The organism is Bradyrhizobium sp. SZCCHNS3052, from assembly GCF_032484495.1.
GTDB lineage: Bacteria > Pseudomonadota > Alphaproteobacteria > Rhizobiales > Xanthobacteraceae > Bradyrhizobium.
In genome coordinates, this window is the sequence record NZ_JAUETB010000010.1 from 1 (window position 1) to 55,373 (window position 55,373).

At 63.2% G+C, this 55,373-nt stretch carries 57 protein-coding genes and 4 pseudogenes (1 of these 61 running past the window's edge); 34 read left to right on the forward strand and 27 right to left on the reverse strand.

Annotation, left to right across the window (positions count from 1 at the left end):
• The 8 genes and pseudogenes from tnpA (QX073_RS34455) to QX073_RS25370 form a co-directional block, all read right to left on the reverse strand.
• The coding region (tnpA, locus tag QX073_RS34455) for an IS66 family insertion sequence element accessory protein TnpA (RefSeq protein ID WP_410052391.1) at positions 1-186 on the reverse strand (186 nt) is incomplete at its 3' end.
• Positions 187-543: 357 nt separating this feature from the next.
• Positions 544-1,539, reverse strand: a pseudogene (gene tnpC, locus QX073_RS25340) (IS66 family transposase); the annotation flags it as partial.
• A gap of 41 nt (positions 1,540-1,580) precedes the next feature.
• On the reverse strand, positions 1,581-1,931 hold the full coding sequence (gene tnpB / locus QX073_RS25345; protein ID WP_172179940.1) for an IS66 family insertion sequence element accessory protein TnpB: 351 nt from the start codon (positions 1,929-1,931) through the stop codon (positions 1,581-1,583).
• The gene (gene tnpA, locus QX073_RS25350; RefSeq protein WP_172179942.1) at positions 1,928-2,293 is read right to left on the reverse strand and encodes an IS66-like element accessory protein TnpA; all 366 of its coding nucleotides are present in this window, start codon (positions 2,291-2,293) and stop codon (positions 1,928-1,930) included. Before tnpA (QX073_RS25350) ends, tnpB begins: the two co-directional genes overlap by 4 nt.
• Before the next feature lie 249 nt (positions 2,294-2,542).
• A complete protein-coding gene (locus tag QX073_RS25355; RefSeq protein WP_172179944.1) occupies positions 2,543-3,505 on the reverse strand; it encodes a peptidyl-alpha-hydroxyglycine alpha-amidating lyase family protein in 963 nt (320 codons plus the stop codon).
• A 35-nt stretch (positions 3,506-3,540) separates the two neighbouring features.
• Positions 3,541-4,374, reverse strand: a complete 834-nt coding sequence (locus tag QX073_RS25360) for an SDR family NAD(P)-dependent oxidoreductase (protein ID WP_172179946.1) — start codon at positions 4,372-4,374, stop codon at positions 3,541-3,543.
• Positions 4,371-5,129, reverse strand: a complete 759-nt coding sequence (locus QX073_RS25365; protein WP_172179948.1) for an SDR family NAD(P)-dependent oxidoreductase — start codon at positions 5,127-5,129, stop codon at positions 4,371-4,373. The genes QX073_RS25360 and QX073_RS25365 overlap by 4 nt, the downstream gene beginning before the upstream one ends.
• Positions 5,126-6,358 (reverse strand): enolase C-terminal domain-like protein, encoded by a 1,233-nt coding sequence (locus QX073_RS25370; protein ID WP_315752134.1) that lies wholly within the window; start codon positions 6,356-6,358, stop codon positions 5,126-5,128. Before QX073_RS25370 ends, QX073_RS25365 begins: the two co-directional genes overlap by 4 nt.
• A gap of 181 nt (positions 6,359-6,539) precedes the next feature.
• Here QX073_RS25370 and QX073_RS25375 point away from each other — a divergent pair, with 181 nt between their 5' ends.
• The 6 genes from QX073_RS25375 to QX073_RS25400 are packed head-to-tail and all read left to right on the forward strand — an operon-like array spanning position 6,540 to position 13,394.
• Entirely contained in the window at positions 6,540-8,309 is a 1,770-nt protein-coding gene (locus tag QX073_RS25375; RefSeq protein WP_210261705.1) for a GH3 auxin-responsive promoter family protein, read from the forward strand.
• Positions 8,310-8,336: 27 nt separating this feature from the next.
• A complete protein-coding gene (locus QX073_RS25380; protein WP_315752133.1) occupies positions 8,337-9,419 on the forward strand; it encodes a phytanoyl-CoA dioxygenase family protein in 1,083 nt (360 codons plus the stop codon).
• Positions 9,420-9,429: 10 nt separating this feature from the next.
• The gene (locus tag QX073_RS25385; RefSeq protein ID WP_172179954.1) at positions 9,430-10,266 is read left to right on the forward strand and encodes an alpha/beta hydrolase; all 837 of its coding nucleotides are present in this window, start codon (positions 9,430-9,432) and stop codon (positions 10,264-10,266) included.
• Positions 10,263-11,261 (forward strand): NAD(P)-dependent oxidoreductase, encoded by a 999-nt coding sequence (locus QX073_RS25390; protein ID WP_172179956.1) that lies wholly within the window; start codon positions 10,263-10,265, stop codon positions 11,259-11,261. The genes QX073_RS25385 and QX073_RS25390 overlap by 4 nt, the downstream gene beginning before the upstream one ends.
• Positions 11,242-12,372: a 2-hydroxyacid dehydrogenase gene (locus tag QX073_RS25395; RefSeq protein WP_316226574.1), complete on the forward strand. Its 1,131-nt coding sequence runs from the start codon at positions 11,242-11,244 to the stop codon at positions 12,370-12,372. The genes QX073_RS25390 and QX073_RS25395 overlap by 20 nt, the downstream gene beginning before the upstream one ends.
• A 5-nt stretch (positions 12,373-12,377) precedes the next feature.
• Complete coding sequence (locus QX073_RS25400) at positions 12,378-13,394, forward strand: quinone oxidoreductase family protein (protein WP_172180200.1); 1,017 nt, start codon at positions 12,378-12,380, stop codon at positions 13,392-13,394.
• 34 nt (positions 13,395-13,428) lie between these two features.
• Here QX073_RS25400 and QX073_RS25405 read toward each other — a convergent pair whose 3' ends face one another.
• Complete coding sequence (locus tag QX073_RS25405; protein ID WP_172179960.1) at positions 13,429-14,439, reverse strand: DMT family transporter; 1,011 nt, start codon at positions 14,437-14,439, stop codon at positions 13,429-13,431.
• A gap of 288 nt (positions 14,440-14,727) precedes the next feature.
• On the opposite strand from QX073_RS25405, the gene QX073_RS25410 reads away from it, so the two are divergent.
• Positions 14,728-15,705: a LysR family transcriptional regulator gene (locus QX073_RS25410; protein WP_315752132.1), complete on the forward strand. Its 978-nt coding sequence runs from the start codon at positions 14,728-14,730 to the stop codon at positions 15,703-15,705.
• A gap of 13 nt (positions 15,706-15,718) precedes the next feature.
• Here QX073_RS25410 and QX073_RS25415 read toward each other — a convergent pair whose 3' ends face one another.
• Positions 15,719-16,924, reverse strand: a complete 1,206-nt coding sequence (locus QX073_RS25415; protein WP_172179964.1) for an MFS transporter — start codon at positions 16,922-16,924, stop codon at positions 15,719-15,721.
• A gap of 30 nt (positions 16,925-16,954) precedes the next feature.
• Positions 16,955-17,341: an ectoine synthase gene (locus QX073_RS25420; RefSeq protein WP_172179966.1), complete on the reverse strand. Its 387-nt coding sequence runs from the start codon at positions 17,339-17,341 to the stop codon at positions 16,955-16,957.
• Positions 17,342-17,446: 105 nt separating this feature from the next.
• Here QX073_RS25420 and QX073_RS25425 point away from each other — a divergent pair, with 105 nt between their 5' ends.
• Genes QX073_RS25425 through QX073_RS25435 form a run of 3 tightly spaced genes read left to right on the forward strand, consistent with a single transcriptional unit; the run spans position 17,447 to position 21,161 of the window.
• The gene (locus QX073_RS25425; protein WP_172179968.1) at positions 17,447-18,934 is read left to right on the forward strand and encodes a class I adenylate-forming enzyme family protein; all 1,488 of its coding nucleotides are present in this window, start codon (positions 17,447-17,449) and stop codon (positions 18,932-18,934) included.
• A 57-nt stretch (positions 18,935-18,991) separates the two neighbouring features.
• Positions 18,992-19,993, forward strand: a complete 1,002-nt coding sequence (locus QX073_RS25430) for a class I SAM-dependent methyltransferase (protein WP_172179970.1) — start codon at positions 18,992-18,994, stop codon at positions 19,991-19,993.
• Entirely contained in the window at positions 19,986-21,161 is a 1,176-nt protein-coding gene (locus QX073_RS25435; protein ID WP_316226575.1) for an acyl-CoA dehydrogenase family protein, read from the forward strand. Before QX073_RS25430 ends, QX073_RS25435 begins: the two co-directional genes overlap by 8 nt.
• 28 nt (positions 21,162-21,189) lie before the next feature.
• Here the strand turns inward: QX073_RS25435 and gcvA are convergent, their stop codons facing one another.
• Positions 21,190-22,128: a transcriptional regulator GcvA gene (gcvA, locus tag QX073_RS25440; RefSeq protein WP_172179974.1), complete on the reverse strand. Its 939-nt coding sequence runs from the start codon at positions 22,126-22,128 to the stop codon at positions 21,190-21,192.
• Between the two features lie 375 nt (positions 22,129-22,503).
• On the opposite strand from gcvA, the pseudogene QX073_RS25445 reads away from it, so the two are divergent.
• Positions 22,504-22,709: pseudogene (locus tag QX073_RS25445) on the forward strand (IS21 family transposase); the annotation flags it as partial.
• Positions 22,706-23,038, forward strand: a pseudogene (locus QX073_RS25450) (type VI secretion protein); the annotation flags it as partial. The pseudogenes QX073_RS25445 and QX073_RS25450, both read left to right, overlap by 4 nt.
• 364 nt (positions 23,039-23,402) lie before the next feature.
• Here the strand turns inward: QX073_RS25450 and QX073_RS25455 are convergent.
• The 3 genes from QX073_RS25455 to QX073_RS25465 all read right to left on the reverse strand — a co-directional run bounded on the left by QX073_RS25455 (position 23,403) and on the right by QX073_RS25465 (position 25,790).
• Positions 23,403-23,843: an FCD domain-containing protein gene (locus QX073_RS25455; protein WP_316226576.1), complete on the reverse strand. Its 441-nt coding sequence runs from the start codon at positions 23,841-23,843 to the stop codon at positions 23,403-23,405.
• Positions 23,844-24,614: 771 nt separating this feature from the next.
• Complete coding sequence (locus QX073_RS25460) at positions 24,615-24,977, reverse strand: helix-turn-helix domain-containing protein (protein WP_316226577.1); 363 nt, start codon at positions 24,975-24,977, stop codon at positions 24,615-24,617.
• Between the two features lie 180 nt (positions 24,978-25,157).
• Positions 25,158-25,790 (reverse strand): class I SAM-dependent methyltransferase, encoded by a 633-nt coding sequence (locus QX073_RS25465; protein ID WP_316226578.1) that lies wholly within the window; start codon positions 25,788-25,790, stop codon positions 25,158-25,160.
• A gap of 338 nt (positions 25,791-26,128) precedes the next feature.
• On the opposite strand from QX073_RS25465, the gene QX073_RS25470 reads away from it, so the two are divergent.
• Complete coding sequence (locus tag QX073_RS25470; RefSeq protein WP_315715794.1) at positions 26,129-26,452, forward strand: metalloregulator ArsR/SmtB family transcription factor; 324 nt, start codon at positions 26,129-26,131, stop codon at positions 26,450-26,452.
• A 40-nt stretch (positions 26,453-26,492) separates the two neighbouring features.
• On the opposite strand, the gene QX073_RS25475 is transcribed toward QX073_RS25470, so the two are convergent.
• Genes QX073_RS25475 through QX073_RS25490 form a run of 4 tightly spaced genes read right to left on the reverse strand, consistent with a single transcriptional unit; the run spans position 26,493 to position 31,767 of the window.
• The gene (locus QX073_RS25475; protein WP_316172792.1) at positions 26,493-28,364 is read right to left on the reverse strand and encodes an alpha/beta fold hydrolase; all 1,872 of its coding nucleotides are present in this window, start codon (positions 28,362-28,364) and stop codon (positions 26,493-26,495) included.
• Positions 28,365-28,380: 16 nt separating this feature from the next.
• On the reverse strand, positions 28,381-29,634 hold the full coding sequence (locus tag QX073_RS25480) for a radical SAM protein (RefSeq protein WP_316202472.1): 1,254 nt from the start codon (positions 29,632-29,634) through the stop codon (positions 28,381-28,383).
• A 25-nt stretch (positions 29,635-29,659) separates the two neighbouring features.
• Positions 29,660-30,727: an NAD(P)/FAD-dependent oxidoreductase gene (locus QX073_RS25485; protein ID WP_315752126.1), complete on the reverse strand. Its 1,068-nt coding sequence runs from the start codon at positions 30,725-30,727 to the stop codon at positions 29,660-29,662.
• Positions 30,728-30,735: 8 nt separating this feature from the next.
• Positions 30,736-31,767, reverse strand: a complete 1,032-nt coding sequence (locus QX073_RS25490) for a radical SAM protein (RefSeq protein WP_315752125.1) — start codon at positions 31,765-31,767, stop codon at positions 30,736-30,738.
• 83 nt (positions 31,768-31,850) lie between these two features.
• Here QX073_RS25490 and QX073_RS25495 point away from each other — a divergent pair, with 83 nt between their 5' ends.
• The 13 genes from QX073_RS25495 (at position 31,851) to QX073_RS25555 (ending at position 41,789) form a co-directional block, all read left to right on the forward strand.
• Entirely contained in the window at positions 31,851-32,567 is a 717-nt protein-coding gene (locus QX073_RS25495) for a hypothetical protein (RefSeq protein WP_316205648.1), read from the forward strand.
• A 259-nt stretch (positions 32,568-32,826) separates the two neighbouring features.
• On the forward strand, positions 32,827-33,207 hold the full coding sequence (locus QX073_RS25500) for a DsrE/DsrF/DrsH-like family protein (RefSeq protein ID WP_315752123.1): 381 nt from the start codon (positions 32,827-32,829) through the stop codon (positions 33,205-33,207).
• A gap of 31 nt (positions 33,208-33,238) precedes the next feature.
• Entirely contained in the window at positions 33,239-33,964 is a 726-nt protein-coding gene (locus tag QX073_RS25505; RefSeq protein ID WP_316226579.1) for a 4Fe-4S dicluster domain-containing protein, read from the forward strand.
• A gap of 62 nt (positions 33,965-34,026) precedes the next feature.
• Positions 34,027-35,400, forward strand: a complete 1,374-nt coding sequence (locus QX073_RS25510; RefSeq protein WP_316226580.1) for a heterodisulfide reductase-related iron-sulfur binding cluster — start codon at positions 34,027-34,029, stop codon at positions 35,398-35,400.
• Positions 35,397-36,449 carry an FAD-dependent oxidoreductase gene (locus QX073_RS25515; protein ID WP_316226581.1) on the forward strand — a complete coding sequence of 351 codons (1,053 nt, stop codon included), beginning with the start codon at positions 35,397-35,399 and terminating at the stop codon, positions 36,447-36,449. The genes QX073_RS25510 and QX073_RS25515 overlap by 4 nt, the downstream gene beginning before the upstream one ends.
• A complete protein-coding gene (locus QX073_RS25520) occupies positions 36,446-37,321 on the forward strand; it encodes a hypothetical protein (protein ID WP_316226582.1) in 876 nt (291 codons plus the stop codon). The genes QX073_RS25515 and QX073_RS25520 overlap by 4 nt, the downstream gene beginning before the upstream one ends.
• A gap of 10 nt (positions 37,322-37,331) precedes the next feature.
• Positions 37,332-38,078, forward strand: coding sequence for a 4Fe-4S dicluster domain-containing protein (locus QX073_RS25525; RefSeq protein WP_315752118.1), 747 nt, complete (start codon positions 37,332-37,334; stop codon positions 38,076-38,078).
• Complete coding sequence (locus QX073_RS25530; protein WP_315752117.1) at positions 38,078-39,001, forward strand: CoB--CoM heterodisulfide reductase iron-sulfur subunit B family protein; 924 nt, start codon at positions 38,078-38,080, stop codon at positions 38,999-39,001. Before QX073_RS25525 ends, QX073_RS25530 begins: the two co-directional genes overlap by 1 nt.
• A gap of 38 nt (positions 39,002-39,039) precedes the next feature.
• Complete coding sequence (locus QX073_RS25535) at positions 39,040-39,474, forward strand: hypothetical protein (RefSeq protein WP_316226583.1); 435 nt, start codon at positions 39,040-39,042, stop codon at positions 39,472-39,474.
• Between the two features lie 15 nt (positions 39,475-39,489).
• On the forward strand, positions 39,490-39,930 hold the full coding sequence (locus QX073_RS25540) for a glycine cleavage system protein H (RefSeq protein WP_315715458.1): 441 nt from the start codon (positions 39,490-39,492) through the stop codon (positions 39,928-39,930).
• 45 nt (positions 39,931-39,975) lie between these two features.
• On the forward strand, positions 39,976-40,983 hold the full coding sequence (locus QX073_RS25545; protein WP_316226653.1) for a YeiH family protein: 1,008 nt from the start codon (positions 39,976-39,978) through the stop codon (positions 40,981-40,983).
• A gap of 42 nt (positions 40,984-41,025) precedes the next feature.
• Positions 41,026-41,520, forward strand: a complete 495-nt coding sequence (dsrE2, locus tag QX073_RS25550) for a sulfur carrier protein DsrE2 (RefSeq protein WP_315715461.1) — start codon at positions 41,026-41,028, stop codon at positions 41,518-41,520.
• Positions 41,521-41,561: 41 nt separating this feature from the next.
• Positions 41,562-41,789 carry a sulfurtransferase TusA family protein gene (locus QX073_RS25555; protein WP_315715462.1) on the forward strand — a complete coding sequence of 76 codons (228 nt, stop codon included), beginning with the start codon at positions 41,562-41,564 and terminating at the stop codon, positions 41,787-41,789.
• Positions 41,790-41,940: 151 nt separating this feature from the next.
• Here the strand turns inward: QX073_RS25555 and QX073_RS25560 are convergent, their stop codons facing one another.
• The 6 genes from QX073_RS25560 to QX073_RS25585 are packed head-to-tail and all read right to left on the reverse strand — an operon-like array spanning position 41,941 to position 47,557.
• Positions 41,941-43,206: a (Fe-S)-binding protein gene (locus QX073_RS25560; RefSeq protein WP_315828044.1), complete on the reverse strand. Its 1,266-nt coding sequence runs from the start codon at positions 43,204-43,206 to the stop codon at positions 41,941-41,943.
• 4 nt (positions 43,207-43,210) lie between these two features.
• Entirely contained in the window at positions 43,211-44,938 is a 1,728-nt protein-coding gene (locus QX073_RS25565) for a nickel-dependent hydrogenase large subunit (protein WP_315828045.1), read from the reverse strand.
• The gene (locus QX073_RS25570; protein WP_315828046.1) at positions 44,935-45,594 is read right to left on the reverse strand and encodes a hypothetical protein; all 660 of its coding nucleotides are present in this window, start codon (positions 45,592-45,594) and stop codon (positions 44,935-44,937) included. The genes QX073_RS25565 and QX073_RS25570 overlap by 4 nt, the downstream gene beginning before the upstream one ends.
• Positions 45,591-46,655 (reverse strand): hydrogenase small subunit, encoded by a 1,065-nt coding sequence (locus QX073_RS25575; RefSeq protein ID WP_316226584.1) that lies wholly within the window; start codon positions 46,653-46,655, stop codon positions 45,591-45,593. The genes QX073_RS25570 and QX073_RS25575 overlap by 4 nt, the downstream gene beginning before the upstream one ends.
• On the reverse strand, positions 46,648-47,067 hold the full coding sequence (locus tag QX073_RS25580) for a hydrogenase expression/formation C-terminal domain-containing protein (RefSeq protein ID WP_316174786.1): 420 nt from the start codon (positions 47,065-47,067) through the stop codon (positions 46,648-46,650). The genes QX073_RS25575 and QX073_RS25580 overlap by 8 nt, the downstream gene beginning before the upstream one ends.
• A complete protein-coding gene (locus tag QX073_RS25585; RefSeq protein ID WP_316164219.1) occupies positions 47,057-47,557 on the reverse strand; it encodes a HyaD/HybD family hydrogenase maturation endopeptidase in 501 nt (166 codons plus the stop codon). The genes QX073_RS25580 and QX073_RS25585 overlap by 11 nt, the downstream gene beginning before the upstream one ends.
• A gap of 131 nt (positions 47,558-47,688) precedes the next feature.
• On the opposite strand from QX073_RS25585, the gene QX073_RS25590 reads away from it, so the two are divergent.
• The 7 genes and pseudogenes from QX073_RS25590 (at position 47,689) to QX073_RS25620 (ending at position 52,447) form a co-directional block, all read left to right on the forward strand.
• Complete coding sequence (locus tag QX073_RS25590) at positions 47,689-47,934, forward strand: HypC/HybG/HupF family hydrogenase formation chaperone (RefSeq protein ID WP_315715469.1); 246 nt, start codon at positions 47,689-47,691, stop codon at positions 47,932-47,934.
• Between the two features lie 163 nt (positions 47,935-48,097).
• A pseudogene (locus QX073_RS25595) lies at positions 48,098-48,163 on the forward strand (adenosine-specific kinase); the annotation flags it as partial.
• Between the two features lie 235 nt (positions 48,164-48,398).
• Complete coding sequence (locus QX073_RS25600; RefSeq protein WP_316171954.1) at positions 48,399-48,893, forward strand: MarR family winged helix-turn-helix transcriptional regulator; 495 nt, start codon at positions 48,399-48,401, stop codon at positions 48,891-48,893.
• Positions 48,894-48,954: 61 nt separating this feature from the next.
• Positions 48,955-50,628: an FAD-dependent oxidoreductase gene (locus QX073_RS25605; RefSeq protein ID WP_316226585.1), complete on the forward strand. Its 1,674-nt coding sequence runs from the start codon at positions 48,955-48,957 to the stop codon at positions 50,626-50,628.
• A 194-nt stretch (positions 50,629-50,822) separates the two neighbouring features.
• Positions 50,823-51,353: a DUF4142 domain-containing protein gene (locus QX073_RS25610; RefSeq protein ID WP_410052392.1), complete on the forward strand. Its 531-nt coding sequence runs from the start codon at positions 50,823-50,825 to the stop codon at positions 51,351-51,353.
• Between the two features lie 289 nt (positions 51,354-51,642).
• On the forward strand, positions 51,643-51,915 hold the full coding sequence (locus QX073_RS25615) for a hypothetical protein (protein WP_315715796.1): 273 nt from the start codon (positions 51,643-51,645) through the stop codon (positions 51,913-51,915).
• Positions 51,916-51,970: 55 nt separating this feature from the next.
• Positions 51,971-52,447 (forward strand): GNAT family N-acetyltransferase, encoded by a 477-nt coding sequence (locus tag QX073_RS25620; protein ID WP_316226655.1) that lies wholly within the window; start codon positions 51,971-51,973, stop codon positions 52,445-52,447.
• An 84-nt stretch (positions 52,448-52,531) separates the two neighbouring features.
• On the opposite strand, the gene QX073_RS25625 is transcribed toward QX073_RS25620, so the two are convergent.
• On the reverse strand, positions 52,532-53,422 hold the full coding sequence (locus QX073_RS25625) for a hypothetical protein (RefSeq protein WP_316226586.1): 891 nt from the start codon (positions 53,420-53,422) through the stop codon (positions 52,532-52,534).
• A 382-nt stretch (positions 53,423-53,804) separates the two neighbouring features.
• A complete protein-coding gene (locus QX073_RS25630; protein ID WP_315715474.1) occupies positions 53,805-54,050 on the reverse strand; it encodes a DUF3551 domain-containing protein in 246 nt (81 codons plus the stop codon).
• 358 nt (positions 54,051-54,408) lie between these two features.
• Here QX073_RS25630 and QX073_RS25635 point away from each other — a divergent pair, with 358 nt between their 5' ends.
• A protein-coding gene (locus QX073_RS25635) for a YihY/virulence factor BrkB family protein (protein WP_316226587.1) crosses the window boundary here: on the forward strand, positions 54,409-55,373 show its 5' portion. It continues 70 nt past the right edge of the window; 965 of the gene's 1,035 nt are visible here — the first part of the coding sequence; it begins with the start codon at positions 54,409-54,411; its stop codon lies beyond the right edge, outside the window.

Below are 55,373 nucleotides of genomic sequence, written 5' to 3' on the forward strand. Positions count from 1 at the left end.
ATATTTCTCGAGCTTAAGCGCAGTCTCGTTGCCGGCCAGCCGCTTCAGCCAACGCCGCAACGTGTTCTCGGTCAGACGTTGTTGCTGGCAGTATTTGCGGATCCCGAGACCGCTCCGACGCCACGCTTCGATGTGCAGCGACCACCACTCGCGGCGCGCTTTGTTCTCGAAATGTTTGGATCCCACCGGAAATTCTCCACAGTAGCAGAGAGACCGAAATGGAACGACAACACACGAGGGGGAAGGCGTGCAGAGACCGGACGGTTACCTGCCGACGGTCGATCGCAAGATAAAAGCGGCTCGCCGGTTGAACACCAAGCCATTGACATGGCTTACGTTCAACCGTGCCGGTCAGTCGAGCTGAGTGCCGCAATCGAGCTTTTTGTCAGCAAAGTCAAAGGCGATTTCGGCACTGATCGTAGTCTAGCGAACTCCGGCGAAGAACTCGGTTGAGCTACGCGCGAGTGCAGGATCTGCGACTCGGAGTGTGGGTTGACCGATCAATCGTGTTGCGCCGTCGTATCTCGGAGCCTTGGCCGATGCAGCCTGCATCAGCCCGGCATAGCCGGCAAGATGCGTCTCGGGATGTGCGCCGGTACGGTAGAATACAGCTGCTGGCGGCGCGTGCCCGGCAAAGGGACGATCGTCGCGGACATAGGTCCACACCCAGCCGGTGCGCGTCTTGTCCTTGGCGAGAACTGGCACCGTGGTGTCGTCGGCATGGATGCGCTCACCTGCGAGCAGGTGCACCTTGATCGCATCGACCAGCGGCATCAAGGTCGCAGCCGCTGCACCGAGCCAGTCGGCGAGCGTGGAGACGTCGAGCGCCACACCCTCATGCGCAAAGGTCGTGCTCTGTCGGGTGAGCGGCAGGTGCGGCCCGTATTTGGCGAACAGGATGTGCGCCAGCAGGCGCAGTCCCGCGCGTCCGCGCGCGATCGGATGGAACGGTGCCGGCGGCTGCGTGATCGCCTCGCAGGCGCGGCAGGAGAACTTCTCACGGACATGCTGGATCACCTTCCACTGCCGTGGCACGAGCTCCAGCGTCTCGCTCACGTCCTCGCGGATCTTGCGCAGCCTGTCGCCGCCGCAGCACGGGCAATAGGCCGGCGCAGGATGCACGATGCGCTCGCGCGGCAAGTGCTCGGGCAACGGCCGCCGTGCCGGGCGCCGCCGCTCGAACGGACGTACGTCGACCCTCTCGGCCTTGGCCCGCTCGGCTGCCATCTGCGCCGCAGCCTCATCCTCGGCCTCCTCGAGATCGGCGAGTTCGAGCTCGAGCTGCTCGAGCACCGACGCGCGCTCCGACGACGGCCCGTACAGCTCGTGCCTGAGCTTGGCGATCGTGAACTTCATCTGCTCGATCAGCAGCGCCCGGGCACGGACCTCGGCTTCCAGATTGCGCGCCTTGGCTTCTGCCGCGAGTTGGGCCGTCGTCGCCTCGGTGAGCGCGGCCTGGCCAGCGAGCACCAGCGCCTTCAGCGTCGCGACATCATCGGGGAGTGAATCGGCTGTGATCATCGCAGGAGATGGAATCACAGCTCCGTCCTGCGTGCATCAGCCTCGTCACGTTCAAGCGCTCAGCCAACGGCTTCCGGCCGCCACGTCCGCTGCGGATGACGCCAGTCGATACCTTCGAGCAGATAGCCGAGCTGTGCCGGCGTGATCGCCACCGCTCCATCCACGGGCTGTGGCCAGATGAATCGGCCGCGCTCCAGCCGCTTGGCGAACAGGCACATGCCCTGGCCGTCGTGCCACAGCATCTTGATCAGCCCGCCGCTGCGGCCACGGAACACGAACAGATGGCCGCCATGCGGATCGCGATTCAGCGTCTCCTGGACCAGCAGCGCAAGACCGTCGAAGCTCTTGCGCATGTCGGTATGGCCGGTCGCCAGCCAGACCTGGGTGCCGGAGAGGATCGGGATCGTCATCGCGAGCCCGCCCGAAGCGCCGCGATCACCGCCGTCACCGTCGCGGCATCCGCCGCGTCGCTGATCCGGATCTTCGCCTCCGCCCCGATCTCGACCTCGATCAGCCCCTGCGTACGGGCAGCCGGCGCGTGCGGATCGGCAGTGATCGTCACGGCGGCAAAGCCGGGCGGCGGCGTCTCCTTCCCGCACAGCTGCTGGCGCCAGCGGAACACTTGGCTGGAATGCACCCCGAACGCTCGCGCCACTCGTAGGATCGTCGCGCCCGGCTGAAGCGCTGCAGCAACGACACGCTCCTTGTCGGCCCGCGACCAATGCCGCCGTCGCCGCTCCGACGTGATCACTTCCACTTCCGCTTTGGCCATAGGACTAGTTCCGGGACTAGTCCTATGGCTTCAACAAGCGTCAGCTCCGGCGCAAGGCGGCCGTCGCCGGGGACTCACGATGAACTCACAGATTCAAATGCGGAGACGTGCCCCTTCGCAGACAGCCGGCACCTTGACCTGAGTTGCCGGCAGCGGCTGATATCGCCCATCTGTGCGGAGCGCGCTTGTTTGCCAACCGGCAAAATAGCCGCTGTGCCTCAATGGAGGAGAAAACTGCACGCATTCCAGCTAAGAGGAAAGCTTGGTCAGCTTCTGCAGGCAGCGCAGCTCCCGCGGCGGCTCGAGTGGCGGCTTGATGGACGGCCAGACCGCATTCGACACCTCGGCAACGTAGATGTCTCCGTGAGAATCGACCGCAACACCATGCGGTGCGATGAACTGACCGGGCGCTTCGCCGGCATGCAAATGGCCGAGCCGGACGACAGTCCCGCCACGGTTGTCGACGATGGTCACGCGGGGTCCGAGATTCGGAGCATTCTTGTTGACAGGAAGCGAGGGGCCGAGCTCACCAACGTAGCAGAGCTGCTTCTTTCCCGGCGGCATGTAAAGTCCGCATGGGCGATGGAGATTGTTCCATTGAGTCTCGTAGCGACCGTTCGCATCGAACACTTGGATTCGGTGATTCTCCCGATCCGCAACATAGACCCATCCCTCCGCGTCGCAGCAGATGTTGTGCACGATGTTGAACTGACCCGGGTCGCTGCCGGATTCTCCCCATGACATGAGGTGTTTCCCCGATGGCGAGAACTTGTGGCAGCATGCGTTGCCGTAGCCGTCGGACACGTAGATGTCGCCGTTCGGCGAGTGAGCCGTGTGCGTACAACGATGGAACGGCTCTCCACTCATGTAAGGGGACGGCCGCATCGGAATTCCGATCGTGAGCATAACCTTCCCATCCAACGTGCACTGTCTGATGGTATGATCGCCGTCGTCGGTCAGGAAAATCGTGTCGTCCGGTCCCATGTGCAGCCCATGCGGACGCGAGAACAGGCCTTCACCCCAGGACCGGAGAAACCGGCCGTCCTGATCATAGACGATCACGGGATGCGCGCCGCGGTTGAAGACGTAGACGTGATCCTTCTGGTCGACGCCGACCGCGGCTACGTCGCCATAAGACCAGCCGTCCGGCAGTTCGCCCCACCCCTCGGTGACCATGTAGCGGAAATCGCCGCTGCCCAGGATGACTGACATTCGGTGCTTCCTCCATTGATATGCGTTCCCGGCTGCTATTTGCGTTCGGCCACCAAGGCCTGGCCGGCCGTTACGCCGCCATCGACCACCACGGTCTGCCCTGTCACATAGGAAGCCATGGGAGAGCAGAGCCAGAGAACAGCCTGTGCGATCTCGTCCGGTTGTCCGATCCGGCCGAGTGGCGCGCGTGATCCGCGAGCGCTCAGTTGCTCCTCGGTCGGGTAGATGCTCCTGAGCATCGGCGTGTCCGTGCTGCCAGGGCTCACTGCGTTGACCCGAATGCCGCGGCGCGCGTATTGAAGTGCGGCCGACTTGCTGAGGCCGATGACGCCATGTTTGGTTGCGCTGTAAATGGCACTCTGGGCGTGTCCGATATGCCCCGCGACCGATGCGCAATTGACGATCGCGCCACCGCCTGACTCCAGCATCGCGCGAATCTCATGCTTGGTGCAAAGCCATGTTCCGCGCAGATTGGTCCCGACGACCTGATCGAAATTGTCGCTATCGTCCTCGTGCAGCGGAACGAAATTGCCGAACGTGCCTGCGTTGTTGAACGCAGCGTCCAGCCGACCAAACCGGCGGACGGTCATGTCGACGAGACGCGCGACGCTCTGCTCGTCTCGCACGTCGGTCGGCACGATCATCGTTTGATCTGGCGGTAGCGCGGCCAACGCCTGTTCGCAGGAGCCGGTCTGCCGTCCCGCCAGGACGACACGAGCTCCGCAGGCCGCGAATGCCAGCGCGGCGGCGCGGCCGATGCCTTGGCTGGCGCCGGTGACGATGATGACCTTGCCGCCCAACCCGTAGTCCGCTGATGGGCCGGCGACCCGCTCGGCCGTCGTCGTTCGTTCCGTGGTCGTCCAGTTCATATGAACAGCCCCCCATTGATGTCGATCACCGTCCCGGTGGTGTAACCCGCCTCATGCGAACACAGATGGATCACAACGGCAGCTGCCTCGTCCACAGTGCCCAGTCGCCCGATCGGAATGCGTTCGGTAATCGCTCGCCGCCGTTCAGGGCTATGCTTCGCCCAGGCTGCCTGGATGCGGTCGGTGGCGATCGGGCCGTGCGCGACTGCATTGACGCAGACGCCGTCGGGGGCAAGCTCATAGGCCGTTTGCTTGGTGAGCCCGATGACGGCCGCCTTTGCCGCGACATAGGCGGCGTTGCTGAAGTAGGAGTAGGTGCGGCCGGCGATCGATGCAAAGTTGACGATGCGACCCCACCGTCGCTGACGCATCGCTGGCGCACATAGACGCGTCATGGTGAAGGCGCTCGTCAGATTGTGTCTCATCGAGGTCTCCAGGTACGTTTCATCGAGGTCCGCAAGCAGGATGGAGTTCGCATCTCCTCCGACGGCATTCACGAGGATGTCCGGACGCTGTGCGTCCGAGAGACATTGGATGGCGTCGCTGACGGCTGCGATATCGGTGACGTCGATCGGCAGGCACGCGGCACGGTGATCGCCGATTTGACGGCGAATGGAGTTGAGTGCGGTCGTGTCCTTGTCGACCAGCAGGAGCCGCGCTCCCGCATCTGCAAGGCGGCGCGCGACCTCTGCGCCGATGCCGGCGCCCGCACCGGTGACCAGGGCCATTTTGTGTTCGATCAACGATGTCGTCATCCCCGAGCCTCAGCGTTCCAAGTTGTGACGCGCCGTTCTGCCTCGACGAGAGCGGAACGAGGTGTTGTCGCGACATGCGAAAAGGCGTGCCTTGCGTGCGCCCACAACGCCGGTCCCGGAACGAGACCGTGTCCGTGGCCATACAGTGGCGGCGCAAGATAGGTTTTGCGATCGATCGGGAAGGGTGGGATCGTCGTGTCGCGAGGAAACCATTCGTCTGCGCGCCCAACCTCGCACGCGCTGGCGTTGCGTAGCGATGTCGCGAGCGCGCGTCCCGCGGCCCAGAGCGGACCATGTTCGCCAACCTGGACGCCGATCTGATAGCCGAGGCCGGAATGAAACGCCGTATCGGCCAGGCCTGCCGCTCGAAGTGGGCCACCACATTTCGACACGCGGATATTGACGAGGTCGCAGGCGCGCTGGTCGATCGCCGTGGCGAGATCGTTCTCGTCCACGAATGATTCATCCAGCATCAAAGGGATCCCAGCCTCTTCGCGCAATTGCCGGAGGCCCGCCCAGTCCCTGGGCCGCAGCGGTTCCTCGAGCCATGCCACGCCATGACCCTGCAACTGCCGGCAGGCGGCAATCGCCTGTGGCAGGGTCCAAGCCGCGTTCACATCCACCGAAAGCGAGATCGATGGCGCAATCAGGTCGCGAAACCGTCTCACGCGTTCCACTGCCTGATCGCCATCCGCTCCGACTTTCAGCTTGACGTGCTTGATGCCGTTCGCGAGCGCAAACTCGCGCGCGACCATCTCCTCCGGAGAGGTCGAGAGGTCGACGACCAGAGCGGCTGAAACGGCGCAAGGCACGGGTCGTAACATGTCTTCGCCGAGGCCCGCGGCGTGCAATGCAGAAGCCATCGGTCGGCCGTGGAGTCGGCAGGCCACGTCGAGAAGGGCGGTCTCCAAGGCGCAGGCTGCAGCGGGCGACAGCCGACCACCGACGGATAGCATCTTCGGCAGCGCCAGAGCCTTCAGGCTTGCGACGACGGTCTGAAGCGAACGCCAGTCGATCTGCGCATCGAGTTCGTTCAATGCGCAAGAGGCGAGGGCCTTCAGAACGGTCGCGGTGGTTTCGCCAGTGACATAGGGACGAGGAGCTGCTTCGCCATAGCCGGTTACGCCATCGACGTCGACGCAGACAAGAATGCCGTCGCTCTCGTGGCGTGCCATGGTTGCATGAACGAATGTCCGGCGCATCGGCATCGCAATCGCGTAGACGTCCATCAATTGTATCATTGCATCCGTCCGATCTGCTGAGATCAGGACATTGCCAAACTGCGAAGCGAAGGTCGTTTTAGAATTTCTAGAACCGGGACAGGAAATCTAAATTGACGCTTTGCGCGAGCCGTCAGTATCAATCCCTGCGAGACGGCGGTGATCTACAAATGAAGATAGGTCGGACATCATGCAGGACCTCTCCACAGAACAGAGTCGAGTTTCCCGCATCCAGCATGGTGGAACGGCCGGCGTCCGAACGACGAGCGTCGGAGGCGCCGCCGACGACGTGAGCCGCATGGCCCGCTTTTGCGCACAGAGTGAGGCGGCGCTCGATCGTCAGCGCCTGATCTGTCAATCTCCGCATGCGACCGTTGGGACCGTCTTCCACGATGTGTTGCGCGAACTGACTGGAACGGCATTCGAGCGGGAGCACGCGCTCGCAGGTGTGTGCAGCTTCGATGAATTCAGGCGGGCAGTGCCGATCCGCAGTTACGGCCAGCTCAGGGGGTATATCGATCGACAGCTTGCCCGAGAGCGAAAGGTACTGACGCGGGACGATCCCTATGCGTTCCTGAAGACGTCAGGAACCACCGGCCAAGCAAAGCTGGTTCCGACGACACGGCATTGGCGGCTCGCCTATCGCGGACCGGCGCTTTACGCGCAATGGGGCCTCTATTTCAGGATGCTCCGGCTCGATACGCCGAAGGTTGAGAACGTGCTGGATCTGTCATGGGAGCCGCAGACGGCGAGGCAGAGCATTCATGGATTTCCCGTCTACAGCATTACACAGCGGCCGGAGCCGCTCGGGGAATCCGACTGGTTGCCGCCATGGTACGGCGCGCCCTGGTTCTCATGCGAGAGCGATCCCGACGGATATGCCGAGCGGCTCTATCAGCGGCTGTGCATGCAGGCATTCTGTGACGTGCGGCTGATTGTTTCGGTGAACCCGAGCAAGATCATCATGTTGGCAGAGACGTTGCGGCAATTCGCAACGCGGCTGATCCGTGACGTCAGGGGCAGCGCCTCGGCTGCGGGCGGCCAGGACCTCGCGCGCCGCCTGGAAGGGCAGCTCAAATTGCGCGGCGGTGAGTTGCTTCTCTCGGATCTGTGGCCCAATCTGTCGCTCATCGTCTGCTGGAACAGCGCGTCGGCGCAACTCTACGAGAATTGGCTTGATCGCCTGGTCCCCGATGCCACGCGGCTTCCCTTCAGCACGACGGGCACCGAAGGCATCGTTACGCTCCCGGTCGACATGCACCGCAGTGCCGGCCCTCTCGCGGTGACCCAGGGACTCTACGAGTTCGTTCCGGTCGATGATATTTTGGAGAACGTCGCTCCATCGGAAAGTGCCGAAACGCTGACTTTCGAGGAACTGGAGGTCGGGCGCTGCTACAGGCTCGTGATGACCCAGGCCAACGGTCTCTATCGGTATGACGTCGGCGACGTGTATCGCGTCGTGGGCTGGGTTGGGGCGGTGCCAAGGCTCGAATTCATCGGAAGAAGCGGCGCATGTAGTTCGTTCACCGGCGAAAAGCTGACCGAAGCTGATGTGTTCTCGGCGGTGTCGCGTACGATCGAATCTGGGTCGGCCGGGACGCCGAACTTCTGCTGCTTCCCGGTCTGGGGCACGCCGCCTCACTACGCTGTCGCGCTCGAGTGGTCGCCGAAGCTCGAGCTGATGCAAGCGACACTGGCAACGCGCATCGATGCAGCGCTCAGCAGGGTCAATCTGGAATATGCCGACAAGCTGTCCAGCGGCCGGCTGGCGCCGCTGACGATAGTCAAGCTGGTCCCCGGCGCCTTCGCCAGGCTTGCCGAGCACAAGATCAGCGGTGGAGTGGCTTCGGCGCAGGTCAAGCATCATTGGCTTCAGCGCGACGCCTCGGGGCTGAAGATCCTTCGCGATATTGGCATGCTGCTCGACGGGGCAGGCTCGTTCATCCCGTCATCGACGTGAATCGATCCATAGATGGAGTTGGCCACCATGACCGTATCAGGTTCGCGCACGCCTGCGCTCGACGCAGCCGACGTCGCTCGCTTCCAAGAGCAGGGATATCTGGTTGTCCGAGGTGTTCTGGATGAGGCGGATTTCGTTCCCGTGAGACGTGAGTACGACGAGCTGCTGCGGGAGCGAGTCAGGACATGGCGCGCAAAGGGACTGTTCTCGGGCGGTGAGGATCATGGCGGGCTGCCGTTCCAGGAGCACCTCAGGCGGCTGGTCGAGCTTCCGGGATTTCCGCTTACGCTGCTTGCCGAGCTCGATATCACGTTGCCGCACATGCCGTTCTCGTTCATCCAGGATGACAGCGAGTTTCATGTCGGCCCCGGCGTGTTGTCGCTACTCCAGAATCCGAAGGTGTTGGATGTCGTCGAGTGCATTCTCGGATCCGAGATCAACGCAAGCCCGAATCAGCATTGCCGGATCAAGCTGCCGGCGCGAGAGGTCCAGCAGTTCGGCGGCCGGAAGGGCGAGACGATCTACGCGCCGACCCTCTGGCACCAGGACGCGATGGGCCAGCTCCCGCAGTCGAACGAAACGACCGTGCTGACGGTCTGGATTCCGACGACCGACGTCGACGAGGAAAACGGATGCCTGGCGGTCGTGGGAGGCGAGCACAATGACGACACGTTGCTGCCTTGGCCGATGGATGCCGCGCTGATCGATCGCCTTGAGAGGAACAGCATCCCGTTGCCGGTCAAGTTCGGCGATATCGTGCTGTTGCACAAGAAGGCGCCGCATGGCTCCAGGTTGAACAAGACGGCACAGGTGCGCTGGAGCTTCGACTTCCGCTACTACCCGGCGCATCAACCGACCGATCGGCCGTGGTTCCCGAATATCCGCGTGCGCAGCAAGGCAGATCCCGGTTCTGCTGTGGTCGACGCAGGAGCATGGCGGAAATCCTGGGAGGATGCCCGCGCGATGCTTGCGGGTCAGAAGCTGCCGCTACCAGGGCGGCGTGAGTTCGCACAGGTCGTCGCGGACGGAATGATTCGGCGGTGGGAGGCCGGCGAATATCCGAGCTTTCCAGTGAAGGACGTTGCCGCAGCTTCGACTCCCGCAGCCTGAGGCGTCTGAGATGGAGGGGACGGCGATCAAGTGGATACGGGCGGTGGATGGCACCGAGCTTGCCCTACATTACTGGGCGCCTGCCGAGCCCCGAGCTGCCCTGTTCTACATCCACGGCATCCAGAGCCATGCCGGATGGTTGTTCGAGACCGGGCCGCAACTGGCGGCCAGGGACGTGGCAGTTGTCGCGCTGGACCGTCGCGGATCGGGACGGAGTGGCGGCGAGCGTGGTCACGTCGCCACGCTCGAGCTTCTGCTGTCGGACTATCTGATGGGTATAAAGGCCGCGCGGGAAGTGGTGCCGGATGCGCCGCTGGCGGTGCTGGGCCAGAGCCTGGGCGGCAGCGTTCTCGCTGGATTATGCACCAGTGGGCAGTTGCGCGCGGAGGCATTGATTTTCTGCGCGCCGGCACTGGGGCAGCAGCGGGCTCGCCATGATCCGGAGAAGCTCGGCCGCTTCCGCGCGTGCAGAGGTCTTGGCCGAGTCGCGGTCACGCTCAAGGACGAGGACTACACGGAGGAGGAGGTCTATCTGCGCTTCATGTCGGCGGATGCCCTGATGCTTCGCGAGGTTACGGACAGCACGCGGTCGACGCTGGTGCATCTCGAAGACGCATACGCGGAGACCGGAGCGACGCTGAGGGTACCCACGTTCCTCGCGGCGCCGGAGCGTGATCCGATCATCGATCTCGCCGTTGCGCGCCGTTGGCTCGGCAGGCTGATCGGGCCCTATCGTGAAACGGTGTTCGCAACGAGGCATCACTATATCGAGTTCAGCCGGCAACAAGAGAGCTATTGGGACTGGCTTGCGGCTTGCGCGATTCCAGTCGAGGAGTTGCAGAGATGACCGACGGAGGACATCTTGCCGTATCCGGGTCGCCTCTGCACGATCGCCGCGTCGACATCGCCGTTCCGGATTGCGGCGGCAACCCGGTCATTGAAGCAGCTTTCCGGCGACACCTGCAGGGGCAGGCCGGCGTGCTCATACATCACGACCGTCCGGAGGACGCCGATGCGCTGGCACGGCGGATCGGCGACGTGACAACGGTGCTCCAGTTCTTCTCGGCGCGCCCGCTGTCTGCCGGGGTGCTCGAGGCGTCGTCGGCCAAGCGGATCATTGTGGCGGGCCCGATCGGCGCGAGCGTCGATCTCGATGCGGCCGGACGCAGGAACATGGCGGTGTACGAGACCCCCGGGCTGGCGTCAGCCTCGGTTGCCGAGTACACGATCGCGCTGGCGCTCGCCATTGGCAGGCGGATGACGGATGGGTGCCTGGAGCTGAGATCCGGACGATGGCATGCGAGCTTCGGCCGAGGGCTGTTCGGCAAGACGGTCGGTATCGTCGGGCTGGGCCGCGTCGGCGGCCGTGTCGCTGAACTGTGTAAGGCGTTCTCCGCGCGGGTTGTCGCCTGGAGTCCGTCGCTGACGGATGGACGAGCCGCGGAACTAGGTGTCCGGCGAACAGAGCTGGACGAGCTCGCAGCCAGCAGTGACGTGATCAGTCTGCATATGAGATTGAGCCCGACGACCAAAGGCCTGTTCGATGCGCGATTGATCGATCTGATGCGACCCACGGCGTTTCTGATCAACACCGCCCGCGCCGGTCTCGTGGATGGGGAAGCATTGCGGCAGGCGTTGAACGCGCGTCGGATCGCCGGTGCGGCACTCGACGTTTTTGAGGATGAGCCGATCGGACCGGGATCGCCCTGGCTCCAGACCGACAACGTCCTGCTGTCGCCGCACATGGCATGGATGAGCGAGGAGGCGCTGGAGGCGTTTGTCGGTGCCGCGGTCGATTTTGCCATTCGTGGAGACGACTCGCGTGTCCGTCGTGTTGTCTGAGCCGGCGCAAGCCCGAGTAGCTGGCGCCACGGTGTTCGTCGGCAGCGACCGGGTTCTCGGCGACACCTTGGACCACGCGGCCGCAGCCTTGGGAGCGGCAGGTTGCAATGTTATCCGCGGCCACGCCGAACCGCCGCCACACCGCACGCGCTACGCGCTTTCGACCGCCCGACGATACTTCGAGGCGGCATCAGTGCTCCTGATCAGCTCGCGGACCATCATCGACGCGGCGATGCTCGAGGTCGCGCCTCGGCTACACGCTGTTGTCTTTGCCTCGATAGGCACGGATTCGATCGATCTGCCGGCGGCGACCGATCGCGGCATCATCGTCGCAAACGGCGCGACGGCCGAAAACGTCGAAAGCCTGGCGGAGGCAACCGTGATGCTCATTGCGGCTCTCCTGCTGGACCTGCCGCGCAAGCAGCGCCAGTTCGCGTTGCGGTCCGCCCGTGCGCGGGCGGATGAACTGTCGGCGCGCATGGTGTCCGGCAAGACCATCGGGCTGATCGGGTTCGGCCGCATCGCGCGCTCCGTCACGCGACGGTTGCAAGGCTGGGGCACCGAGATTCTGGCTTATGACAGACATCCGGATGAGACGCCGGTCGCCGGCGTGCGTTTCTTCGAGCTTGACGAACTGCTGGCGCGCAGCGACGTCGTCAGCGTTCACTTGCCGCTGACCGCCGAGACGCGCGGGCTGCTCGGAGCTGCGGAGTTCGCGCGCATGAAGCGCGAGGCCTGCGTCATCAACACCTCGCGCGGTGGCATCGTCGACGAGGCGGCGTTGGCGCAGGCGCTTTCCGCCGGACGGATCGCTGGCGCGGCCATCGACGTCTTTGAGACGGAGCCTCCCCCTGTGGATCATCCGCTTCGCGGGCTGGAGAATGTCATCCTCACCGAGCATACGGTCGGCTGTACGCGGGAGCTGTTCGCCTCGCTCGCGCCGACCGCGGTTGAGAACGTCATGCGCGTGATCCAGGGGCGGGATCCGCTGCACATCCGCAATCCGGCCGCGCTGCTCCGCTGGCGCGAACGATTTCGGCGCCAGTCGGCGCAGCAGGCCTGGCCTGGCGGCGACACGAATCTGCAGTACGGGACAGGGGAGTACCGATGACCGCGATGCCGTCGAAGATTGCGGGCCGCACCGACGCGCTCGCCGAGGACACGGAGGTCGTCCTCATTCGTCAAACCGGGGGACCGGAGGTGCTCTCCGTGGAGCAGTCGAGGCTCGATCCGCCAGGGCCGGGCCAGGTGAGATTGCGGCAGACCGCCATCGGCCTGAACTATGTCGATACTTACTACCGCACCGGGCTCTACAAGACGCCGCTGCCCAGCGGCATCGGCTTCGAAGCCGCGGGGATCGTCGAATGCCTCGGAGAAGGGGTGGCCGGTCTGCGGCCCGGAGATCGCGTCGTCTACGCGATTGCAAGCCTGGGCGCCTACGCCCGACTGCGCAACGTTCCCGCTGAGCGGCTGGTGAAGGTGCCCGATGACATCACCGATCATCAAGCCGCCGCCATCGCGCTTCAGGGCATGACCGCGCACTATCTGCTTCGGCGCGCCTATTCCGTGCAGCCCGGCGACACGATCCTGGTGCACGCTGCCGCCGGCGGTGTCGGTCTCATTCTCTGCCAGTGGGCGGCAAGTCTCGGTGCGACCGTCATTGGAACCGTAGGCACGGAAGAGAAGGCCGAGCTCGCGCGCGCCAACGGATGCACCCATACGATCCTGTATCGGAGCGAGAATCTGGTCGAGCGTGTCTGCGACCTCACCAAGGGTGCGAAGCTACGCGTCGTTTACGACTCGGTTGGCCGCGATACTTTCGTGAGCTCGATGGATTGCCTTCAGCCGTTCGGGCTGCTGGTCTCGTTCGGCCAATCCTCCGGGGCGATCGGGCCCTTCGAGACGCGAATTCTCGCCGAAAAGGGCTCGCTATACCTGACGCGGCCGACGCTTTGGACGTACATCGCACGTCGCGAGGATCTCGTGGCGTCTGCTTCGGAGCTGATGGCTGCCGTCTCGCGAGGAACCATCAAGCCGAGGATCAGCCAGACCCTTCCCTTGATGGAGGCGGCCCAGGCGCACCGTGATCTTCACAGCCGCAAGACGGTCGGAAAGACGCTTCTCATCCCCTGAGCAGCATCTGCCGCGGCCCTTGCCGGATGATCGGCTATTTCCTGTCCATGGCACGGGCCTGGGCGGCAACGATGAGCACGCCGATCACGACCAGCAGGCCGCCGGCCGACTGAATCGGCGACATCCTCTCGTCCAGCCCTAGATATCCTGAAACGACGGTGGCCACAGGGCCGAGGGCGCTGATCATCGCGACGCGGCTTGCGCCGATCCGGCGCAGCGCCTCGGCCATCATGAAGACCGGCATCACGGTACTGAACAGCGCCATGCAGAGGGCGAGCAGGTAGACCCGGGTGGGCAGCACGAGCGCGCTCAGCGGGCGGAGTGCCATGAACTGAACGATGCAATACACGCTGGCCGTGGTCGTGGCATAGGCCGTGAAGCGTATCGAACCGAGCCTCGGCACGACTTCGCCGCTTCCAACGAGATAGACCGAGAAACTCACCGCGCTCAGCATGACGAGCAGCGCACCGAGCCAGAAATTTTCACTGCTCTTGTCGAGCTGCCCCGAAAGAACCAGCGCGACACCGATATATGTAATCGCCAGCGCGATCAGCTCGCGCCGGGTAATCGGCTTCCTGAGGACGACCGAGGAGATCACCACCACGATGGTCGGATACACGAACAGGATCAGCCGGCCGACGCCGGCGGCGACATATTGCAGCCCGATCATGTCGAGGAAGCTTGACAGATAGTAGCCGACGAAGCCCAGGGCGGCGAGCGCCATCGCGTCGTGTGCGGTGATTGACGGAAGCGTCCGGCCGCCGGAAGGCCCCCGATACAGGACAACCGCAATGACGAAGAAGGGCAGTGAGAAGATCATTCTCAGGGCCAGCAGCGTCACAGGATCGCTCATGTCCTCATAGGCGAGCTTGACGAATATCGCGCGAAGGGAAAACGCCACCGCCCCGATCGCCGCCAGCGCTACGCCGACAATATTGTGTGTCCTGGACACGGTCGTCGTTGACGCGCCGGGGCCGAGCGCCTCCGGCGCAGGCCCGAGCGGCCGCGAGATTGCGAGGTCATGTCTTTCGGAGATTCCGGCCATAGTCCGTCTCACTGACTCCCAGGTGGCGGCAGGATGATGAGCCCTGCCGGAGAGCGCCAACGCTTTTTAGGCAAGGCACCCTTCGCGTTCGACGAAGGTCCGCCGGCCGCTACGGCGAGACATCGGACATCGAAGATCACTCACGCCCAGGAGGGATTTACGGTCTCTTTCGACCTTGACCGGGGTGTGGTGGGTCAGGCTTACTTACGGTAGTGCCGCGCACTGGCTGCGCGGGGGGGCGGAGATCGTCGGGAGGATCGCTCATGGCCCACGGGAATTGAAGGACTGATGCGACAAATCAACAATCTCATCCGGCGTATCGATCTGACGTCGCTCCAGCTCTTCGTCGCGGTGTGCGAGGAGGGGACGCTGACGCGCGCGGCGTCGCGGGAAAACATTGCCATGAGCGCGGTGAGCAAGCGCCTTGCGGAGCTTGAAGAGGCGCTTGGAACCGACCTCTTTGTCCGGCACTCCAAGGGCATGATGCTGGCTCCCGCCGGGGAATCCCTGCTGCATCACGCGCGATCGATGCTGACGAGCGTCGAGAAGATGGGCGCGGAGCTCGACGAATACCGCATGGGCATCAGGGGCCACATCCGGATGCTCGCGAACGTATCGGCCATCGTCGAATTCCTTCCCGACGACCTGCCGGCCTTCTTCGCGACCCACAGTCTGGTCAAGATCCACCTTGAGGAAAGACTGAGTGCGGGTGTCGTCAAGGCCGTCGAGGAAGGGTATGCGGAAGTGGGCATCTGTGTGTCCACGACCAACAGCCGTGACCTGTTTGCGCGTCCCTATCGCAGCGACCGGCTTGCGCTGGCGGTGCCGCAAGATCATCCGCTGGCCGATCGGGCATCGATCGATTTCGTGGAAAGCCTGGATTTTGATCATATCGGCTTTCACGCCGATAGCGCGATCTACACCCGTTCGCGCGCGGCAGCCGCGGAGGCTGGAAAGGCGGTCAATCTGCGGATCAACGTACCGAGCTTTGATGCCATTTGTCGGATGGTGCAGTGTGGCCTGGGTGTCGGGTTGATCCCGGATCGGGCATTCGAAGTGCTGGCTTCGGGCATGGGCATCAAGGCGATTCCGCTCAGGGACGACTGGGCCTATCGGGAATTGAAGATCGTGACCCGCGATCCCGCCGGGCTCTCGACCGTGACCAAGATGCTCGTTGAGCATCTGGCGCAATCGGGCGGCAATCGCGCGCCTGCGTCAACGGCGGCAGCTTCGGTGTCGGCGCCGAGCCCCCGCCACGGTCGATGACGCGGCGGGGACATCATCGTTGGTCCAGCCTGACCGTCGGGGCGGTCCGGCGAAGCCAGATCGCCGCGACGAGCGGGCCGAGCAGGCCCATGAAGAGCGACAGCGCGACAATGACCGTGCCGGCGCCGTAACGGCCGGCGAATACGCTGACCAGGAGGCCGGCGAGAGGTTGGGACAGGTTGTTCAGCATGATGATCAGGCCCGTCGTCTTGCCGAGATCTTCCCGGGGAATGATCTTCATGCGCAGGCTGCGAATGAAGACACTGAACATCTTGTCGAAACCGACAACGAGAACGAAGCCGAGCGCGTAGACGTGGGCGTGGGAAGCCAGTCCGGAGACGGCGCCGCCGGCAAAGATCATCGCATAGCTGATGACGCCCAAGACCTGCAGGGACGCAGGCGCATGCGCGGTGGCGAACAAGATGACCACGGTCGCGATCGCGCCTGCGGCCTGAAGAACGGCATAGTAGGAGTCTGTTTCTCCGTGGACACCGGTCACCATTGCCGCTGACGTTGCGAGGGTCACGCCAATGATGAGGTTGACGGCGGCTGCGAGAAGGACGGTCTCGACCAGGCCCGGTCGTCCGATGACGTGCCGAAGTGCGGTTTTCAGCGGCAGTGTCCAGCCGCTTGGCGCCGGCGTCGGTTCGGCCAATGTCGGCCGGACGAATCGCTGCCAGATGATCATGGCGCCGTCAGCCGCCATGAACAGGGCGGTCGTCGAGATCACCACGTATTCCCAGGACCATAGCTTGAGAAGACCGGCGGCGACCAGCGGCCCGAGCACCATGCCGAGCTGATCGGCAATCTGGGTGTAGGAGGCGACCTTCTCGAACCTGTGCCGATGAAAGACTTGAGGCAGCAGAACCTCGCGCGCCATCAGCCCCTGCGTCGTCAGAACGCCGCAGGCCACAGATATCCCGATCAGCCAGCCGATTCCGCCGAAGCCCGCGTAGGCGATCATGCCTGCGAAGCAGGCCACGGCACGAAGCTGCTGACTAATGTGCAACAGCGCCAAAGGGGATTTTCGATCGCACAGCACCCCGCAGATCGGAAACGACAAATAGCGCGGCAATGTCTCGAGCAGGAATGCCGCTCCCGACCAGGCGACGCTGCCGGTCAACTGGAAGATGACGAGCGGGACCAGAAACAGAAGGATCTGGTCCGCGAGCCGTGAGAGGAAGAGAGAGTAGAAGAAGGCTTGATGCTTCAGTTCCAACGAGCAACCCCAACCAGCTGATGAACCGCCTTAGTAAGACGATCCGCTGTCGGCGTCGAGATTGTGCTGCTCGTGACCGGCAAGGGGCGGATTGAACACGCTCACCAGCACCAGATCCTGCGTCGGGCCGCCGCGCAGATAGTGTTCGTCATGTTCGTTGAGAACATAGATGCTGCCCGGGCGGAGCCGATACACATTGCCTTGCATGTCCTCGACTTCACCTTCCCCCGCGATGCAATAGCATGCTTCCAGGTGAGATCGGTATTGCAACCTTGATACTGTGCCGGCGCGAACCACGGTATGGCATACGGCGAAACCCATTCCATCGCTCGCCGTCAATAGCCGGTGGCTCGTGCCATTTCCCCACTCGACGAACCGGCCTGTTTTTTCGACTTCTTCGAGATCGCGTACAAACATGTTTCCTCAGTCATTTTGCACAACACGACGTGTAACGGAATTCTCCTACCATGAGCTGCGACTCTTTGTTATAAAAACTCATCCAGAGGTTGCGGGAGCTTCCGAGTGTGCCTTTTCCATCACTATATTGAACGCAGTGTTCGAGACTGCCCAGAGAAGATCGCGGTGAAGATCGATGGCGCGTGCGCGACCTATCGCGAGCTGGATGATATCGGCAATCAGGTCGCCGGTCGTCTCGTCGATGACGGCATCCGTGCTGGAGACAGGGTCGCGATCTATGGCGTGATTTCCATCCGTTTGCTCGGTGTTGTTCTCGGCATCTTCAAGGCCGGTGCAGTCCTCGTGGGAGTTCATCACACCTTCGGGCTCCGAAAGCTGATGTTCGAGCTTCGGGACTCCGGTGCTTGTGCGGTGATCACCGATCGGGCGGCCGAATTGCGGGAGCGCCAGTTAGATTATACAATCTATAGTTGTAACGATGATTTTTCTGCTGCCGTGCCAGAACGCGACTGCTCGTTTTGCCGGGAGGTGCGGGAAGAGGATATTTCAGTCATCTTCTATACGTCGGGCTCGACGTCGCGCCCGAAGGGCGTCGCCGTCAATCACAAGAATATGATTGCGGCGTTCGAATCGGTGACCGGCTATCTCAGGAACACGTCCGAGGATGTGGTTCTGAGCTATTCGACCTTGGGCTCCGACTACGGCTTCTATAATGTGATGATGCCGCTCATGTTCGGAGGGACCGCGCTCGTCGAGCGCGCGTTGCCGGACGATCCCGATGAGATCATCGATCTCATCGATGCCCACGGCGTGACTGGGCTGCAGGTGTTTCCTCCCTTCATCTTCCATCTGTTAAAGGCGAGCGCGCTGGGAAGGCGCGCGCCGAGATCGCTGCGTTATATCTCCACGAGCGGGCAGGCCCTGCCGGTGAAGCATATCCGCCGCTTGCGAGAGGCGTGGCCGGGCGTCCAGATCTTCTCGAATTATGGGCTCACGGAGTGCAAGCGCGTCTCGTTTCTGCCGCCCGACGAGATCGATCAACGGCCGCAGTCGGTCGGCCGGGCCATTCCCGGCGTGCGGACCTATCTGTTTGCCGAGGATCGCTCCCTCGTGACCGAGCCGGGGCAGGTCGGCGAGCTCGGTGTTGCCGGCGACCTGCTGATGCAGAAATATTGGAACATGCCGGACGAAACCTCCGCCCGAATGATTGAGGGGGCGGCCGGTGAAGCTCGGGTGTTCCTGACGGGCGACCTATTCCGCGTCGATGGCCAGGGGTATCTCTACTACGTCGCAAGGAAGGACGACGCTTTTGCGCGGAGCGGGTTCAAGGTCAATCCGCGAGAGATCGAGCAATTGCTGATGGCCCACCCCGCGGTTTCGGAAGCGGCTGTAGTCCCCGTCGCCGACGAATCCGTCGGACATCTCCCCAAGGCATTGATCGTTGCGGAGCAGGCGACGTCCATCACGAGCCACGAACTGGTCGAGTACTGCACGATGCATCTCGATTGGCACATGGTGCCCGCCTTCGTGGAGTTCGTACCGGCGCTGCCGCGGACCGCGTCGGGAAAGACCGCGACCCGCGCATTGTCCTGATCCCCATCCTCATCCTCATTCTCATCCTCGGCCCAGCATCAGTGGAGGTCTTCGGGCATGACCAATCGACCTGCGACCGACGTCGACGCCTATCTTCAGCAATCTTCGATGATCAGATTGGCGCAGCAATTCGAGCAGTTGGCGACCGGAGCGGCACAGGTGCCGCGGCAGCCAGTGCTGACGCGGATCCGCAACCGGATAGCGGATACCGACGTGCTGGAGTATCACGACCGGCTGGTACCGAAGGCGGGACCACTGTTCTCGCATTTCCTCGCCAGCATTCCAGGCATCCTCGAGGAAATGTCGCGCGTGGGCGTGGCGCTGAGCCGTCTGTCGAGGCAGCGGGCCGAAAGCAGCGGTCGGCCCTGCCTGCTTTATGAGATCGATGCCTTCGACGGTTCCAACGGACGCACGCTTGCTGCGTTTTCCGGCGGCGCGGTCAAGACACTGACTTGTTCTCCGAACAGGGCGAACGAAGAGCATTTTGAGCGCTTTGCCGATCCGGCCCTGTCGAGATTCATTCCGACGTCGTTCCTCAAGCTCGACGGGGACGTACTTCGCACGCTGGTGGACGACGAGGATTTCCATGGCGGCTTTGACTATATCTACGAAACGGCCGCCTTTCAGTTTTACGGCAAGGACCGCGATTTCCAGATCGAGCAGGGCTGTCGCATGCTCAGGGACGACGGGCTGGTCTTCTTTCTCGAAAAGCTCGATCACACCGACCGCCTCGAGTACGAACGACGGGAGCGCGTCAAGGACGAGCAGCACAAGGCGCACTATTTTACGCCCGAAGAGATCGAGTGGAAACGGCAGCAGATGCTGCTGCGCATGTATGAGGGCGAGGTTCTCCTCGACGAGCTCGTGAGCTCGATTGGACGACACTTCTCGCACTGCTATCTGTTGTGGAATAGCACGAATTTCTACGAGTTCGTCGCCTCGAACGACGGGCAGCGCATCGAGGAGTTCGTCCGCCTTCTCGGCCCGCCCTTGATTGAAGATCAGTTCGTCTTCGAGCGGCCAATGTTGCGAAAGGTGCTGGAGCGTGCGCATGGATAGGCTGGACGGGACGGTCTATTGGGGAGCGGACCAGCCGTCGCTCGCGACGCTCTATGCGAGCGTCGAGGCGTTGTTGCCACGATGGCACAAACGTGCGGAGGAAGCCCGCAGGCTTGGGAAGCTGCCGCGCGAGTCCGTCGATGAGCTGTTCGACGCCGGATTGCTTCAGCTCGCGATGCCGAAGCGTTTCGGCGGCCTTGAATTGGATTGGCCTGTCCTTGCAGAAGTTGCAAGGCTCGCGGCGCGCGCGTGCCCTTCGACAGCATGGATCGTGGGCCTCGTTGGAGGACACATTCAGATCGTATCGCGATTTCCAGCGGAGGCGTTGAACGCGGTCTTCCGCGGCGGAGCTCGTCAACTTGTCACGACAGGATCGGCGACGGCGGCCGGCGGAATATCGCGGGACGGTGGCGCATATCGGGTCGATGGTCGCTGGCGGCTCGGCTCCGGCGTGGACTATGCGACATGGGTGATCGTGTCCGGCTCATGCCTGCATCCGTCTCGACGCGACGCCCGGACGGTTATGGCGCTGCTGCCAGCCATCGACATCGAGATCGGCGATGATTGGCAGGCCATCGGAATGGCAGGGACCGGGTCGCGCGACATCATTATCCGCGATCGTTCGCTTTCAGAAAGCTGGGCGCAGCCGCTGGACAATGTTCTCGGGCGTTCGGCGGAACGCGGCGGTCACTACTTGCAGTCGGTTTCTCTTATTCCCTATCTGACCAGCGTGATCGTCGGTCCTCTGCTCGGCTGTGCGGAGGGAGCGGTGGCGGCGGGACTTGCGATCATGCGAGAGCGGCATGGACGGCAGCCAAACGGGAACCAATGGGCGTTTGCCATGCGCGCCGGCGAGATCAGCGCCGATATCGAATGCGCACGGCTTTTGTATCGCAGCATTTTATCGAGACTGCATGAGGCGGGCTGCAACGGCCGCGATCTCTCCGATAGAGACTACGCAGCGATCAAGCGCGACCGGGCCAGGCTGACCCGCTTATGCATGAACGCCGTGCAACAGCTGATGTCCCAGCTTGGAACTTCCGTCATCGCGCAGACGCACCCGGTGCAGCGCCACTGGTGCGATCTCCAGGTCATGGCTGCACACATGGATGTGAATTGGGATCGCGCGATGGCGGACTACGGCACGGCTCTTCTTGTGCAGCTCTGAAAACAAGTGATTGAATAGCGCCGTTGACCTAGGGATGGGATCGCCGGATGTATTTCTTGATCGCCTCCATCGTTTCGATACCTTCATTTACGATCCAGTCGCGAAAGCGTGCGATCTCGGGGCGCCGCGCGGCGGTGTCCTGACAGACCAGATAGTAGGACATTGGATTCGAGAGGCGCGCCGCAAATGGCGCCATCAGTCGTCCTGATGCGAGTGCAGAGATGACCAGCGGCGTTCGGCCGATGGCAAGTCCCAACCCATATTCGGCCATCTCGAGCGCGAGCGCAGAATTTTCGCAATGAAATCCTGAAGTGGTATCGAAATCCTCGAGTCCGGCCTCGACCTGCCAAGCTTGCCAGTCCGTCGGCCGAACGATGGTATGGACCAGTGAATGGCGACGAAGCAGGTCTGATCCAGCAGGAAGTGCGGCTTCGCGAAACAGGGTGGGCGAGCAAACGGGGAACAGCTCTTCGTTCATCACGAACGTCGAATGGAGCCCCGGCCAGGATCCGTAGCCTAGCCGCAAGGCGACATCGATATCCTCTCTCGTAAAATCGACCAGGCGGAACGACGTTGAGACGGCGACGGCGATATCCGGAAACTGTTGCCGAAAGCCGATCAACCTCGGCGCCAGCCATCTCTGTGCGACGGTCGCCAGAAAGCTGGTTCTAAGTTTCAACGCGCTATGCGACGTCAGCCCTGTGACTGCCGACGAAATATCTGAAAATGTTCGGCAAAGTACGGGAAAGAGTTGCTGGCCGTTTTCTGTCAACTCTACGCCGCGGCCAACGCGGCGGATCAGGCGACGACCAAGTGCGTCTTCCAGAATCTTGAGCTGCTGCGTCACCGCAGCTGGCGTTACGCAGAGCTCGTCGGCTGCTTTCGTGACACTGAGGTTGCGAGCTGCTGCTTCGAAGGCGCGAAGCGCGTTCAACGGGGGGAGGCGAGGGCGCATCTGCCAGACCATTCCGAGAAGGCTCGTCCAAAACTCAACGCAGATCGAAAGCCCGCTGCAGAAACGGGCTCTATTGCTTGGCTCTAGCGATGGGCGCCAGCGTTGACTCACGGTTCAGTTTCCGTTGGAGTCCTTTGTACGGCGAGTGCCCTCACCTTTCAATTGTGTGGTAATAGAATACAATCTTAAGATGGAATCAAGAGTTTCAAGTGAGGTGGCTTCATAAGACGCCAGTTTTGTTTTCGCGAGCTGCGCTGCCGTGGCCGATGCGCCTGTCCATCTGATCAAGGCGTATTGTTTCCTTCCAACAAACATCTGTTTCGGATCGATGCCCTCCGCGGCAAGGGCCGCCGCGGCTTCGAACAAGTGATGGAAGCCGCGGTTGGGGTGCTGGTGGTGTCGACGATTGCGAAGATCCGTCGCGCCTATTTTGTTCATGGTCAACCGGTCAAGGCGATCTGCCGCGAGCTTGGCGTATCGTGCAAAGTAGTACGCGAGGTCATCGGTTCCGAGGCAACGAAGTCCGATACGAGCGAGAGACGCAGCCGCTTCCGAAGATGAGCCTCTGGAGTGACGAGCTTGACCGGTTTCTGGTGAACGGCTGTTCGCCCCGGTGCGGCGCGTCACGGTGAAGGCGCGGATCGCTAGGCACAAGGGCCGGGCGTCCAGGTCAGCGCCCCTGGCGGCGCATCTCACCTATCTCAAGAGGGACGGGGTCACTCGCGATGGCCAGCCGGCACGGATGTTCGACGCCGCGGGCGATCAGGCGAATGAGGCTGCGTTCGAGGCGCTGGGCAGGGGTGACCGGCATCATTTCCGGTTCATTGTCTCTCCCTAGGACGCAGCCGACATGGAGAACCTCAGAGCGTTTACCCGCGATTTGATGCGGCAGATGGAGGCCGATCTCGCGACCAGGCTTGAGAGTCGGGTCTCTGGGGAATTGGTCTCCTCGGCTGACAACGCTTGTCCAAATTATCCTGGGATCAAGCGAGCCGATGTTCGTAGCTTATAGGCCAGGGCGCTCGGTTCTCTACAAGGATCCGTACGCTGAGGTCTTGGCAAGCAAGCATCCGGCACTCGGACGGGTGACCTGCCAATCATGCGCGGTTTCCTCCCTTGGAGGCTTTCGGGCGCAAGCCGCCCGCATATTCCACACCGTCACCGCTGCGGCCGGCATCCGCAATCCTTCACAAGAGCTGACGTCCCGCGGGACATCGGGAGCACAAGGTCTGGCTATTCGCATGCGTTATTTTCGATGGCCGCGCTCATTCGTGCCGAATCCTGAGCTACGATCCGAAAAGCTCAGGCGGGGCCTTCTCCTTCAAGGCTCCGCCGATATGCTTGTCGAGAAGCTTGGCGGCGCCTTCGAGCGAGCCCTTCTCCAGCAGATCGATGATGGCTAGGTGCTCGCCTGGTTGCCGCCATACCCGGTCGCGGTCGAGCGTCTGACGGTATTCGATCAGGCGCCGCAATTCGTTCTGACGGGCGACGGTCCGGGCCAAGAACCTGTTACCCGACATAAGGGCGAGCGCCTCGTGGAAGTCGCTGTTCGACTTGAACAGCTCAACTTGGCCAAGCGTCTTGAACCCCGCGCTATGGAGAAATTCCTGCCGCTTGCGCTGCTCCGAAAGGACGGGACGATCGAGCTTGAAGGTCGAGGATCGCAAGCCTTGAGGCTCTAGGAGATTGAGGCCGGGCTGATTAACCTCACACTCGACAACATCCAAGCCCTGGCCGTCGCGCTAGGCGTTGAGCCCTCTGATGCTTGTGGCATCTATGGCACGGCATTTGAGATGGTTCCGCGCCTTCCCCGTGAGCGTGGGTGTGATCCGAGGCCGTCACTCTGGCAGGCCTTCGAGGTCGTCCCAGCCGAGCCCCACCTTTGGAGGGTGCGGGCGCCGCCAAAAATTCTCATTTGAAATCAAGGCGCCTTAAAAGTAGGTAGGGGGCCATAAGTCATTGATCTTGCTCTTGGCTTTCTCCCCTGTCGTACCCACCATCGAGTGCTGCGTGTGATTTGCCGTAATAGTGATCGCAGTACTGAAGGGGGTGTCGCTCCGCTTGTTTCCCCGGTTGGCAGCTTGAGAGGAGGCGGGCGGTCCATCGGGTCGGAGCAGCTATTTGAACTTCTCCGGCCAAAGCCCTGGTGCGATCGACTAGCTCTGCCGGGAGCTGCCAATGCTGTTGACGGGCGCAGATGTCGTTGCAGCGAATTGCTCAGGTGCAAGCCGAAGCTGGCCACCGGTTGACCACCGAAACCCCGTGAACAAACGGCGATAAAGGCCGTCAATCGCGAGCAAACTTCATTGTTTTCGTTGATCTTTTCGCATGCTACTTACGTTCGGGACGCAGGGGTCGCAGGTTCGAATCCTGCCGCTCCGACCATTTTTTCAGGCGCCTAGCTTTTCATCTCCCGAGAAGCGCAACGAAATCACACGGCGCCACCCTGCACCCATCCGGCTATTCGTGAGCATTTCGCCGCGGCAGACGACAGCGCTTCATGGAGCGTCCAATTCCTTCAGCTTCCGGTCAAGCGTGCGCAGGCTGATGCCGAGGGGTTTTGCAAGCGATTCTCGATTGCCGCGATGCGTCAACAGGGCGGTCCGAAGCGCTCGCGCCTCGCGCTCCTTCGATGACGGCGAGTTCTCATCGTCAGCAGGCGCCAGCTTTGTTGCGGTTCGCTGCACCCGGTCGCGTCCCTCAATGTCCGGCGATCGCAGCGTCAGAGCACGCTCGATCGTCGCGGCTGAGATGACATCGTCATCGCAGAGCAGGGCCGCGCGCTCCAACACGTTGCGCAACTCGCGAACATTGCCCGGAAAGGCGTAGCCCTCGAGCCGCTCGAGTGCCGGCTGGGACAAGGTGGGCCTTCTCCGGCGCCACGCGGGCAAGCAGCGCTGCGGCAAGAAGCGGTCGATCAGAGGCGCGGTCGCGCAATGCCGGCAGAAGGATCGGAAAGGTCGACAGTCGGTCGTAAAGATCGTTTCTCGACAATGCGCGACGCATGCGCGCGATCAATTCCGTGGACCAGCAGAGCGCGATCAGGAAGGCCGGTGCGCGACCATTCCGATCAGCGCAGAGCGGCCGTGATGGCCGCTGCCTTCGCTGAGCTCCGTCTCGTATTCGCCCAGTTCGATGATCTCCAACTCACGGAACGCCTCTCGGAGCATGGTTTCCGTATAGAGGTGCGAGAGGGCGGAAGGGCCGCCCGTCTTGTACTCCAACTGCTTGGGCGTATAGCCCTGCAGGATCAGCGTCCCGCCCGGCTTCAGGCTTGCGATCATGCGCGCGAACAGCCGTTTCCTCAAATCTGGGGCGGCGAACTGCACAAAAATCGCTGCGATGCCGTCATACGCCGCACTTGGCCACGCGAAGCCGTCGCAATCGGCAAGCTGGTAGTTCACGCTGACTCCGGCTGACGCGGCAAGTTTGCTCGCTTTCGCCAGACCCACCTCCGAGATGTCGAAGGCGTCGACCTGAAATCCCTGCCGGGCGAGCCAGACGCTGTTGCGGCCTTCTCCGTCGGCGACGCAGAGAATGCGACTGCGGTACGGGAACGTGCCGACATGGCGGCGCAGCCATTGATTGGGTTCGGTTCCGAAAACGAAATCATCGCCTTCGAATCGTCGGTTCCAGCGGCCGGCGTCGGCGTCTGGCGGTACCTTCGTGACCATCGGCGGTCCCACTTTGAAGATGACAAGCGTGTTTGTTGGCAGCCGCAAGGAGCTTGCGAACTCCTCGGTATCAGCTTGCGAACCCTTGATCGCAAGTTAGGTGAACTGGAAGCCGGATCGTAGTTCATCAGCCCGTCAGACGCGGCAGGCGCGTGAGCAGGGGACGATCGCGCCGGCGGCTCGATACCGTCTCGCACGAACCGCGCTGGCACAGGCTCGACCGCCTGTTTGTTATCGTCTCGCCAAAGTGATAGCAACACGGGGCGGCCTTGCGGCATGACGCCGTGACCGCCGATGTAACGGACCGAATTGGTCGATTGAGGAATATGCGGACGAATATGGCAACCAAGCGTGCACGCAGCAGGTCTTCGCTCGAGCCTGACGCGTTGCTCGAGAAGGCTCACAAGGCAAGCGAATTCCTCAAGGCGCTGTCGCACGAAGCGCGGCTTGCCATTCTGTGTCTGCTGCTTGACGGAGAGAAGTCCGTCAGCAGCATTGAGGATTCGCTGCAGCTCCGCCAGCCGACGGTGTCGCAGCAACTTGCCCGGCTGCGCGCGGACGATCTCGTCAAGGTGCGCCGGGACGGCAGGAACGTGTATTATTCGGTCTCGCGGCCGGAAGTGATCGAGGTCATGTCCGCTCTCTATCGCGCTTTCTGCTAAGTGGTGCTGATGGAGTCTCGCTGCCCGCGGAGATCGTCCGTCAGGCGGAGCCGGGGACGGCGGCGACCGTGTTTCCTGCGGTCACTCGATCGATGAACCCGGCTGCCGCGGCTATCACCGCGGAGGTCGCCTGTTGGTGGGGCGCATGTCCACAGCCTTCCAGCACGCAGGTCTCGATCCGGGCTGGCACGAGGGCGCGGAGCGTCTCAAGCTGAATATGCGTGAAGAACTCGTCTTCGCTGCCCTGAACAGCCAGCACCGGGGCGCGAACCCGTCCAACGTAGGGCTTGATCCCCCAGTCGCGCGCTTCTTCCCCAGTCCAAGCATCGACCAGCCGGCCAAAAAGATGATCGGTTCTGCTGCCATGATACCGTGCGAGCCGCGCCCTCAGGTCGCCGTGCTCGAAGTCCCTGATCTGGGCTGCGATGCCGTCAACTGTCCGCTGTTCGCGGAAGAGATGAGGGGCGATCGCGACGACCCCGCTGACCTCATCGGGAAACGCGCCGGCAAACGTCAACGCGATCGCAGCACCGTCGGAGTGTCCGACCAGGATCGGACGCCGCGCTCCGGTCGTCCGTAGCACTTCGGGCAGGGCGTCGAGAGCCTCAGCGAGCAGATATTGCCGCGAATGGGGCGGCTCGAGCGGCTCAGAGTCACCCGAGCCCCAGCGGTCGAACACCAGGACGGAGCAGCCGGTCGCAGCCGCAAGCCGCTCGGGAAAATCGCGCCAGAGCCGGGCGCAGCCCAAGGCGTCATGCAGCAGGACGAGCGGCGGACGTTCCGGTCGCGTCGCCGCGAGCCAATGGCCGCGAAGCCTCCGGCCGGCCGCAACGAAGCTGAGCTGCCGCGCCGCCGCGACGACCACGTCGCGAATGTCCGGCGGGCCGAGATTGACGAAGTCGGCCGACGTGCGCGAGAAGAAGTCCTCAACGAGGGATCCGGCATCAGCCAGTTCGGCGCCGCGCAGCGCTGCCTCGAGATCAAAGATGACGCGTGGCGGTGTAACGAAGAAATCGCCGGTGATCAGAGCTTCGCGAATTCGCCTGCGGTCTGGCCCCTCGAGGCGGATATCGGCGCGCAGGCTGCCGCCGCGCCGCGTCAGAGTGGCACTGACCAGCGAGCTGTCCACCTCGGGAGCGTCGACCATCTCGACGAAGTCGTCGCGGCCGATCTCGTCGCGATACAACTGGTCGGCGAGCTCTTCTTCGTGCATCGACGCCTGGCCCCATTGCGGAACAATGCCGAGGCCTTCCGCCAGGCCGTCGAGCAAGCCTCGCTGGATGGTGGCCAGATCAGGGAGCTTGTCGCCGAGGATCTCGCGCATGCTGACGACGCGCTGGTGGGCCGAGGCGAGGTCGCGCTTGGCGAGCTTTTCCACCGGCACTTTGAGCGCAGCGATCATCTGCTCGGGGTCGAAGTCGATCAGCAGTGTTCCCTGGTAGAACAGAGTATCGCCGTCAAAGAAGCCGCCGGTGCCGCTGATCTTGCGGCCGTCGACGTCGATGTCGTTGCGCGGGCGGTAGCGCGCGGGGACGCCGAGCTTGTTGAGCCCGAGTGCGACGCTTTCGCAGATCCGGCGTGTCGTTTCGGTGAGATTCATGGCGCCGAGGCTGGAGCGGCCGAACACGAGCTCCCATCCGATCTGACCCTCGTCGAGATAAAGACCTCCGCCTCCCGTGATCCGCCGGCCGATCTCGATTCCCTTGCTCCGGCAATAGTCGAGCCGGACCTCATGGCTCAGGATCTGATGGATTCCGACCAGCGCCGACGGACGAAACCGCAGGAAGCGGATGGTATCGGGAATCCGCCGTGCCTTGTGAGCGTCGATGAGCGCCTGGTCGAAGGCGATATTGGCGCGTCCGCCCCGAATCCCGGTGTCGATGACCCGAAATGACTTGGCGCTGCTGGCCATCGCATCTTCCTCCCGGTTATTTGGGTAGTCCGCGCCGGAGTTGGCTGCGCACGTGGCGAATGTCGCGGCGATCGGGCTTGAAAGGGTATGAAGCAATGTCGCGCGGCGGCGAGTCGCCATAGGGGCGGTCGCAGGCGGACACATCGGCGGCCTCCTTGCCCGGGCAGCCGGACGTGCGGAAGGCCACGCCCGCGTCGATGATCGCGTCGACTTCGTCCTGCGGCAGACCAAAATCGACGAGTTGACCGCGCTCGTCGAAACGCATGCGCTGCAGGGAGTGGCTTCGATAGTCGATGAGATACCGGGCGAGCTGGATGCGTCGCCATTGCGGGCGCGGCGCCGGCGGGAGATGATCCATCAACGAGCCTTGTTCGGGAAAGAACGCGAACAGGTGGCTGTGGCCGCCGAGGTCGCGAATTCTCTGCACCTGCGAGAGAACGTCGTGGTCGCTCTCGCCCATCCCGACGATGAGATGGGCGCCGAAACGTTCCGGGCCAAATATCTCGGCGGCGGCCAGCAGGATCTCCCAATATTTGTCCCAGCTATGCGGCGATTGAACCCCGCGGCCGCGGGTGCGGTCAAAGATGACCGGGTTGGCTGCATCGAGCGCGACCGTAAATATCTCGGCGCCGAGATCCTTGAGCTCCTGCACATCCAGTCGCGTCATCGTCGTCGGGTTGGACAGGATGGACACGGGTACGTGCCTGATGCGTTCAACCCATTTCCGCAGGACAATGCGGGTGTCCTGGTCCGACCGCGGATGCGTGATCATGCTGATACACATGCGATGGAAGCGCCCGCCGTCGCCGCCCGATGCAACGATGTCAATCACCTGGTCGTAGGGCACCGCAGGCCAGTCGACCCGAATGAAGTTGCGGTCGGCATAGTTGCGCTCCGCTTCGCGATGGCGCGCAAGCCCGCAATAGGCGCAGTTGGCGCGGCAGCCCTCCGGGTAGGTCAGCAGCAGGTTCAGGCAACGGGTGCAACTGGTGCGATGCATGTAGCCGTTCATGATGCCGAGGGTGATGGCCGCTGCCGTCGACATTTGCACGTACTCGGGCGACCGCATGTTCGGCGTCAGAACATTGTCGTTCGGCAGGTACGTGCCGACCGGCCGCACATCCTGCGCCCTCACGCGCCCGCCGTTGCGCGCTTCCGCCGGCACGGCGCCCGGCGCGCGCGGCCGCATGGCTTCTGCCGCGTTGAAGGTGCGCGTCTCCCCGGTGAGGAAATCCGGTACCGGATGCGTCGGTCCTTCGAGACAGCTCATGACGTCCTCCCCTGATCCTGCATCTTCACGCCCAATAGTTCGGCGAACTGATCCATCCCTCGGCGAGCGCAGTCGCGTCGGGGCGACGGCCGTCGCCATAGTGCGCCAGCACTTGCCGTCGTCGCAGCAATGCCCGGCTCAAGGCTGCATCGAAAATGTCGCCGAGCTCTTCGTCATAGTCATCGAGGGCGCCGCTGCGGCCGGACAGCATGTCTGCCGCGGCGTGCCCGGCGAGCGCCCCCGATTGCACGGCGGAGGCGATGCCGGCGCCGGTCACGGGGTTGGTCAGGCCTGCCGCATCGCCGGCCAGCAACACCTGGGTTGCGCCGAGCCGGCCTGTCGAACCCACCCTGCCGCCCACGGGTATCGCCCCGCCCGTCAACGCGAACGGGCGCGTTCCGATGCGGCGCGATGCCGACAGCGAGGCGAAGAGCGCGGCGAGCATCGGTTTCAGTCGCCGCCGGTCCTCTATCATGACGCCGACGCCGATATTGGCCACGGCGCCCTTGGGAAACAGCCAGCCATAGCCGCCGCGGTAGTCGGCGCTCAGGAAGATATCCGTGGCATCGTGCGGCACGATCAGCGGCGTGGTCAGTTGCCTCGTATCGACAAGCGCGCGATTGATCTGGCCGATGGCCGCGCCGACCCGCGAGCGAGGGCCGTCGCAGCCGATGAGGACGCGCGGTTTCAGGGCAAGACCATCGGACGTATGAACTGTGCCGTCGAAATCGATGGCAACCACGGAGGTGCCGTATCGGCACGCGGTTCCCGCGTTCGCCGCCTCATCAGCGAGCATTCGATCGAAGGCGGCGCGATCGATCATCCAGCCGCGGAAGTCCCGCGTTTCCTCGCAATCCGTCGCTTCGGTGAAGGTCAGCATGCGGGTGATCTTCTGTTGGGCGACGGTCGTGACGTTCGGAACGTCCCGCTCGATCATGGCGGGCACGAATTCGGCACACTGGACCGGGCGACCCGCCTCGAGCCGGCGGTCGACGGCGACGACGCGGTAGCCGGCCTTCGCGGCAATCGCAGCCGCACGACTCCCGGCCGGTCCAAGCCCGACGACGACGATATCCGCTGCCTCGGCGTTCATGGTGCACCTCAGGCTGCGCAAGCCCGCCGTCCGGCGAGGCCGTCAAGCGCGATCGAGCAGCAGGCATGCTCCTGCTCGACCGGCCGGCCGATGGCGCGGGCGAGAGCTACGATGCCGTCCGCGGGATAGGCGATACCGTCAAATCCCGCCATGACGGCGTATGCGTCGGTCATCAGCTTATGGCGGCCCGCGGGGCGGATACAGCCAAGCTGAACCGGCGCGTGATTGATCCGTTGCCGCGCGGCGACCAGCACCTTCGCCACGTCGTCGGTGGATGTCGTGGCGAAGGGCCGATCCGGCGGCGCATAGATCGGGGTCACCACCACCAGGATCAAGGCGGCAACCGGGTGGCGCGAAACGATGTCCAGCGCGGTTGCTTCGCCGAGTAGCCGGCCATAGTGCAGACCGATGACGATGTGTGGCACGACCTGCATCTTGGTGCCTGAGAGCGCGGCGAGCGTCGCCTCGAAATCCGCGACAGGACGGTCGAGGTGATAGACTTCGCGGATCGTCTGCTCCGAGCCGATCACGTCGAGCATCGCGACGTCGACCCCGGCGGCCTCCATGGATCTGGCGCGCCGTTCGTCGAGCAACGCGGAATGGACGGCGATGCGCAGATGGGGAAAGTCGCGCTTGAGCCTTTCGATGGTCGGATAGAAGCGATCGTACGGAACCTCGTTGCGGCGGTTGGATCCGCCTGAAAGCAGGAACCCGCGCAGATCCTTGAGCAGAATGAGGTCGCGCACCTTGCGGTCGAGTTCGTCCGGTGTCGTTGCCGCGATCATCGGTTCGAGGATCTTCGCCTGACAGTGATCGCAATTCAGCGCGCAGGCGCCGCCCGTGATGGAAAAGGCGGGAAAACTCGCCTTGCCGCAGCCCTTGAGTTCCTCGCTGGCATAGGCGCGGAACGTCGGCGTGTAGAACCGCATCGGTCCGAGTGCGCGCTCGCGGGCTGCCGCCTCGAGTGCATCGACGAGCCCACGATCAAAACGCAGGTCGTCGAGCGGTTCGATCTCCTGCAGCTTCTCATACCACGCCATTGCGTTCCTCGCTTTTCATATGCGAAAAAACATATATATTGTCGGTCCGCCGTCGGCTTCGGCCGTCATTGATGCCTCATCAGTTGTCGCGGTTCGCCATGAAGACACTCTGCGTCTTGCAGCATTTTGAGGCGGACTATCTCGGCTTGATGGAAGACCAGTTCGAAGGACGCAACGTCGGCTTTCGCTATTGCCGGCCGTTTACGGCCGGAGGATCGATACCTGCGACGGCCGGGGACTTTGACGGCCTCGTTGTTCTTGGCGCCGGACCGCTCGGAGTCGTCAGCGGCAACCTGCTTCCGAGCCTTGGGCCCGAGTTGCGGTTGGTACAGGATTTCCTGGCGCGCGACCTGCCCGTCATCGGCATCGGAGCTGGCAGCTGCATAGTTGCGACCGCGTGCGGCGGCGGCACTCAGGAAGCTCCGCTCCGCTTCGTTGTGGAGACGGCCCGACGGGTCGATCCCGCGGCGCTCGGCGGTCATCTGCCGCAATCCTTTCCCGTCGCGATCTACATGCGCGATCGCCCGGTGCTGCCGGCCGATGCCCGTGTTCTCGCGATCGACGCTGCGGGGGAGCCGGCGGTGTTTCAGCTTCGTGATAACTGCTTCGGGTTCCTCGGCCATCCCGGAATCAAGTCGGCCATGATCGAGGATCTGATCATGGAATCCGAAGAATGTCCTGATCGCACGGCGGAAACGCTCGCCGACCTGCGCGTGGTGCAGCGCGAGATCGCTGCGGCGCTCGGACCGCTGATGATTGGTTTGATCGAGTCGACGCATTTGATGCGGCCGCTCCCGTAGGACCGTTCTCCCGAGCAACGAATTATTTTCTTCAGCCTATAGATGTCATTCAAAAAATGGAATATGTTTTGTGCGCTCGTCCGACGGATTGGATGAATTCGATGTGAGCTTGTTGTTCACCCAGGACTTCGGTTCTTGGGCATGTTGATCTTCATCAACTCCAAGGTGATGCGCCTCAAGATAAACTTATTGTGCACGCTCGTGTGTCGATGTGCGTTGCGCACGCTCAATAGCAGATGATCGGGAGGACATCGTAAGAATGGCCAAAAAGCTCATCATCATCATGGTCAATACCGATCCTCGCAACGGCGAGGAACTGGGCGCGCCGTTCTTCCAGGCCACCGTTGCCGCGGCGATGGACTACGAGGTGGAGGTCGTCTGTACCGCGACGTCGGGGCAGCTCATGAAAAAGGGCGTGGCAGAGAAGCTCGTGGTCAAGCCCGGGTCTCCGAAAACCGTCTATGACTTCATCAAGGACGCGCACGGAGCGGGAGTGAAGTTCTATTGCTGCTCTCCGAACCTCGATCTGTTCGACATGACCGAGCAGGACCTGATCCCTGAATGCGAGGGTATCGTCGGGGGTGCAAAGGTCATCGAAGAGGTGATGGAAAACGATAATGCCAAGGTGCTGACCTACTGAGGAGAGCCGCCAGATGACGAGCGGAGCTTCAATGGAGCTGACCTCTATCGGCGACCCGGTCTCCGAGGCGCCGGTCGTTCCCTACGAGAAGCTGGAAGAGGTGTTCGACGACATTCGCTCGCACGTCCTCTACGATCATGAGCTGCATGGCTGTCTCAATTGCGGCATCTGCACCGCGACCTGTCCCTCGGCGCACTACTACGATTATTCACCCCGCGAGATCGTCCAGCTGCTGTGGACCGAAAATCTCGAAGGCATCTACGACGCGATGCAGGAGAAGATCTGGTCCTGCGCGCAGTGCTACACCTGTGCGGCCCGCTGTCCGTTCGAAAATTCGCCGGGCGGGCTCGTCATGATCATGCGTGAGGTCGCGATCAAGCACGGCATGCAGTCGGCGAAGGATGTACTGCGACCGTTCTCGCGGGTGCTTCTGAAGGTCATTTCCACGGGAAACCAGCTCGCGCCGAACATGATCACGCGCGATGCGTTTCCCGACTGGGGCCCGAACGTCACCAAGGTCGACGCCCCGCTCAATATCCTGCGCAAGGCCATTCCGGTCCCGACCATGCACACCATGGACACGGCCTGGGAGGTCAACCTGAAGACGTCCGTCGAACTCTACACCATTTGGGAGGCGACCGGCGTGCTCGATCAGCTCGAGACGATCGACGAGAATTTGTTCGATGTCGTCAGTGACGTGATGGATGAGAAGCGCGAGGAGTACAACGAGTGGCTAGAAGAGCATCAGGAAGAATAGGCCGCTGAGATGACCACAACAGACGGCGAGATCAATCGCTGCGGTGGACGACGGAGGAAACGATGGACGAAAAGCGCAGTGACAGTCAGTCGGCTTACGCCGGCTTTGGCGCGGAGTGGCGCCCTTCCAATCTGACGCCGGGCGAGGCGCAGACAGCGACTGCCTGGGTGGAAACCCGGATCGACCGTCGCTCGATGCTGACCAACAAGGACCGTGTCCAGGACATCCGCGACGCGATGTGGGAGTTGGAGAAGGACGGCGAGATCGTCGTCCATCGGATCGACGAGCGCCACGAGCCGGTGGTGGCGCGCACGCTGTACGGCTGGGACAAGCGCATTCCCACCACCAACCTCTGGCAGCACAAATCCTGCGGACAGTGCGGCAATATCCCCGGCTATCCGTCGAGCGTGATGTGGCTGATGAACCAGCTCGGTGTGCGCTATCTCGACGAGACCGATCAAACCTCTTGCACCGCCTGGAATTATCACGGCTCCGGGGTCGGCAATGTCGTCAGTCTGGCCGCCGTCTTCCTGCGCAACTTCCACCAGGCATACATGTCGGCCAAGGCGCAGGGGCTGCCGGTCGGAACCTACTTCCCGCTGGTCCACTGCGGCACGTCGTTCGGCAATTACAAGGAGATGCGCATCTTCTTGATGCATTCGGCTGAACTGCGCGAGCAGGTGAAGAAGATTCTCGGCAAGCTGGGCCGCCTGGTCGACGGCAAGCTGCTGATCCCCGAAGAGATCGTGCACTATTCCGAATGGCTGCACGTCATGCGTCACCGCATCCGGGAGCGGCAGGTCATAGACGTGAGCAGCCTTCGCGCCACCGTTCATCCGGCTTGTCACGTCTACAAGATGGTTCCGGAAGACGTGATCTATGACGACACCGTCATGGACGGCAATCGCGTCGCGGTATCGACCGGCCTGATGCAGGCGCTGGGTGCACAGGTGATCGACTACTCCACCTGGTACGACTGCTGCGGCTTCGGTTTTCGTCATATCATTGGCGAGCGTGAATTCACCCGCTCCTTCGCCATCGACCGCAAGATCAGGGTCGCGGTCGAGGAGGCGCGGGCGGACGTCATGATCGGCCACGACACGGGTTGCATCACCACGCTCGACAAGAACCAGTGGATCGGCAAAGCCGTCGACAAGGTCTACGCGCTGCCAGTCATGGCCGATTGCCAGTTCGCGGCGCTCGCCCTCGGTGCGCATCCATACAAGCTCGCGCAGCTTCACTGGCACGCCTCGCCGTTCGAGGGGCTGCTCGAGAAGCTCGGCATCGACTGGCAGAAAGCCAAAGCCGAATTCGAGGCCTACCTCGATGAAGTGAAGGCCGGCCGCATCGAGACGCTCTACGACCCCAAATGCGCGATTACGTCGGGCCCAGGCTATGTCAAGCCGACGGCGACCTTGTCAGGAGCCGCATCATGACCCGTCCCGTTCTCATCGTTGGCGGTGGGCCGTCGGGGCTTTCCGCGGCACATGCGCTGGCCGCGGCCGGCCAGCGCGTCGTTCTCGTCGAGAAGGCGGAGCAGCTCGGCGGCGCGCCGATCCAGTCGGGCTATGCCAAGCTGGTGCCGTCCGGCGAATGGGCCAAGGACGCCATTGGTGGCATGGTGCGCCGGGTCGAAACCGACAGCCGTGTCGAGATCCGAAGGCGCGTCACGGTAAAGGCCTTTTCGGGCAGCCCAGGCGACTTTCGCGTGACGCTGTCGGATGGCACGGTGCTGGAGGCGGGGGCGGCGATCCTGTGCACCGGCTTCACGCATTTCGATTCGGTCAACAAGCCGGAATGGGGTTTCGGTACCTACCCTGATGTGGTCACGACGACCCAGGTCGAGCAGATGCTCTCCTCCGGCAGGGGCGTGCGCTGTCCGTCCGACGGACGCGAGCCGGAGCGGGTCGCGATCCTGCTATGTGTCGGCTCGCGCGACCGCCAGATCGGTCGCGAGTGGTGCTCGAAGATCTGCTGCACGGTCTCCGCCAACATTGCCATGGAGATCCGCGAGGCGATGCCACGGTGCAACGTGTATATCTACTACATGGATATCCGCACCTTCGGCCTCTACGAGGATCTCTACTACTGGGAAAGCCAGGAGAAGCATCGCGTCAAATACATCAAGGCGCGGATCGCCGAGGTGACGTCGGACGGCAGGCGGCTGATCGTGAAGGGCGAGGACACGCTGGTGAAGCGGCCGATCTCGATTCCGTTCGACATGGTGGTGCACGCCATCGGTATGGATCCCAATGTCGACAACATGACGTTGTCGGCGGTGTTCGACGTCAAACTGCAGAAGCACGGCCATATCCAGAAGGCGTCGGTCTATTCCAACACATCGGCGACCTCGCGGCCCGGCGTCTTCGTCGCCGGCGCGGCGACCGGGCCCGAGACCATCGACGATTCCATCGCACAGGGCCAATCGGCGGCGATGGCCGCGCTGACCCTGGTCCGCGGCGCCATGATGGAAGCGGCCGAGTGATGTGGCCGATCACCAGCCATAGAGGCAAGGCGGTGGCCGAGCCGACGCGGCCGGTGCTTGATCTGTCCGGCCCCAGGCTGCGGCGGGCGTTCGAGAACCTCGTGGAATCCGCCGACGACACCGGTGGCGTCGAGCGCTATGTCGGAGCGCTCGCGCTCAAGGCCTCGCTGTTCGAGGAGGTGCTGGGCAAGGGGCGGGTCAGCGAGCTGACGGAGGCCGAATTCTGCGACCTCGCCACGTTCATCACGCCGGTGCGCCGGCGCGTGGGTGCGTGGCTCGGCCGCAACGGGTTTGCGGCCATGCGCGACAGGCTCGAGGCCCTGCTGCGCGGATGGTCCGATACCGGCACCACCGACCAGCGCGTCGCCGCGTTCGTCACGAGCTTTCCAGCCGATCGCGAGCACCGCTGGTCGCGCGATCTTGCCGCCGAGGTCCTTCATTTCACCGCGCCCGACCGCTATCCGCTGATGACGCGCTGGATGTGGGACGCCAGGGTCAATACCGGCGTATTGCGCGAGATATGGTACGACGAGGATGCCGAGGCCGGCATGATCGCCGTCGGCGACGGCCTCGCCACTTTCACGATGCTACGCGAGGAGCTCGAAGGTTTCCTGCAGGCGAACGGTGTGTTCCGCGATCTGGCCTTCTATGTCGATCTGCTCTGCGCCCACACCTATGCAAACTATATCAACGACAAGGGCGGCCAGTTCCTGCACGCGGACTTCTGCGGCGGCTTCAAGGCAGACGCGATGGCGCATACTCGGCGTCTCCTGGGACTCGATGCGGTCGATACCGAGTCGGGGCGCACCCGCCTGAAGCTGATCGATGGCAGGGCCTACGTGCTCGGGCAGCCTCGCCTGCTGAGCGAATGAGGGAACATCCATGCCGATTCACGAAAAATCGCTGATCCGGCCCGAGAATCTCGTCACGCATGAGCACCTGGAAATCGATGGCGTCGATGTCTCCGGGCACTGGAGCACGTTCATCACCTCGCGCGCCATCACCGACTACAACGAGCAGATGCAGGAGGAGATCGCGGCGCTCCCGGGGGGCGAGTTCATCCACCGCTGCTGGCAATGCGGCTCATGCACCAACGCCTGCACGATCAACGCCGTGAATCCCGACTTCAACCCGCGCTATTGGATCTACCTGATCCGCATGGGCTTCGAAAGCGAGCTGCTGCGTGACAAGGACATCATCTGGCAGTGCGTCTCCTGCAACAAGTGCACCTATGCCTGTCCGCGCGACGTCAGTCCGGAAGGCGTGATGAAGGCCACGGCACATTGGCTGGAGCTGAAGGGCTATACGGAGAAGAAGCCGTCCACCGCGTTCGATGAGGTCTTCTCCGAGCAGGTCTTCGCCACCGGCAAGATCGAGGAAGGCCGCGTGCTGCGCCGGTTCTTCGCGCGGACCGGGCAGTCCCTGTCGCAGGGCTGGCTTGTCGAACTGATACGCAGTCTCGCCAGCCGATTGCCGGTCGGCCTCCTGGTGAAGTTGGGACTTGCAAGCGTGATCCGTCCCCGCACGCGCGGATGGCGGGGCGCCAGCCTCGCGATCGACGAGTATGTCCGCGAGTGCGAAGCAGCTGCCCGCAAGGCGCTTCGGTTGGACGTTCAGGGAGCTGAGTGATGAGCGACAAACACAAGCAGGTCGCCTACTATCCGGGCTGCGCGCTCGAAGGAACCGGGCACGCCTACAACCGCTCGACCAAGGAGGTCGGCAAGGCACTTGGCCTCGACCTGGTCGAGCTCAAGAACTGGAACTGCTGCGGCGCCATGGAGGTCAAGAACATCGATCCCAAGCTGCAGACCTATCTGTCGGCCCGCAACCTCTCGATCGCCGATGCGATGGGGTTCGATACCGTGATGGCGCCGTGCAATGGCTGCTATCACAATCTCAAGAAGGCCGAATACGACCTCGCCAAGGATCCCGCGTCGCGCGAGGTGACGGACCGACTGTCGCGCAAGGCCGGCCACGCGACCTACGAAGCCGGCAAGGTCACGACCATTCACGCGCTCGACTGGATCAAGGAATCGGTCGGCGAACAAGGCCTCAAGGCACGCGTGAAGAACTCGCTCAAGGGCCTGAAGGTCGCCAACTACTACGGCTGCATGTACACGCGGCCGCGTCACATCTTTCCGGAAAAGGACAAGGGGCCCGGCTCGGAATCGACCTCCAAGCCCCATTTCATGGACGACCTGCTGGCCGCGGCGGGGGCCGAAAATGTCGAGTACCCCCTCAAGACGGCATGCTGTGGCGGCGCTCACACGCTGTCCGACAGTGACACCTCGACCAAGCTCGTTCTCAACCTGCTCACGACGGCCGAGGCCTGCGGCGCGGACGTGATCGCCACCGAATGCCCGACCTGCCACACCGGGCTCGAAATGCATCAGGTGCGCGCCGAAAAGGTCTTCGGCCGCAAGACGAGCGTCAAGATCCTGTACTTCACCCAGCTCCTCGGCATGGCGCTCGGGCTGTCGGCGCGCAGGGTCGGCGTGCAGGAGAACTTCTCGGATTCGACCGGTCTGTTGCGTGCGCGGGGGCTCGGCTGATGGCGGATATCGGTATCACGAGCCTCGACAACGTCGCGATGCGGCTCGACGGCATGTTGGCCGCGTCCGATGCCGCACTCGCGGTGGACGCCGCGCCACTTGCCGAGGAGCTGTTGCAGCTCGGCGAAACGATTCTCGCAACATGGCTCGCAGCGCACGGCGAGATCGCGACCGATCGCAAGGTCGAAACCTTCCGCTTGCTGGCGCTGCATCGGCAGGGTGCGCGCGGCGATGCAAGCTTCAATGCTTGCCGCGAGACGTGCCGCGAGCTCGTCTATCATTATAATCTGGTGCGCCTCGAGCCAGGCCACGCGGAGGTCGCCCGGCGGCTGCGGCTGGGCGCCATGGTCGCGCGGCACCTTATGCTGTTCATCGGAGGCAAGCTGGAGGTGGCCGGGCTCGGCGACTTCTGCTGCGCGTCCCGGCCGCTACGTCAACTCGATGCATCGATGCAGACCAACGAAACTGTTTGAGACAAGGAGAAGACGATGCCCATCGTCCGCGGCTGCAACCTTCCCGACGACCTCCTCTACGACGTCGAAAACAACATCTGGTATCGCGAGAACGCCGACGGCACCGTGACGCTCGGGATGACCGCTGTGGCAGCGGCCATGGCCGGTCAGCTTGTCGCCTTCACACCAAAGAAGGCCGGCCGGTCGGTCGATGCGGGCAAGTCCTGCGCCACGATCGAATCCGGCAAGTGGGTCGGCCCGGCAAAGGTCGCCTTCAATGCGGAGATCGTCGAGGTCAACGATGCAATGAGCGCAGCGCCCAAGCTCGCCAACACCGACCCATATGGCGAGGGATGGATGGTCAAGGTGCGCCCGAAGGACTGGGCTGCTGCCAAGGCCGGCCTCGTGCCGGGCACGGCGGCCGCCGCCCCTTATGAAGCGAAGATGGCTGCCGAGAATTTCGCTGGCTGCGCGTAAGGAAGTGGATAGGCCGTGACTGAGACCGTCGCAATCAGGACATCGATGATAAGTCGCGGCCTCGCGGCCTTCATGTCGCTGCCGACCTATTTCCCGGGCGTGCTGGCCAGCTTGATCATCGCGATCGCGGCAACCTTCCTGTCCGAGCACTATGGCGGGCCGGTCATGCTGTTCGCCTTGCTGCTTGGGATGGCCTTCTATTTCCTGTCGCAGGAGGGGCGCTGCGTCGCCGGCATCGAACTCGCCTCGAAGCGCATCCTGCGCGTCGCCGTCGGCCTGCTCGGGGCACAGATCACGATTGCCGAGATCACGAAGCTCGGTCCGACGCCCGTGATCACGGTCGTCGGCGCGGTGATCCTGACCATCCTGTTCGGCGCGCTGGCCTCCCGTGCCATGGGCTTGAGCCGGCGGTTCGGAATCCTCACCTCCGGGGCTGTGGCGATTTGCGGAGCGTCGGCGGCGCTCGCGATCTCGTCGGTGCTGCCCAAGGGGGAGGACCACGAACGCGACACGGTCTTTACCGTGATCGGCGTGACTGCGCTCAGCACGATCGCGATGATCGTCTATCCGCTGGTGATCGCAGGATTCCATCTCGATCACGCTGCAGTCGGCATGTTTCTTGGCGGCACCATTCACGACGTTGCGCAAGTCGTTGGCGCCGGCTTCAGCGTGTCGGAGGAGACCGGAAACGTCGCGACCTTCACCAAGCTGCTCCGGGTCGCCATGCTGCTGCCTGTCGTGGTGATGCTGTCCTACGTGTTCCGCGCCCATCACGTCGGTAAGGCCGGACGACAATTGCCGGGGTTCCTGGTGGTGTTCGCCGTTCTGGTGATGCTCAACAGCGCCGGCGTCATTCCCGCATTCCTGCTTGCCCTCATCAAGGACATTTCAAGGTGGTGCCTGGTGACGGCGATCGCAGCGCTCGGGATGAAGACGTCGCTCAAGGCGATGGCCGATGTCGGCGGCCGGGCGATCGCGCTGATCGTCGCCGAGACGTTGTTCCTCGCAGTCCTCGTGCTGATGGTCGTGCGTTGGAAAGCAGGAATCCAGTGATGCGCGCGGTTGCGCCTGCGAGAGACCAAACGGAGAGATGCAATGGCCGATGATAACAATACCAAGCGCATGTCGATGATTGTCACCAAGGGCACGCTGGATTGGGCCTATCCGCCCTTTATCCTGGCCACGACAGCGGCGGCCATGGGCCTCGAAGTGACCATGTTCTTCACCTTCTACGGCTTGACGCTGCTCAAGAAGAACCTCGACCTGAAGATTTCGACGCTCGGCAATCCGGCCATGGAGATGCCGATGTTTGGAATGCACATCGGCATGCCGAATCTCGTATCGGCCATCCCCGGCGTCGACGCGGCGGCGACGACAATGATGAAAAACCTGATCAAGAAAAAGGGGGTCGCATCGATAGAGGAGTTGCGCACGATGGCCATCGAAGCCGAAGTCAAGATGATCGCCTGCCAGATGACCATGGATCTGTTCGAGTACACCAAGGACGACATGATCGAGGGGCCGGTGCTCGGCGGCGCCGCGACCTACATCGAGACGGCGACCAAGAGCGACATCAACCTGTTCATTTGAATGTATCACGAAGCCAGCACCAGAAATTATGGAGAGACAGGATGGCTGACCAGGTTCTCGATGCCAAGGGACTGAACTGCCCGCTGCCGATCTTGCGCGCGAAGAAGGCACTCAAGGACGTGCCGATCGGTGGCACGCTTCAAGTGCTCGCCACCGATCCCGGCGCTGTGAAGGACTTCGAGGCGTTTTGTCGCACGACCGGAAATGATCTCTTGGAATCCAAGTCGGAAGGCAAGCAGTTCGAGTTCCTGATCAGGCGAACGTCCTGACGCTACCCAATCTCTGACAGGTTGGAGTGCCTTTCGGTTTGACCGAGAGCGGAACCGCAACCAACGGAGGGGGACCGGTGCAGTCTGCGCGCTCCGCCGCCGGCGTTTCGCCGCCGTTTGCCCACGCTGCAAGGCGTACGACTGTGAAACGTCACCCTTGCGTCTTCGCTGGGGCGTCCTCGATCAGATGGTCCGCAATGATCTCCACAAGGCTCGCGAGCCCGCCTTCCCACTTCCAGTGGGCCTTGCTCTCGTCCATGGTCAGCCGGCAGTTCGAGCATGCCGAGACCATCGTCTTTGCACCGGTCTTCTCGACCTGATCCATTTTGATCTTGAATACCTTGTGGCGAAGATCGGCAGCGCGCGCGATCGCCTGCACGCCGCCCCCGCCACCGCAGCACCAGTTGAGATTTCCGGTCGGGGTCATCTCGCGGAAGTCCTTCGCGAAATCCTGCAGGAGGAATCGCGCATCTTCGGTCGCGCCGCCACGACGGGAGATCTGACAGGGATCGTGATAGGTGATCGACTCCTCGATCGGCTTCAGCCTCAGCCTGCCGTCCCGCTTGAGTTGCGCCATGAATTCCGAAATGTGCACGACTGCGAAGGGCAGGGGGCGGCCGAGCATGTTGGCGCCCGACCAGCGCAGCGCACCGAACGCGTGGCCGCACTCCGGAATCACCACCGTCTTGGCTCCCACCGCCTCGGCGGCCTCGGTGATCCGCTGAACCATGATCCTGGCGACGTCCGCCTTGCCGGCCAGATAGCCAAAATTCGTGGCTTCATAGCCCTTCGTGCTCAGCGTCCAGTCGACGCCCGCGTGGTTGAGCAGTTTGGCCATGGCCACCACGGAATCGGGGTATTTCATCGTCTCGACGGACGAGAGCGTCAGCAGAATGTCGGCCTTGTCCTTGTCGAGCGCGATGGGCACGTCGTGCTCATCTTCGAGCCATTCGATACGATCGCGCAGCTTTTCGGCCGTCACGCCCAGCGGGCTTCCATGATCGCGCGAATTGTCGGCGGCCTGCAGAAGGTCCTTCGGTCCGAGTCCCGCCTTGACGAAGGCCTGCCGCGCGCCGCCCACGATGGAAGCGATGTCGATCCCCATCGGACAGATCGTGGTGCAGCGACCGCACATGGTGCAGGTATCGAACAGCAGTTCCTCCCATTCCCTGAGGTCCTCTTCCGTGACGCGGGGGGCGAAGAGCGAGAGCGGGAATTTCTGCCGGCGATAGGCCTTGGCAATCGGAAACAGCTTGTAGGCGGGCGTGTGCCGTGGATCTCCGGAGGCCTGATAGAAGTGGCAGGCTTCGGCACAGTTCCCGCAATGGACGCAAGCCTCGAGATAGCTGACCAGATGTCCCTCGGTCCGCGCCAGGAACGTTCTGCTGGCTGCTTCGACGTCGATTTCGCCGCCCATCGCCTTACCTCACCCGCAATTGTATCAGCTCTTCGCCTTCCGGATCGATCACATGCACCGCGCACGCAATGCACGGATCGAAGCTGTGTATCGTGCGCTGGATCTCGAGCGGCTGCCGAGGATCGTGGAGTGTGTGGCGATCCATCAATGCCGCTTCGTAAGGTCCGGGCTGGCCCTTGGAATCACGCGGTCCCGCGTTCCAGGTCGAGGGCACCACGGCCTGATAATTATCGATGCGCTTGTTCTTGATCACCACCCAATGCGCCAGCGCCCCACGCGGCGCTTCCATGAAGCCGACACCCTTGGCTTCGGTGGGCCAGGTTGAGGGATCCCACTTGTTCGAATTGTGAACGTTCAGATCACCCGCGCGGATGTTGGAAAGAAGACGGTCGTACCAGGTCGACATCTGGTCGACGACGATCTTGCTTTCCAGGGCGCGCGCCGCAGTGCGTCCCATGGTCGAGAACATCGCCGTCAGCGGCAGTTCGAGCTTGCCCAGCGCGTAGCCGGCCAGTTCGCGCGTCGGCTCGTGACCTTTGGCATGGAGCATCAGCACGCGCGCGAGCGGGCCGACCTCCATGACATGGCCCTTCCAGCGAGGCGCCTTCAGCCAGGAATAGCTCGCACCGACATCGAGCTGCTCGAAGGGAGGCTTGGGACCGCTGTAATGCAGATTGGTCTCGCCCTCGTAAGGATGCAGGCCTTTGTCCTTGCCGGTTGCATAGTCGTACCAGGAATGGGAGACGAACTCCTGGATTTCCTCCGAATTGTTCATGTCGACGGGATGGATCGTGGTCAGGTCGCGATTGAGGATGGCGCCCGCCGGGATCAGCCAACTGGCCGGGTCGTCCATGCCCTTTTCGGGAAAGTCGCCGTAGGTCAGGAAGTTGCCCACGCCTTCGCCGCGCGCGAACCAGTCCTTGTAGAAGGATGCGATGGCCAGCGTGTCCGGCAGATAGACCTGCTCGACAAAATCCTTCATTCGGCCGATCACGGTCTTCACCGTCTGCAGACCGTCGATGCCGATGGCGGTGCCGCCGGTGTTCAGGCTGATCGCCGACGGGGCGCCGCCGACCAGGAAATTCGGATGCGGATTCTTGCCGCCGAAGACGGTATGGAGCTGCACCACCTCGCGCTGCCAGGCGAGCGCTTCCAAATAGTGCGCGACCGCCATCAGGTTTGCTTCGGCCGGCAGCTTGAATCCGGGATGTCCCCAGAATCCACCTGCAAAGATGCCGAGCTGGCCGCCTTCGACGAAGGCTTTCAGTCTCTTCTGCGTGTCTGCGAAATAGCCCGGGCTCGACTTCGGAAAGCTCGAGATCGATTGCGCCAGTTGCGACGTCGCCGCCGGATCGGCCTTCAACGCCGACACCACGTCGACCCAGTCGAGCGCGTGCAGATGATAGAAGTGCATGACATGGTCGTGCACATATTGTGCGGCAATCATCAGGTTGCGGATGAGTTGCGCGTTCGGCGGAATGGCGTATCCCAGCGCATTCTCCACGGCACGGACGCTGGCGATGCCGTGGACCAGCGTGCACACGCCGCATATTCGCTGCGCGAAAGCCCAGGCCTCGCGCGGATCGCGTCCTTTGAGGATCAGTTCGATGCCGCGCACCATCGTGCCGGAACTGTACGCACCGGTGATGGCGCCCTGGGGATCTGTTTCCGCCTCGATCCGCAGGTGCCCTTCGATGCGCGTGATGGGATCGACCACGATGCGCTGGTTCATATCTCAACTCCCCGGCGGCTGTAGAAGATCCCGGTCTCGCTTCTGGTCAGGAAGACGAGGAAGGCATGCATGAGCTTGCCGAACGGGAACCAGATCAGGAACAGGCACACGGTCAGGATGTGCACGGACAAGAGCGTTTCATACGGCGCCCACAGGTGGCTCACAGCGATCAGCCCTGTCACGACCGGAAGGAACGTCACCAGCCAGCTGAAGTAGTCGTCAAGCGTCGAAAGCAGTCTTAAGACGGGATTCGTCATCCGCCGCGCCAGCGCAGCCAGGAGCGACGCGAGCGTGAGCACCGACGCGGCCGAGATCACGCCGGTGGGCAAATTCGGCCATGAAAAGCCGAACAATCCGCGCAGGAATAGAATGTGCTGCGCCAGTCCGAACACGACGATGGCAAGGCCGACGTGAAAGACATAGCCGTTCACCGTGCTGAACAGCGACGCGCGCAGATGGGTGTTCGCGGGCCATAGGTGACGCACGAAGCCCCGGAACGCGCCAACCACCGCATGCGGTGCACCGGCTCGCTTCGCCGATCTGTCGTTGGTCCAGGGCAGGAGCAACAGTGACGCGAGCCGCCACACCACGCCGCCCACGAATATCGCGATTGCAATCTCGATCGCGGGCCCGCGCACGAAATCCAGCAGGCTCATGGCTGGGTCTCCCTCTCCGCTCGTTGTTTGCGCCGGCGCGCCAGCCATGCGCTGGCAATCCCGACCGCCGCGCCAGCAGCTGCGGCGCCGCCGATGATCTCCGGATCATTCAACGTGTTTGAGGAAAGCGGCTGGTAGAAGCTGCCGCGATCCCAGAAATTCGGTTCGGAACACCCCAGACAGCCGTGTCCGGACTGGATCGGGAAGGAGACGCCACCATTCCATTTCACGGTCGCGCACGCATTGTAAGTCACGGGCCCCTTGCAACCGACTTCATAGAGGCACCAGCCCTTGCGTGCTCCCTCATCGTCGAACTGCTTGGCGAACTGCCCCTTGTCGTAGAACGGTCGGCGATAGCAGCGGTCATGAATCGTATCGCCGAAAAACGCTTTCGGCCTGCCCTTGTCGTCGAGCTCGGGAAGCTTGTTGAAAGTCACGAAATACGCAACCGTGCCAGCGATGGCTTCCGGAATGGGCGGGCAACCGGAGACATTGATCACCGGTTTGTCGGTGATGATGTCGCTGACAGGAACTGCGCCGGTGGGGTTGGGATTTGCGTGCGGAATGCCGCCAAAGGCCGCGCAGGTCCCGACGGAGATCACCGCGGCTGCATCTGCGGCCGTCTCCTTCAGCACCTCGAGGTTGGTCTTGCCGGCGTTGGTGGAGTAGACCCCGCCATCTCTCGTCGAAACGGAGCCGTCGACCACGACGACATATTTGCCCTTGTTCTCCTTCATGGCAGCGAGACGGGCCGCTTCCGCGGCAGCACCCGACACCGCCATGAGCGTTTCGTGATAGTCGAGCGAGATGAGATTGAAGATCATGTCCTCGATGGTTGGACCGAAAGAACGCGTCAGCGATTCCGTACAGCCCGTGCATTCCTGAAACGAGAGCCAGATCACGGATTGGCGCCGCGTATTCGCCAACGCCTCCGCCATGCCCTTCGCGGCCATCGGGGGCAACGCCAGAAGGCTGGCAAGATAGGTCGTGTATTTCAGCAGGGCGCGGCGGGAGACGCCCCGGCGCGTCAAGAGCTCGCCGATTGTCTCGGTTTCATGCATCTTCGGCATCCTCTGAAGAGACGCGGTCGATCAGATCTTCAGACAGTTTGTTGCTGGCCGCAGCGATGTCGGCCGCATGGCTTGTCAGGATCTCCGGGGACGCCGTGATTTCGATGCGTTCGGCGGCGAGCTTGTCCCCGGCGCCCAGGTGGCGAACCCACCACACGCCGGCATAGCGCGTCTCCCAGATTTCGCTGATGCCGGCTGCGGTCAAAACGGCCTCCAGGTCACCGTGGCCCAACCGCTCCTCCAATTCGCTGCGGTCCGCAACCGTGAGAGGCAGGCTGCACAGATCGATCGCCGCGCAAGCGCCGGTATTGGCAAGCACATCGAGGTGATGGGCGATCTCGCGGAGCAGGCTGTCGATCATCCCGGTGCGGAACCCCGCTGCGGCATCCGCTTCAACTGTCATGGTGCCACCTGCTGAGTAGCGCTTTGATCTGCTGACATGCGGTGGGAATGGCCGCGCCAACCGCGGGCGTCAGCGACAGGCCCCATTGCGTGGATTCGGGTTGAACCGCGACGAGCGCCCGACGCGCCGGCTCGCAGCCGGTCAGCCGCGCCGCCGACATCAGGTCGGCAAGCGCGACCTCATGAGCCGTCCGCTTCTTTCCCGTCAGCTGCCGGTCCATCTCCGGACCTTGAAAGATCCTTACGGTGCCGGGCTTCGCGCCCAGTTCCACGGCGTCCACGGCGATGAGCGAGCCGAAATCTTCGATCTCCGAAAACAGGGACAGCCCGAGCGTCCCGCCATCCCGCAGAGCAACACGATGCGGTATCTCGCCCGTGCATTCCAGTGCATCGAGGGCCCGAATGACGTGCACGCCAATGCCGTCATCGCTCAGCAGGATATTGCCGATTCCGAGCACCAGCGTGTGGGTCGCCGCGACATGCGTCCGCATAGGAGAACTCCTGCGAGATCAGGCGCCTCATATTCTATGCAGCGAATATGATGCTCTTATCTTGATCCACGTCAAATCGAGTTCATCGAGCGGGCTATGATTTAGCATCCAAGTAATTGCGTGGAACCGACATGTGCCTTGGCATCCCGATGCGGGTCGTGGAGTGTGACGGAGTCATGGCGCGATGCGAGGCCAAAGGCATCGAGCGCATGGTGAGTCTGTTTTTGCTTCAGCATGAAACGATCGATCCCGGCGATCACGTCGTGGTTCATGTCGGTTACGCCATCCGGAAGATGTCAGAAGCCGAAGCGTCGAGTGCATGGGATCTCTTCGACGAACTGCTTGCGGCGGAAGACGCACTGCGCGGCAATGCATGAACGCGCCATGCGGGCCGCCTGCGTCAGCCGGACTAACGTAAGGGGACGCCGTCGGCGATCGAAGCCGCGCTGTTCGATCGGGCGCTTCGCTCCGAAGCACGACGACGTGCATTTGCATGTCACGACGGCATGGACTCTGCGGACCGTTGGCCTCGATCGTCGCGGCGCGGTTCAGGGCATCCGCTTCGGGCTGGCCTTCTGCGAGGCCTCAGGCAAGCGGCTGGTGCGCTGATCAGGTAATGACGAAGCATCGATCGATTTCAGAAGCAGACAGCCAGGCCGGCCATCTTGAACGACTTTGTTCTCAGGGTGGCTTCGCGAGCGTATGCCCTCAAGCCGAGATCATCGGAAAAGTTGGAGCTGCTCTTACGAAACGCCGCAACGAATCGCCGCGAATCGGGTGAAACGAGCGTGCGCTTGCTACCCTGGCCCAGCGTAGCCGGATTCGACGAGGTGTTTTCCACATGACAGCGCGATCTCCACGCGAGGCGCCGCTTGCGCGACGAACCGGAACAGCATGGCGGCACGCCAATGTCGGCCGGCTGCTCAACAATGCGGTGCGCCGGTTCGAATCCCGGGTTCTCCAATTGATGGCCGAGGGCGGCCACGGCGGGACGCGGATCGCCCATGTCAGCCTCACCCGCAATCTCGATGTCGAGGGCACCCGGCTTACCGAGCTCGCGCGGCGGGCCTCGATGAGCAAGCAGGCGATGGGCGAGCTGGTCGATCAATGCGTCGAGCTGGGTCTGGTGTCGCGCGAGGCCGATCCGAGCGACCGGCGCGCCCGACTGGTCCGCTTCACGCCGGCCGGACTGAAATGGCTGGAGGCGTTCGGCGACGCCGTCGACGTGGCCGAAGCCGAGATGCGCAAGGAGCTCGGCAAGGCCGTGATGGACGCGATCCTGCAAGGGCTGTCGGCCTACGGCGCCCGCTTCGATACGCTCGACGACACCAGATAGTCAGGTTGCTTGACTATTTTGCCGGGCGCGGTAGCCTTCCTCCGTTGCGAGGAGAAGCGCCGTGATCGAACGTCTGAGCGCCTCGGTGCTGATCGTGGGCGGCGGTCCGTGCGGGCTGATGCTGGCCAACGAGCTTGGCCGCCGCGGCGTGTCCGCAATCCTGGTCGACGAGAAGCCGGGAACGGCCTTCAACCCGCAGGCCAACGCGACGCAGGCGCGGACGATGGAGCATTTCCGCCGGCTCGGCTTCGCCGACGAGGTCCGGCGCGCCGGCCTGCCCGCGGATTACCCGACCGACGTCGCCTATTTCACGCGCTACACGGCGCATGAGCTGGCACGTTTTCAATTGCCGTCCGCAGCACGCGCGACGGAACTGGTGAAGGGTCTGTCCGGCTCGTGGAGCGCAGCAGAGCTGCCGCACCGGGTGTCGCAGAAATTCGTCGAGGCGATCCTGCGTAGGCACGCGGCGCAGCTTGCGGGCATTCAGTTGCGCTACGGACATCGGTTGATCGGCTACGTCGCGGATGACGGCGGCATTGCCGCCGACGTCGAGCGTGTCAGCGACGGCGCGCGCTGCGAGGTCGCGGCTGAATTCCTGATCGGCGCCGACGGTCCGCGCTCCCCGGTACGACAATCGCTCGGGATCTCCTACGGCGGAACGACGGGAATACGGCGCGATTTCATGGGCGGCCGCATGCTCGCGGTCTATCTCCGCTCGCCGGAGTTCTACGCCAGTGTCCCGCATGCGCGGGCCTGGATGTATGTCTGCTTCAATCGAGACCGCCGCGCCTTCATGGCCGCAGTGAACGGACGCGACGAGTTTGCCTTCCACACCCAGCTGCGGCCCGGCGAGGACGAAAGCGCGATCACTGCCGATGATGCTAGGACAGCGTTCCAGCGCGCCTGCGGTGCGCCCATTTCCTGCGAGGTGCTTTCGCACCTCACCTGGACCGCGGGTCATGCGCTGGTCGCCGAGCGCCTGCAGCGCGGCCGGGTCTTCCTTGGCGGCGATGCGGCGCATCTGTTCACGCCGACCGGCGGACTCGGCTACAACACCGCGATCGAGGACGCGGTCAATCTGGGCTGGAAGCTCGCGAGCGTCGTCAAGGGAACGAGCCCCGTCTCGCTGCTCGACAGCTACGAGGCCGAGCGCCGTCCGGTGGCGCTGCGCAACACCGACTACGCGCGCGGCTTTGCGGATTCGCTCGGCCTGTTTGCCGCGGTGCCCGAGATCGAGGACGCGACCGCGGCCGGCGACGAGGCACGGCGCATCGCCAGCGCCTATCTCGATCAGCATGCGCGCGCCGAGTTCAACATCCCCGGCGTCACCTTCGGCGGCCGCTATGATGGCTCACCGATCATCGTCCCCGATGGCACCCGGCCGCCGCCGGATGCGGCCAACGCCTACGTGCGGAGCGCCTGTCCCGGCGGCCGCGCGCCGCACGCCTGGCTGGAGCGAGGTATCTCGCTGTACGACCGCTTCGGCTTCGAATGGACGCTGCTGCGGTGTGAGGGCAGCGACCTCGATGAGGATCAACTACGTGAGGCCATGGGGCCGCTGCGTGCCGACGTCGAGATCGTCACCTTGCCGCGGGCCCTGCGCGATCTCTACGAGGCCGACCTCGCGTTGATCCGTCCCGATCAGATCGTGGCGTGGCGCGGGAGCGCGGCGCAGGCCGGCCTGCTTCGACGCGTGCTGGCTCGGGCGCTCGGAGGGGATGCACGCACTCACTGAGAGCTGTCTGGCGCGGGTCCGATACCGAGAAGTCATCGACGTCGTGCTGCGGGGGCGTGCCGCAGCATTTGGAACCCGCCGCGTAGTTGCGCGCGGACGCATTCTGCAGGGCAGCCACGCGGGGCTTAGGAACGATCGTCGGGCGAGGCTCTTGCCGTCGGGACGATCAGGAGCCAACCCCTCGGAGATCAACGATGAGCAGGATGATCCACAACCATCAGACGAAAGCGATCCGAATTGCCATGGCCGCCTCTGCCGTGACCGTGTTGGTGGCCGGCGGCGCCGTCGCCGCTCCGAAAGGTCAGTCGCCCGCCAAGGATCGGCATTTCATGACCGAGGCGATCGAGGGCGACATGTCCGAGGTGAACATGGGCAAGCTGGCGCAGCAGAAGGGGCAGAGCGATCAGGTCAAGCAGTTCGGGCAGGCCTTGCAGCAGGACCATGGCGAGCATCTGCAGAAGGCGCAGCAGCTTGCGAGCCAGAACGGGATGAAGGTGCCGTCCGAGCCGAGCAAGAAGCAGAAGGCCATCTACAACCGGTTGGAAGGCATGTCCGGCGGTCGGTTCGACCAGGCGTTCGCGCAGGCGATGGTTCGCGATCACCAGGAGGATATCAAGAAGTATCAGAAGCAGGCCGCGGCAAACTCACCGCTGTCGGACTTCGCCCAGCAGACCGTGCCGGTGCTGCAGAAGCACCTCGACATGGCGAAATCATTGGCGAAATGACATGGGCCAGAGCGACCACGATGCCTCAGCTTCGTCCGGGCGTCGTGATCGCCAATGATCGCGCCATCTGAAGAACAAGTTTTGCCGACCACGAGGCCAATGCAACGCTGGCTGAGACGCTGGCGAAGCAGCCTCGCAAGATGGCCGAGCCGGGACCGGCGGAAAATCGCACGTCGGCATTGCGCGTTCGGCATCGGAGTGCCGTCTGCCCGAGCATTGCCCGACCTTCGTCCGGCTGCTAGCGTTCTCCCATGAGGCACGGGCAAGCGATAAGACGATGACTGACGTGATGACCGAATCGGAAAAGGCGCAGCAGATCGTGGCTGCGCTGAGGGCGGCGGAAGCGAGCCCGCCGGAAGCGGCACTGCAGACGTTGAACGGCCTGATGGGCCTCGTCCGCAGCCCGAGCGCGGAGCAGCCGCTCGAGGTGGAGGAGGCGCGCTCCGCGGCCTTCATGTCGATCTGCGAGGTCGGCAAGGCACTGCATCGCGGGCAGCCGACGGAGGCGTTGTGGCCGACGGCGCTGTCGGCCAGCGAGCGCTGGCTGGCGCTTGCCAAGTGAGCAAGGGCGAGTGGGGACGAACCGGGCCGGTGCGGGCCGCATGAGTTGGCGTGCCATGGCGCCAAGCGATCTTGCTGACGTCGATGGGATCGCAGCCCGCGTGCACCCGGACTATCCCGAGGACAAGAGTGTTTTCGCGGAGCGCCTGCGTCTCCACCCTGATGGATGCCGCGTGCTGCGTGGGACCGGCGCCGGCATCGCCGGCTATGTGCTCAGCCATCCCTGGCATCTCGGCCGGCCGCCGGCCTTGAACCGGCTGATCGGAAGCATTCCGTCGGCTGCATCGACCTACTACATCCACGATCTCGCTTTGCTGCCCGGGGTTCGCGGCAGCGGCTCGGCGACCGTGATCGTCGAGGAACTGATCCGACACGCGCGTGCGCTCGGCCTGGAGTCGCTGTCGCTGATCGCCGTCAACGGCTCGACGCCATTCTGGGAGAGGCAAGGATTTGCGGTCGACAAGGCAGCCGCCGCGGATCCGACCGGCAGCTATGGCAGCGACGCGAACCTGATGATCCTGCGGCTCGCCTGAATTGCGCGCGCGTCTTTCGCGGCGGGGGGTACAATGCGTAGCGGCCCGGCGATGGGCCGGGCCGCTCGCTGTTCTTGACGTGCTCTATTCCGGCATCGACATCGGCCGCCGCCACATGTCGCGCCGCCGGCTGAAGCGGTTGGCGTGCAGCATCCATCCGGTGACAGGCTTGCCGTCGCGGTGACGGCCACCGCTCTCCGCAGCCGCCCAGGCGGCGACGGCGCCGAGCAGCAGCGCGGTGGCCACCGAGAACGCCAGGATGACGGTGCCGGCGCGCGTGCGCGAGATCGCGGTCTTGGCTTCTGCGATCACGCTGTCCACCCGCCGCTCGGCATCGGGAGCAGCGAGACCGGTCGTGCCGCTGACGAGCTGCACGAGATAGCTGCGATCCTCCGGGCTGACGCCATTGTGGCTCGACGCCGTGAGCAGGATGCGGCCGGCCTCGCCGCGTGCGGGGGCGAGATCCGGGCTGGGTGCTCGCCGGGGCGCGCGGAACAGATGGTCGAGCTCATAGCTCAGGATCGATGGTTCATTGGCCGTCGCCGGCGCAGTCAGCGGATTGGTCCGCGTCGCCGCGGACGCGCCGAGCACGGCCAGGGTAGCGCCGAGCACGACTGCCAGCGCCCAGGCTGAGACGCCATGCAGGCCGTCGCGCTTTTCGATCTCTTCGCTTTCGGCAAGCCCGTGCGTTGCGCGCAAGCGACCCGCCATGTAGCCGCCGCAGCCGAAGCTGATCAGCGCCTGCAGCACCAGATAGAGGCCGGACAGGAGCCAGAGCGCCACCGAGGCGTCGCGCCATGTCGGCGCGCTGGAGCTGACACCGAGGCCGACCGACATGGCAAAGCTGATCAGGATCGAAGAGACCGCGGCGGCGGTTAGGGCTCCTGCAACGACCGGCGTCCATTGCAGGGTCCAGCTATCGGCCGTCGCGCTTGAAAGGGGTGATGTGACGACCGGCGCAGTTTCCATGGCCATGATGTCGTCTCAGCGCAGACCGAAGAACGACAGAACGGCCATGATGACCACGATCAATCCCACGAGATAAATCAGTCCGTCCATGATGGTCCTCCTCCGGTTCGACATTGGTCGCCGTATAAGCAACAGCGAGGCGCAATGTTCCGTGCACGTATCAGCGGAGGAGGAGAGAACGCGTGGCCGCCGGCCTCAGATGGGACTTGCCGCAACAGCTAACGGATCATGAGCCAAAGGATCATGGTGCCGTTGCGCGATGCAATAGAGCAGGGCCAGGGGGCGTGGCGGCCAGAGATGTCGCCGCCAGCCATGTTTCAATTGTTGCCAGGTTTGGATGGATCGCGCGGCTCATTCCCCGCGCGAGGGCTGACGCAATGACCCGCAGTCAATAGCGCGGGTCGTAGCCGCGCTGCCGGGCATAGGCGTAAGCGGGGTTGATGCCGCAGCCCGCATCGGTCCCCGAGGCCGCCGCCTGGCACTGACGATAGGTGGAGAACTGACAGTTGCCCGGATAGCCCCACATCCTGCCCTGCAGGCAGAAGCGGTCTTGCGCGGCGGAAGCTGGTGAGATCGCGGCGAAGCTCGCGAGGACGGCGGTGGCAGACAGCGAGGCAAATAACAGGCGGCGCATGCGTTTATCCTTGCGTTGAAAAGTACCGTTGCAACGCGAGGGGGCGCAGGCCCGTTCCTCGCGCAACATCAACTGTTTTGTGTCGGCGGCGCTGCGACGCGTTCACAGGCCGACGAAATTGTCTGCATGTTGGCGCTTGCCCGAGTTGGCCTTTTGAAGATCGGAGGAGCCCACCGTTGCGGAGCTTGGCAACGCGCGTCATGGCGTGATGCCGGAACATTCGTCCACCGCTCCGGTTGCTTTTGGCCGCTGGTGATGGACCGATCCCATGTTTCGCCGATCCAAGACGTCAGACGCCGCACATCGCGACTCTTCGAGCGTTTTCGCGAGCCGCCCGCGCGCACCTGGCACCGGCGGGATGCTGGCTCTGCTCGGGTTCGCGTTCCTGATCCACTATTTCGATCAGCGGCCCGAACAGACGGAAGGCTCGGGAGGCGCGCGCCGGTCCGGCGCTGGACACGGCCGGCTGGCGCGTTCGCCCGCGGAGCTTCCCGCGCGCGGCTGGAAGGACGTCCTGTTCCGGGTCTATGAAAACGTCACCGAGCACAGGATCGTCGCGCTCGCCGCAGGCATGACGTTCTACACCCTGCTGGCGATCTTTCCGGCGCTGGCCGCGTTGGTGGCAATCTACGGCCTGTTCTCCGATCCGGCCAAAATCACCGGACATCTGGAACAGTTGCAGGGCGTGATGCCCGGCGGCGCCATCGACATCGCGCGCGACCAGTTGACGCGCGTCTCTGCCAACGGTCGTCAGGCGCTCGGCATCACCTTCCTCGTCAGCCTGGCGATCTCGCTGTGGAGCGCCAATGCGGCGATGAAGTCGCTGTTCGACACGCTCAACATCGTCTATCGCGAGCCCGAGAGGCGCGGCTTCATCAAGCTGAACGCGATTTCGCTGCTGTTCACCGGCGGCGCGATCCTGTTCGCGCTGCTTGCGATCGGCGCCGTCGTCGTGCTCCCGGTGCTGCTGAACTATCTCGGCATGTCCGGGGCCGGCGACCTGGCGCTGCGGATCGGCCGCTGGCCGGCGATCTTCATCTGCGTCGCGCTCGGACTGGCCCTGATCTATCGCTACGGGCCGGACCGCGAGGAGCCCAGATGGCGCTGGATCAGTTGGGGCAGCGCGCTGGCGGCGGCGCTGTGGCTCGCGGGCTCGGCGCTGTTTTCCTGGTATGCGGCGAATTTCGGCAGCTTCAACGCGACCTACGGCTCGCTCGGCGCCGCCATCGGCTTCATGACCTGGATCTGGATCTCCGCCATCGTGATCCTGATTGGTGCCGAGCTCGATGCCGAATTGGAGCATCAGACCCTGCGCGACACCAC

Excerpts from the sequence above, each read along its gene's own strand:
- tnpB (WP_172179940.1), bottom strand. The coding sequence starts at position 1,931 with ATGACGATCCCGATCCTCTCCGGCACCCAGGTCTGGCTGGCGACCGGC.
- tnpA (WP_172179942.1), bottom strand. The coding sequence starts at position 2,293 with ATGGCCAAAGCGGAAGTGGAAGTGATCACGTCGGAGCGGCGACGGCGG.
- QX073_RS25355 (WP_172179944.1), bottom strand. The coding sequence starts at position 3,505 with ATGTCAGTCATCCTGGGCAGCGGCGATTTCCGCTACATGGTCACCGAG.
- QX073_RS25360 (WP_172179946.1), bottom strand. The coding sequence starts at position 4,374 with ATGAACTGGACGACCACGGAACGAACGACGACGGCCGAGCGGGTCGCC.
- QX073_RS25365 (WP_172179948.1), bottom strand. The coding sequence starts at position 5,129 with ATGACGACATCGTTGATCGAACACAAAATGGCCCTGGTCACCGGTGCG.
- QX073_RS25370 (WP_315752134.1), bottom strand. The coding sequence starts at position 6,358 with ATGGACGTCTACGCGATTGCGATGCCGATGCGCCGGACATTCGTTCAT.
- QX073_RS25375 (WP_210261705.1), top strand. The coding sequence starts at position 6,540 with ATGCAGGACCTCTCCACAGAACAGAGTCGAGTTTCCCGCATCCAGCAT.
- QX073_RS25380 (WP_315752133.1), top strand. The coding sequence starts at position 8,337 with ATGACCGTATCAGGTTCGCGCACGCCTGCGCTCGACGCAGCCGACGTC.
- QX073_RS25385 (WP_172179954.1), top strand. The coding sequence starts at position 9,430 with ATGGAGGGGACGGCGATCAAGTGGATACGGGCGGTGGATGGCACCGAG.
- QX073_RS25390 (WP_172179956.1), top strand. The coding sequence starts at position 10,263 with ATGACCGACGGAGGACATCTTGCCGTATCCGGGTCGCCTCTGCACGAT.
- QX073_RS25400 (WP_172180200.1), top strand. The coding sequence starts at position 12,378 with ATGCCGTCGAAGATTGCGGGCCGCACCGACGCGCTCGCCGAGGACACG.
- QX073_RS25405 (WP_172179960.1), bottom strand. The coding sequence starts at position 14,439 with ATGGCCGGAATCTCCGAAAGACATGACCTCGCAATCTCGCGGCCGCTC.
- QX073_RS25410 (WP_315752132.1), top strand. The coding sequence starts at position 14,728 with ATGCGACAAATCAACAATCTCATCCGGCGTATCGATCTGACGTCGCTC.
- QX073_RS25420 (WP_172179966.1), bottom strand. The coding sequence starts at position 17,341 with ATGTTTGTACGCGATCTCGAAGAAGTCGAAAAAACAGGCCGGTTCGTC.
- QX073_RS25430 (WP_172179970.1), top strand. The coding sequence starts at position 18,992 with ATGACCAATCGACCTGCGACCGACGTCGACGCCTATCTTCAGCAATCT.
- QX073_RS25435 (WP_316226575.1), top strand. The coding sequence starts at position 19,986 with ATGGATAGGCTGGACGGGACGGTCTATTGGGGAGCGGACCAGCCGTCG.
- gcvA (WP_172179974.1), bottom strand. The coding sequence starts at position 22,128 with ATGGTCTGGCAGATGCGCCCTCGCCTCCCCCCGTTGAACGCGCTTCGC.
- QX073_RS25465 (WP_316226578.1), bottom strand. The coding sequence starts at position 25,790 with ATGGTCACGAAGGTACCGCCAGACGCCGACGCCGGCCGCTGGAACCGA.
- QX073_RS25470 (WP_315715794.1), top strand. The coding sequence starts at position 26,129 with ATGGCAACCAAGCGTGCACGCAGCAGGTCTTCGCTCGAGCCTGACGCG.
- QX073_RS25475 (WP_316172792.1), bottom strand. The coding sequence starts at position 28,364 with ATGGCCAGCAGCGCCAAGTCATTTCGGGTCATCGACACCGGGATTCGG.
- QX073_RS25480 (WP_316202472.1), bottom strand. The coding sequence starts at position 29,634 with ATGAGCTGTCTCGAAGGACCGACGCATCCGGTACCGGATTTCCTCACC.
- QX073_RS25485 (WP_315752126.1), bottom strand. The coding sequence starts at position 30,727 with ATGAACGCCGAGGCAGCGGATATCGTCGTCGTCGGGCTTGGACCGGCC.
- QX073_RS25490 (WP_315752125.1), bottom strand. The coding sequence starts at position 31,767 with ATGGCGTGGTATGAGAAGCTGCAGGAGATCGAACCGCTCGACGACCTG.
- QX073_RS25500 (WP_315752123.1), top strand. The coding sequence starts at position 32,827 with ATGGCCAAAAAGCTCATCATCATCATGGTCAATACCGATCCTCGCAAC.
- QX073_RS25505 (WP_316226579.1), top strand. The coding sequence starts at position 33,239 with ATGGAGCTGACCTCTATCGGCGACCCGGTCTCCGAGGCGCCGGTCGTT.
- QX073_RS25510 (WP_316226580.1), top strand. The coding sequence starts at position 34,027 with ATGGACGAAAAGCGCAGTGACAGTCAGTCGGCTTACGCCGGCTTTGGC.
- QX073_RS25515 (WP_316226581.1), top strand. The coding sequence starts at position 35,397 with ATGACCCGTCCCGTTCTCATCGTTGGCGGTGGGCCGTCGGGGCTTTCC.
- QX073_RS25525 (WP_315752118.1), top strand. The coding sequence starts at position 37,332 with ATGCCGATTCACGAAAAATCGCTGATCCGGCCCGAGAATCTCGTCACG.
- QX073_RS25530 (WP_315752117.1), top strand. The coding sequence starts at position 38,078 with ATGAGCGACAAACACAAGCAGGTCGCCTACTATCCGGGCTGCGCGCTC.
- QX073_RS25535 (WP_316226583.1), top strand. The coding sequence starts at position 39,040 with ATGCGGCTCGACGGCATGTTGGCCGCGTCCGATGCCGCACTCGCGGTG.
- QX073_RS25540 (WP_315715458.1), top strand. The coding sequence starts at position 39,490 with ATGCCCATCGTCCGCGGCTGCAACCTTCCCGACGACCTCCTCTACGAC.
- QX073_RS25545 (WP_316226653.1), top strand. The coding sequence starts at position 39,976 with ATGATAAGTCGCGGCCTCGCGGCCTTCATGTCGCTGCCGACCTATTTC.
- dsrE2 (WP_315715461.1), top strand. The coding sequence starts at position 41,026 with ATGGCCGATGATAACAATACCAAGCGCATGTCGATGATTGTCACCAAG.
- QX073_RS25555 (WP_315715462.1), top strand. The coding sequence starts at position 41,562 with ATGGCTGACCAGGTTCTCGATGCCAAGGGACTGAACTGCCCGCTGCCG.
- QX073_RS25560 (WP_315828044.1), bottom strand. The coding sequence starts at position 43,206 with ATGGGCGGCGAAATCGACGTCGAAGCAGCCAGCAGAACGTTCCTGGCG.
- QX073_RS25565 (WP_315828045.1), bottom strand. The coding sequence starts at position 44,938 with ATGAACCAGCGCATCGTGGTCGATCCCATCACGCGCATCGAAGGGCAC.
- QX073_RS25570 (WP_315828046.1), bottom strand. The coding sequence starts at position 45,594 with ATGAGCCTGCTGGATTTCGTGCGCGGGCCCGCGATCGAGATTGCAATC.
- QX073_RS25575 (WP_316226584.1), bottom strand. The coding sequence starts at position 46,655 with ATGCATGAAACCGAGACAATCGGCGAGCTCTTGACGCGCCGGGGCGTC.
- QX073_RS25580 (WP_316174786.1), bottom strand. The coding sequence starts at position 47,067 with ATGACAGTTGAAGCGGATGCCGCAGCGGGGTTCCGCACCGGGATGATC.
- QX073_RS25585 (WP_316164219.1), bottom strand. The coding sequence starts at position 47,557 with ATGCGGACGCATGTCGCGGCGACCCACACGCTGGTGCTCGGAATCGGC.
- QX073_RS25590 (WP_315715469.1), top strand. The coding sequence starts at position 47,689 with ATGTGCCTTGGCATCCCGATGCGGGTCGTGGAGTGTGACGGAGTCATG.
- QX073_RS25600 (WP_316171954.1), top strand. The coding sequence starts at position 48,399 with ATGACAGCGCGATCTCCACGCGAGGCGCCGCTTGCGCGACGAACCGGA.
- QX073_RS25610 (WP_410052392.1), top strand. The coding sequence starts at position 50,823 with ATGAGCAGGATGATCCACAACCATCAGACGAAAGCGATCCGAATTGCC.
- QX073_RS25615 (WP_315715796.1), top strand. The coding sequence starts at position 51,643 with ATGACCGAATCGGAAAAGGCGCAGCAGATCGTGGCTGCGCTGAGGGCG.
- QX073_RS25620 (WP_316226655.1), top strand. The coding sequence starts at position 51,971 with ATGGCGCCAAGCGATCTTGCTGACGTCGATGGGATCGCAGCCCGCGTG.
- QX073_RS25625 (WP_316226586.1), bottom strand. The coding sequence starts at position 53,422 with ATGGCCATGGAAACTGCGCCGGTCGTCACATCACCCCTTTCAAGCGCG.
- QX073_RS25630 (WP_315715474.1), bottom strand. The coding sequence starts at position 54,050 with ATGCGCCGCCTGTTATTTGCCTCGCTGTCTGCCACCGCCGTCCTCGCG.